The sequence below is a fragment of the Pseudooceanicola sp. genome, assembly GCF_029213205.1.
Classification (GTDB): Bacteria; Pseudomonadota; Alphaproteobacteria; order Rhodobacterales; family Rhodobacteraceae; genus Pseudooceanicola.
In genome coordinates this window covers 1-49041 of record NZ_JARGNH010000022.1, presented here as the reverse complement: position 1 = coordinate 49041, position 49041 = coordinate 1, and the positions used below count along the sequence as shown (strand labels likewise).

Below are 49041 nucleotides of genomic sequence, written 5' to 3'. Positions count from 1 at the left end.
ATGGGGCCTTAGCTCAGCTGGGAGAGCGCTTGCATGGCATGCAAGAGGTCAGGGGTTCGATCCCCCTAGGCTCCACCAAATTCCATACTAGGGTACTGAATTTACAGAACTCATTATTTTCCAGTTACTTACTACCTGCCTGTTGATCCCAAATGTGGTATACAGACAGGATGAAAAAGGTGGCTGAAACACATCATCTACAGAAGCGTGAAGAAACTTGGCATTACTATCGCCGGGTTCCTTCTGTGCTTGTTTCCGTGATTGGCAAAAAATTCATCAAGCAGTCTCTAACAGGTTGCTGAACGAGCCCTGCCTCGACAGGGCTTTGAGAACATGATTCATCCTTTGGGCCGCAGCGACGGGGGGAGGATGAGCGGGACGGACGAGACGAGCGGGTCGCGGTTCAATTCCGCCGGAACGCTTGATCCGGGCGCAGCTCCGAAAGAAGAGCGAGGACGCGTTCGGATGGGCGAAAACCGTCGGCGGCATGGCTCGGACCATGGATCGCGGCGTCGAACGCGTCCGGTCGCGGTTCATTCTGGCAATGGCCGCCAACCACCTCGCCAGACCACCCCGGTTGCGTGCCGCATGACGCGGAGAGACGGCCCACGGGGCATATATCGAGCCGCCAAAGGGCATCGCGATCAGGCGAGACAGCCCTGGAGCGGGGACAGCCTTCCGGTTAAGGGACTGTTTCGGCAATCTGTTAAATCTCGACGCGCCCGGTGCGGTTATTCGCCGTAAGGCACCCAGATGGTTTTGACCTCGGTCGCAGCATCGAGAAAGGCGCGGCCCTCGGCCTTGGCCCAATCGGTGGCGCGGGCATTGTTCACCCAGCTGCGTTTCAGGTTTCCGGCGCTTTCTGCTTCGATGGTCTTGGAGAGGTTGGTTGAGGAGAACGACCAGATGGCGTCAAGATCGAGGTGTTTGGCCATCACCGGGGCCAGCTCGGCATGGCGACCGGTCAGGATATTCACCACCCCGCCGGGGACATCCGAGGTGTCGAGCACCTGATAGAAGTCGGTGGCGGCCAGCGGATGCGGCTCGGAGGCGACAAGGACCATGCGGTTGCCCATGGCGATACCCGGTGCCAGCACCGAGACCAGGCCGAGCAGCGGCGCCTCATCCGGGCAGATCGCGCCGATCACGCCCACGGGTTCACGCATCGCCAGCGCCACGCCGCGGATCGGCACCGAGCGGACGTCGCCGCCGTATTTGTCGGCCCAGGCGGCATAGGTGAACAAGCGGCGGATGCTCGCCTCGACCTCCGCAGCGCCGCCTTTGCCGGTCATCGCGTCGATCCGGTCAGCGAATTCCTTGGCTCGGGCCGAGAGGTTCTCGGCGATGTAATAGAGGATCTGAGCGCGCAGGTGGCCACTGGTCCTGGACCAGCCCGCGGCGGCATGGGCGGCTTCGACCGCGTTGCGGATATCCTTGCGATTGCCGATCCCGACCTGACCCAGGACCGCGCCCCTGGCGCCAAAGACCGGGGTGGAATAGCCACCGTCGGGGCGGGCCTGCTTGCCGCCGATATAGAGCTTTGGCGTCCGGTCGAGGCCCTGCACCGGGGCGACCTCGCCTTGCGTCGTTTTGACCTGCGCCAGCGGCTTGGTTTCTGCCTTTGCCCCGGTATAGGCGATCAGCCCATCCCAACCGCCCTCACGGCCAAAGCCGCTTTCGCGCAGGCCGCCGAACCCGGCAGCGGCGTCGAACATATTGGTGCCGTTGATCCAGACCACCCCGGCGGCGAGCTTCGGCGCGATGTCGAGGGCGAGGTTGAGGTTCTCGCTCCACAGCGTGGCGGCCAGCCCGTAGCGGGTGTTGTTGGCCAGCGTCACCGCATCGGCCGGGGTGCGGAAAGTGGTGGAGACCAGCACCGGGCCAAAGATTTCCTCCTGCATCAGCCGATCGGAGGGTTCCAGCCCGGTGATCAGGGTCGGCGGATAATAACATCCGCCAGTCGGCATCGCGCAGGCGGCGTGATAGATTGCGCCTGCCGCATTCTGTCCGACCAGCCGGGTGACGGTGTCAAGCTGCACCGGATCGACCAGGGCGCCGACGTCGATGCATTTGTCCAGCGGGTCACCGACCCGCAGCTTGTCCATCCGGGCCTTGAGGCGGCGCAGGAAATCCTCGGCGATGCCCTCTTGCACCAGCAGGCGCGAGCCGGCGCAACAGACCTGGCCCTGGTTGAACCAGATCGCATCGACCAGCCCCTCGATGGCGCTGTCGATATCGGCATCCTCGAACACGATGTAGGGTGATTTGCCGCCCAGTTCGAGGGTCAGCGCCTTACCCTGACCGGCAGTGGCGCGCCGGATCCGGCGGCCGACATCGGTCGAGCCGGTGAAGGCGACCTTGTTCGCGGCCTTGTGGGTGACGATCATCTCGCCAACCGCGCCATCGCCGGTGACGATATTGACCACCCCGGGCGGCACCCCGGCCTGACGGCAGATATCGGCGAAGAGCAGCGCGGTGAGCGGGGTATATTCGGCCGGTTTCAACACCACGGTATTGCCCGTCGCCAGGGCCGGGGCGATTTTCCACGCCAGCATCAGCAGCGGGAAATTCCACGGGATCACCTGGGCGCAGACGCCAAGGGCGCGGCGGTCGGGCAGTTCGGATTCCATCAGCTGGGCGAGGCCCGCGTGGTAGTAGAAATGCCGATGCACCAGCGGAATGTCGATGTCGCGGCTTTCGCGGATCGGCTTGCCATTGTCGAGGGTTTCAAGCACCGCGAACAGGCGGGCGTTTTTCTGCACCAGCCGGGCGATGGCATAGAGGATGCGGGCACGGGCATGGCCGCCTGCTGCCTCCCATTCCGGCTGGGCCCGTCGGGCGGCGGCAAAGGCGGCGTTGACCTCGGGCTGGCCAGCCTGGGAGATGGTGGCAAGGACCTCGCCGGTCGCCGGGTTTTTCGTGTCAAAGGTGGTCGCGCCGGTCTCGGTGAAGGCGCCGCCAATGAAATGCCCAAAGCTCGCGCCCTGATCGATGATCCAGGCGAGCGCGTCAGCAGCGCTTTCGGGGGCGGGGCCGTAGTCCATGCTTTCGAAGATTTCCTTGACGGTCATGGTGTCATGCCTCCCTGAAGGCGGGTCGGATCAAGGTCAGCCCTGCCGGGCGTTGCAAAGCACGCGTCGGCGGGAAGCTTCTGCGGTCGGTTGATGGTGTCGCGCGCCATTCCCCTCACCCCGCCGCATGTCGCCAGGATGCCGAATAGGCCCCGGTGACGTGATGTTCCAATTGCCGCTCGATATCGCCGAGCAGCGATGAGGCGCCAAAGCGGAACAGGTCGGGCCGCAGCCAGCGATCGCCGAGTTCCTCTTTTACCATCGCCAGATAGACCAGCGCGTCCTTGGCCTTGGAGACCCCGCCCGCCGGTTTATAGCCGATGCGATAGCCGGTGCGCTCGTGATAGGCGCGGATCGCCCGCATCATCACCAGCGACACTGGCAGGGTGGCATTCACCCCCTCCTTGCCGGTCGAGGTCTTGATGAAATCCGCCCCCGCCATCATGCAGACCAGCGAGGCGCGGGCGACATTGCGCAGGGTGCCCAACTCGCCGGTGGCGAGGATCGCCTTGATATGGGCTTCGCCGCAGGCGGCGCGGAATTCGCGGATCTCGTCATAGAGCGCCTGCCAGTTTCCAGTCAGCACATGGCGGCGCGAAATCACGATGTCGATTTCCCTGGCCCCGGCGGCGACGCTTTCGCCGATTTCCGCAACCCGCAGCCGGTAGGGCGACAGCCCGGCGGGAAAGCCGGTGGAGACGGCGGCGACCGGGATGCCGGTGCCTGTCAGCGCGCTGACGGCGGCCGGAACCATCGCGTGATAGACACAGATCGCGCCCACGGTGAGGCCGCTGACCCCGAGCGTGTCGAGGATATCGGCGCGCAGCGGCGATCTGGCCTTGGCGCAGAGCCGGTGCACCCGGCCCTCGGTGTCATCGCCCGACAGGGTGGTCAGGTCGATGCAGGTGATCGCCCGCAACAACCAGGCCGCCTGAAATTCCTTTTTGACCGAGCGGCGGCCCGGCAGGCTGCCCGCCCGGCGTTCGATCGCCGAGGTGTTGGCCTGGGCGCTGCGGACCCAGTCCATATCCAGCTCGATGCCGGGATTGCGCGACTCGATGGTCTGCGGCAGGCCGGGGGCCAGCGTTGGTTTGACTTGATCCATGCGGGTTCCTCCCCGGTCTGTGGCGAAACCGTCTCACGTCGGTCAGCGCAAGGCAAGCATCGGCGGGCGGCACAAACAGTTGCGAATGGCTCGCAATAGTCTTGACTTCTTTGCGAATCATTCGCATTCTCAGATGGTCTTAACCGGAGCCCTGTTTCATGTCCCTGACCCGCCGCTATTCCCTGTCTCGCCGCCAATTCCTGGCCAGCGCATCGGCCTTGCCGATCCTCAGCGCCGCGCCGTTGCGCGCCGCGGCGCCGCTGCAGGTGGTGGCGACCACCGGGATGATTGCCGACGCGGCGTTGGCGATTGGCGGCACGTCTGTGGCGGTGCGCGGGCTGATGGGGCCGGGGGTCGATCCGCATTCCTACCGGCAGACCCGCAGCGATATCGTGGCGATGACCCGTGCCAATCTGGTGCTGGTTCACGGCCTCTACCTTGAGGCGCAGATGGAGGATTTCTTTGAGGATCTGCGTCGGCGCCGGAATGTGGTGGCGGTGGCGGAGGAGATTCCGCGCGCTGAGCTGCGTGCCCATGCGACCTATCAGGACAAGTTCGATCCGCATGTCTGGATGGACCCGGCGCTCTGGACCGGGCCGGTGTCGGTGGTGCAGCGGGCGCTGAGCGCGGCGATGCCGGAGGCGGCCGAGGAAATCGCGGTCAACGCGGAGCGCTATATCGCGACGTTGAGGCGGCTTGATGCCTATGCGCGCGAGGTTCTGTTGACGGTGCCGGAGCCCGAGCGGGTGCTGCTCACCGCGCATGATGCCTTTGGCTATTTCGGTCGCGCCTATGGGTTCGAGGTGGTCGGTATTCAGGGGATCTCGACGGAAAGCGAGGCCGGGCTGAACCGGATCCGCGATCTGGTGCGGCTGCTGGTGGATCGCCGGATCGGCGCGGTGTTTGTCGAAAGCTCGGTCTCGGATCGCAATATGCGGGCGTTGGTCGAAGGCGCGGCGGCGGCAGGTCATCAGGTGCGGATTGGCGGTGAGCTGTTTTCCGACGCGATGGGTGTGCCGGGCACCTATGAGGGCACCTATCCCGGGATGATCGACCACAATATCACCATCATCGCCGCTGCTTTGGGTGGCAAGGTGCCGCCGCGCGGCATGGCTGGGCTGCTTAAGGGATCATCGTGATGACACAGCTGAAACTGGCGGCACAGGAGGGGGCGGCCCCGGTGGAGGACCTGTCCGACATCCCGTTGGCGATCCGTGGGCTGACCGTGTCCTATGGCAGCGATCCGGCAGTGTTCTCGGTCGATATGACGGTGCCGGAGGGCGCGATGCTGGCGGTGATCGGGCCGAACGGGGCCGGGAAATCGACCCTGCTCAAGGCGGCGCTGGGGGTGATCCCGAAATTGTCGGGGCTGGTCACGGTCTATGGCCAGCCGATAGCATCGCAACGCCGACGCATCGCCTATGTGCCGCAGCGCGCCAGTGTCGATTGGGATTTCCCGACACGGGTGATCGACGTGGTGCTGATGGGGCTCTACCGCGACCTCGGGTTGCTGGGCCGGGTGCGCAGGTCGCACCGGGATCAGGCGCGGGCCTGCCTGGCGCGGGTCGGGATGGAGGGTTTCGCGGATCGTCAGATCGGTCAGCTGTCCGGGGGTCAGCAACAGCGGGTGTTCCTGGCCCGAGCGCTGGCACAGGCGGCGGATCTCTACCTGCTGGACGAACCCTTTGCCGGGGTCGATGCCGCCACCGAAAAGGCGATTGTCACGGTGTTGAAGGCGCTGCGCGACGAGGGCCGGACAGTGGTTTGCGTGCATCATGATCTGGCCACGGTCACCGATTATTTCAGCCATGTCTTTCTGCTGAACCGGCGCAAGATCGCGGCGGGACCAGTGGCCAAGGTGTTCACCCAACAGATGCTGCAAGCGGCCTATGGCGGGCGGTTGTCGGGCGGGCAGATCGACCGAATTGCGGCCTCCTGAGATGTTTGATCTGGGCTACAACGCCAGCTTGGTGGCGATTGGCGCCGGGCTGCTGGGCCTCGCCGCCGGGGTGACCGGCACCTTTCTGTTTCTGCGCAAACGGGCGCTGGTCAGCGATGCGATCAGCCATTCGACCCTGCCCGGCGTGGCGCTGGCGTTTATCGTGATGGTTTCCTTCGGTGGCGACGGCCGCTCGCTGGTCGGGCTGATGGCCGGGTCGGCGCTGAGCGCGGCGGCCGGGCTGCTGGCGGTCGGCTGGCTGACACGGCGCACCCGCCTGGCCGAGGATGCGGCGATTGGCGTGGTGCTGTCGGTGTTCTTTGGCCTGGGTATCGTGCTGCTGACCGTCATTCAGGCGATGAGCGCCGGGCGGCAGGCCGGGTTGGAGGGCTACCTGCTGGGGTCCACCGCAGGCATGTTGCGTACTGACGCGCTGATCATTGCGGTCGGAGGCGCGCTGGTGCTGGCTCTGGTGGCGCTGCTGCGCCGGATGCTGATCGTGACCGCGTTCGATCCGGAATTCGCGGGCTCGATCGGTATCGACACCGGGCGGGCGGATCTGGCGATGATGGGGCTGGTTCTGGCGGTGACGGTGGTCGGGCTAAAGATCGTCGGGCTGATCCTGATCGTAGCATTGTTGATCCTGCCGCCGGTCGCGGCGCGGTTCTGGTCGGACCGGGCCGGATCGGTGGCGCTGATCGCCGGGGGGATCGGCGGGGTTTCAGGCGCGGTCGGGGCGATGTTGTCGGTGTCGGCCCCGGCGCTGCCGACCGGGCCAATCATCGTGCTGGTCGCCTTTGCAATCTTTGCCATGTCGATGTTGTTCGCCCCAAGACGTGGGGTGGTGGCGGCGCTGATCCGTCATCTGAGTTTTCGCAATCGGGTGCATCTGCGTCAGGGCCTGCTGGCGCTGGCACAGGGTCAACCGGTCTATGAGGCGCTGACCCGCCGCTTGTTGCGCCGCGCCGGATTGATCCGCGCCGATGGGGTGGCAACCGGTGCCGGTACGGCGCAGGCGGCCAAGGCGCTGCTGGACGAGCGACGTTGGCAATGGCTGCGCGCCTCGGAAGGCACCGGCGCGGCGGCGGCGCGCTATGATGGCCTGACCCCGATTGAAACCGTGCTGACCGCCGATCAGATCGCCAGGATCGACAGTCAACTGCGCCCCGGAGGTCTGGTATGATCGGAACAGAATTCGTGCCGCTGTCGTTGCCGCCGCTGCTGATCGGCACCCTGGCGGCACTGGCCTGTGCCTTGCCGGGGAATTTCCTGGTGCTGCGGCGACAGGCGCTGATCGGTGACGCGATATCGCATGTGGTGCTGCCGGGCATCGTGGTGGCGTTCCTGCTGACCGGGCGGGTGTCGACCTGGCCGATGATGCTGGGTGCCGGTGGCGCGGCGCTGCTGGCGGTGCTGATGATCGAGGTGATTCGCCGGGCCGGCAAGATCGAGCCGGGCGCGGCGATGGGGGTGGTGTTCACCACCCTGTTCGCTGCCGGTGTGCTGCTGCTGGAACAAAGTGACACCTCGGCGGTGCATCTGGATGTGCAGCACGCGCTCTATGGCAATCTGGAAAGCCTGATCTGGCTGGATGCGCTGGGCTGGAACAGCCTGCTCGACCCGGTGGCGCTGGCCGGGTTGCCGACCGAACTGCCGCGTATGGCGCTGGTGCTGGTCGGGGTGATCGGGTTCATCTGGCTGTTCTGGCGGCCGCTGGCGCTGTCGACCTTTGACGAAGGCTTTGCCCGCAGCCTCGGCATCGCCACCGGCCCGCTGGGGCTCGGCCTGGTGGTGATCGCGGCGATGGCGGCGGTGGCGGCTTTTGACGCGGTCGGCTCGATCATCGTCATCGCGATGTTCATCTGCCCGCCGGCCGCGGCGCGGCTGATGACCAATCGGCTGTCGCTTCAGGTGGCGTGGAGCCAGGGCTTTGCCGGACTCGCTGCGGTGTCGGGCTATGTGCTGGCGGGCTATGGACCGCTGTGGCTGGGCTATGCGCATGCGGTCAGCGCCGCCGGGATGATCGCCACGGTTTCCGGCCTGATCCTGGCGCTGGCGGCGCTGTTTGGCCCCTGCCGCGCCCGGCTGGGTCAACCGGCGGGCTAGGTGCGGGCCAGGTGGCCGATCAGGCGGCGGTGACCTGTTGACCCGCCAGCTTCCGATAGGCGTCATATTGCGCCAGGAACACCTCGCCGGTCAGCTCTTGCAGGAAATGCGAGCGTTGCAGCCGGTCCATCACCGGGCCCTTCACCTCGCTCAGATGCAGGCGGATGTTCTCCTCGCCCAGACGCCGGTTGATCTCTTCCAGCGCCTCCAGCGCCGACATGTCGATCTCGTTCACCGCCGAACACATCAGCACCACGTCGCGGATCGGCTGCTCGCAGGCGACCCGGTTGAGGATCAGATCCTGCAGATAGGCGGCATTGGCGAAATAGAGGCTTTCGTCGATGCGGATGCTCAGCAGGCTGGGTTGGGTCAGCACCTTGTGGCGATGAATATTGCGGAAATGCTGGGTGCCGGGCACCAGCCCGACCTCGGCCACATGCGGGCGCGATGTCTTGTAAAGGAACAGCCCGATTGACAGGCCGACCCCGACCGAGACACCGATTTCCACACCCATCCCCAGGGTCAGCAACATTGTCGCGGCGACGGCGGCGAAATCAATGCGCGAATAGGACCAGGTTCGGCTCAGGATAGACAGGTCGACCAGGCTGAGGACCGCAACGATGATGGTGGCCGCCAGAACCGCCTTGGGCAAAAAGAACAGCAGCGGGGTCAGCAACAGCGCTGCCAGCAGGATGCCGACCGCAGTAAAGGCCCCGGCGGCGGGGGTTTCCGCCCCGGCGTCGAAATTCACCACCGACCGGGCAAAGCCGCCGGTGACCGGATAGCCACCGGAAAAGGCGGCGGCGATGTTCGAGGCGCCAAGGCCGATCAGCTCCTGATCCGGGACAATACGCTGGCGTTTCTTGGCGGCGAGGGTCTGCGCAACCGAGACCGATTCGACGAACCCGATGATCGAGGTCAGCACGGCGGACATCGCCAGTTGACCCCAGAGATCCGGGTCGAGGCTGGGCAGGGTCAGCGGCGGCAGGCCCTGCGGCACCTGACCGACAATCGCCACGCCGCGCTCCTGCAGCGCCCAGCCCCAGGTGGCCAGGGTCGACAGGGCCACCGCGGCCACCGGCCCGACCCGCGACAGCACCGCGGCCAGCCCGGGGCGCATTCCGGTGGCCAGCAGCAGCGGCTTTAGCCCCTTGCGGACCCAGAACAGAAAAGCGAGGGCGCTGGCACCGATCAGCAGGGTGATGACATTGGTCTGATCGAAGTTCTGTCCCAGCGACAGCAGCAGCGAGATCAGTGAATTGCCCTCGGCCTTGATGCCGAGGATATGTTTCAGCTGCGAGGTGGCGATGATCAGCCCCGACGCGGTGATGAACCCGGCAATCACCGGATGCGACAGGAAATTGGCGAGAAAGCCGAGGCGGAACAGGCCCAGCAGCAGCAGGAACAACCCCGACATGAAGGCCAGGGTGATGGCCGCGGCGATATAGCCGATACTGCCCTGATCGGCGATATTGCCCACCGCCGCGGCAGTCATCAGCGACACCACCGCCACTGGCCCGACCGCCAGCGCCCGCGAGGTGCCAAAGATGGCATAGGCGACCAGCGGCAGGATCGAGGCATAGAGCCCCATCTCGGGCGGCAACCCGGCCAGCAGCGCATAGGCCAGCGATTGCGGGATCAGCATGATCGTCACGATCACCGCCGCGACCAGATCGCTGGTCAGCGTGTCACGGTTATAGCGGCTGCCCCAGTCGAGAATCGGCAGGTAGCGTTTGGCGATCTTGCTGACGGGGGCTGGCAAATGCATCGGATGTCCTTGTCATTCCGCGAGGGGCGCGGTGACGGACATATAATGTAATTTGAATGTGAGTTTCAAGCCCGGTCTTTCCGGGTTGACCTGCGGAGCCGATGACCGGGTCAAAGCCGCCGGGTCGGCGCCCCGGCGGGGGCGTCAGATCAGGCCGTTGGCGCGGAACAATGCCTTGAGGTCGGTCGCGGGCCGCGCGCCGAAATGCGAGATCACTTCGGCCGCCGCGACACAGCCCATCCGGCCAGAGGTGGTCATATCGGCAGCGGTGGCCAGCCCGTAAAGGAACCCGGCAGCGAACAGATCGCCCGCGCCGGTGGCGTCGACCGGGGTGATCCGGTGCACCGGCACCACCGCCTGTTCCGCCCCGCGCCGCAGCACCACGTCCTGGCCCGAGCGGGTGCAGACGATCAGCCCGCATTCACTGGCGGCCATGTCCAGCGCCGCTGTCAGATCCTCGGTCTGATAGAGCGACAGCCATTCATGCTCGTTGCCGATGACGTAATCCAGATCCCGCACCAGTCGCCGGAAATCGGCGCGGTGGCGATCGACGCAGAACGGATCGGACAGGGCGATGCCGGCGCGACCGCCGCCGCTGCGGGTGGCGCGGCTGGCCGCCTCGAACGCTGCCTTGCCCTTGTCCTTGTCATAGAGATAGCCCTCAAGAAACAGGATGCGGGCATTGGCGGCGATGGCTTCCGAGACGTCGTCGGGCCCGAGATCGGCGGAAATCCCGAGATAGGTGTTCATCGAACGCTCGCCATCGGGTGAGACAAAGATCATCGAACGCGAGGTCGGCAAGGCACCGCCCGCTACCGGCGGGTTGACGAAATCGGTGCCGTCGGCGGCCATTTCGGCGGCATAGAACCGGCCCAGGGAATCGTCCCGCACCCGCCCGATAAAGCCGGTGGCGAGGCCCAGATTGCCCAGCCCGGCCAGGCTGTTGGCCACTGATCCGCCGGGCGCCTGCACCCGGTCACGCATCGCGCCATAGAGCATTTCGCCGCGGTCACGCTCGACCAGCTGCATGATGCCTTTTTGAATGCCCATCAGATCGAGAAACGAGTCATCGGCCTTGGTCAGCACATCGACAATCGCGTTGCCGATGCCGATCACGTCATATTTGGTCACAGGTTCTTGTCCTCAAACAGGCAGATGTCGCGGATCAGGCAGGTGCCGCAGAGCGGCTTGCGCGCTTTGCAGGTGTAGCGGCCATGCAGGATCAGCCAATGATGCGCATGGCGCTGGAAATCGACCGGCACATTGTCCTCGATCGCGCGTTCGACGGCGATGACATCCTTGCCCGGGGCAATGCCGGACCGGTTGCCGACGCGAAAGATATGGGTGTCGACCGCCTGCGCCGGATAATGCCACCACATGTTCAGCACCACATTGGCGGTCTTGCGCCCGACGCCGGGCAGGCTTTGCAGGGCGGCGCGGGAATTGGGCACCTCGCCGCCGTAGTCCTCGACCAGGATCCGCGACAGCTTGATCACGTTTTTGGCCTTTTGGCGGAACAGTCCGATGGTCTTGATATGCTCGGTCAGCCCGGCCTCGCCCAGGGCCAGCATCTTTTCGGGGGTGTCGGCGATGGCGAAGAGGGCGCGGGTGGCCTTGTTCACCCCGGCATCGGTGGCCTGCGCCGACAGGGCGACGGCGACAACCAGGGTATAGGCGTTCACATGATCGAGCTCGCCCCTGGGCTCGGGCTCGGCGGTCTGAAACCGCGCAAAGATCTCGCGCATCGCGGAATAGGAAAGCTGCTGTGCCATCGGCGCCTTAATGCACGCGGCAAAGCAACGGGGCAAGGGCGGCCTTGATCATGCGGCAATCTCGGCTGCGGTTCTTTCCTAAAGGGATATGGTGCGAAGAGGCGGCGATCAAAAAATGAATCTAATTTTTTGCCGGCTGAGATCATCCCGGTGTTCTCCCCAAAGTCGGTCCCATCACCCCGCTACGATCTGCGTGCCTTTTTGTCGGCCGCAGAGTGTGTGAGATGAATTGGCTCATCATCATGGCTTGACATGAGGCTGCGCAGCGATCCGTGGTGCTCAAACAAGAAAAGGGCAGCTTACGCCGCACTTCAATTCGATTTTCCGCTTATTCTATTGTGATTGCCTGCCGCGTATCGCGTTTTCGATGCGCGCGTAGGCCTTTAGTGCTTTGAACCGCCCCGAGTTTGCCGGAGGCGCCAACTCCTGAGTGGGTTGGGGCATCATGAGCAAGACCACGAACAAGTCCTTCCCCGAACTGCGCGCGCGTGCGGTGCGGTTGTCCTCGACAATGAAGGGCTGCATGGATCGCTTGGCGAAGCGGTCCGGTCCGCCCCGGTTGCACCGCCACCGCCACCGCCTCGGGCATCGGCGGGTTGAAGTCAGCCTGGTCGGGCGTCCGGCCGTCACGCGATGAATGCGGTCGGCGGCTGTTGTAGAAGCCGAGATAGCGGCCGATCCCGGCGCGGGCTTTGGACCACCACCGAACACCCCGGTCGCGCCCTCAAGCAGCTGGTCGCGTCACTGCTTGATCTGGTTCGGATGGCTGTCGAACTCCTGCGCCAGTTCGATCAGGGTCGTCTCGCCATGGTCTTCTCCCTGCTCGCAGCATCCTGCCGCTGTTGCACGGAAAATCCACTTGTCCCGGCCGCTCAGATGTCCGGACCCACCTCTGATACATAAGGCCGGATATTTTCGACCAGAGGAAATGATGGGGCAGATTTTACCTGCGATTTTGCCCGGGGGGCTGCCTCAGCGGCGACCTTCGCGCAGCCAGGCGGCGAGGATCAGACCGGCGGCGAGCAGCAGCACCAGCCATTCCGGCAGGATCGGCGTCAGCGAGACATTCCTTGTGACATAGGCATCGCGCGGGGTCAGGCCGATCCAGCCGCGCCCGGCGGCCGGGCGACCGATCCGCACGTCGCGAATCGAGGGCAGCCCGTCAGAGAGCGCCTGCACACCGCCGCGCACCGCGTCGATTGCCGGTTCCAGTGCCGCGCCCGAGGCGATGGTGGCCTCGAATTCACGCGGCGCCGCCGGACCAAGGCCGATCACCGCCTCGGCGTCGCCGTTCTTCAGCCGGTACAGGCCGATCTCCGGCCCGCGCCACATGGTTTCAAAGCGCCCCGGCATCACCTCTTGCAGATCGAGCACCACGATTTCGCCCGACGGCGTGGTCACCTCGACCGGTGGCACGCTCTCGGCCAGGGTGCGGCGGATGATCTGCATGGTCTGCCCGGTGGGTTCGGCCCAGAGCGCTTCTTCCTCAAGCTCGGGTTCCTTCATCATCCAATGCGCCAGGCGACGCAGCAATTCCAGCTGCGGACCGCCGCCCTCATAGCCGCGGCTCCACAGCCAGGCGTGGTCAGAGGCAAGCAGCGCCACCCGGCCCTCGCCAACCCGGTCGAGCACCAGCAGCGGGCGGTCGTCGACGCCCGACATCACCACCTGGCCATGCCCCGCTTCGGGCAGCACGTCGATCTGGCGCAGCCAGCGGCCCCAATCGCCGGTCCATTCGTTGCTCAGCCCGGCGGTCACCGGATGGCGGCTGCCGAGATCGGTCACCGTCGGGCGAAAGGCGCGTTCGATGATCCGGGCGCTGGGCCGGGCGGGCAGGATCGCCGCCAGCGGCGAGCGGTAGATTGAATCGGCGGTGGCGAAATCCGGCCCCGCCGCGATCAGCAGGGCGCCGCCGTCTTCGACATATTGCCGGACATTGTCGAGATAGAGCGATGGCAGGATGCCGCGCCGCTTGTATCGGTCAAAGATGATCAGGTCGAAATCGTTGATCTTTTCGAGGAACAGCTCGCGCGTCGGAAAGGCGATCAGTGACAATTCCGACACCGGCACGCCGTCCTGCTTTGATGGCGGGCGCAGGATGGTGAAATGCACCAGATCGACGGAACTGTCGGATTTCAACAGGTTGCGCCAGGTGCGTCCGCCCGCATGCGGCTCGCCCGAGACCAGCAGCACCCGCAGCCGGTCGCGCACCCCGTTCATCTGCACCAGCGCGGTGTTGTTGCGCGCGGTCAATTCACCCGCCGCCTCGGGCACCGAGAACTGGATCACGTTGCGCCCGCCATGCGGCAGGGTGATCGGCAGGTCGATGTCGCGGCCAATCTCGACCATGAAGCGCTGCGGCTCACCGCCATCGACCGAGATGTCGAGCGGCGCCTCGCCGGGTCCGGCGGGGGCGGCGCCCATATCCTCGATCCTCAGCGTCAGGGTCACCGGTTCGCCGAGAATGGCAAAGGCCGGGGCGTTGGCGACGATCAGCCGCCGGTCCCAATCCTCGGGCTGGCCGGTCAGCAGCAGGTGCAGCGGCGCCGGCAGATCGGGGGCGCGGTCGGCATCGTGGATGCGCCCGTCCGAGACGATGATGGTGCCGGCCACCCGGCCGCGCGGCTCTTCGGCCAGGGCTTCGGCGAGGGCGCTCATCGCTTCGGTTCCGGCATTTTCGGCGCCGTCCTTGACCAGCACCCGGCGCACCTCGGTGTTGGGCCGCGCGCTCAGCCGCGCCTCGAGCGCCGCCATGGCACTGTCGATCTGGCCGGGGCGGTCGGCGAGCCCCTGCGAGGCCGAGCGATCCTCGACCAGCAGCACGATATCGGTCAGCGGTGCGCGGTCCTCCTGCCGGAACGCCGGTCCGGCCAGGGCGCCGAGCACCACCAGCGCCGCCAGCGCCCTGAGCGCCCAGCCCGACAACCCGCGCCACAGCGCCAGAAGGATCCCGGCGCCGCAGAGTGCCGCCAGCCCGGCCAGCAGCGGCCAGGGCAAAAGCGGATCGAAAACCAAGGTTCCGGTCATTGGCCCAACCTGTCGAGAAGTGCGGGAACATGGACCTGATCGGATTTATAATTGCCGGTCAGCACATGCATGATGAGATTGACACCAAAGCGATTGGCGATCTCGCGCTGGCGTTCGCCGGAAAAGCCGCGCCCGATCGGCACCAGCGGATTGCCGCGCTCATCCACCGCCCAGGCGGCGGCCCAGTCATTGCCGCCGATCACCACCGGGGTGACGTTGTCGTTGAGGTTTCGGAACGGCATGCCTTCGATCAATTCGGCATCGACCGGCGCCGCCTCGACCCAGATGCTGCCGCCGGTGTGACGGCCGGGAAAATCCTGCAGCAGGTAAAACGTGCGGGTCAGGACGTGATCCGATGGCACCGGTTCCAGCGCCGGAATATCCAGCGGCGCCGCCAGTTGCTGCAGCTTGCGCCCGTTTGGCGAGGCCGCGCCGAAGCGGGCGATATCGGCGTCGCGGGTGTCAAACAGGATCATCCCGCCGGAGCGCAGATAGCGGTTCAGCTTGGCATAGGCGGCATCGGACGGGGTGGGTTGATCCGGGGTGATCGGCCAGTAGAGAAAGGGAAAGAACGCCAGCTCGTCGGTTTCCAGATTGACGCTCATCGGGGTCGCCGGTTCGATTGAAGTGCGAAAGAACAGCGTGTCACTCAGGCCACGCAGGCCGGCGCGGGCCATATCGTCAAGCCTGCGGTCGCCGGTGAGGACATGGGCCAGCACCACCTCGGCGGTGGCCTCGATCGCCTTGGAATCGGCGAGGCCGGGTCGGTCGCCGGGGTCGCCGTCGCCTTGGGCTCGGGCGCCGGGCGCGGCGGTCATCACCAGCAGCGCGGTCAGGACCAGCGCCGTGGCACGGTAGCCGGGTCCGCTCAGCCGCCCGGACAGGGCCAGCGTCGCCACCACATCGGCGATCAGGATCAGCAGCGCCAGGGCCAGCAGCCAGCCGCCAAGCGGGGCCTCGGTGACCCGGGTCAGCCCCTCGACGGGCACATCGGCGGGCCAGTCTGCCGGGGTCAGCACCGCATCAGGGCCCAACACATTGCGGGCGATGCGGCGGTCTTCGCCCTCGTAGACGCCGGGGCGCAGATCGGGGCCGAGCGCGGCGGTCAGCAGGGTCGCGCCATCGACGCCGGGCAGGGTGCCGGCGGTCTGCAATTGGCCGGATGCGTCCAGCACCTGCACCGGGCGCCAGGTGGTGCCCTTCATATCCGCCGGCTCCGGCAGGCTGTTGGCCGAGGACACCGCCAGCCGTTCCAGCATTTGCACGAACAGGCCGGACAGCGGCAGTGACGACCATTCGGCATTGGCCGAGACATGGAACAGCACCACCTGCCCGGTGCCGATGCGTTTGCGGGTGACCATCGGCGTGCCATCGCTGAGCCGGGCAATGACCCGGGTGGCCAGGGTCGGGTCGGGCTGCGCCATCACCTGCGACGACACAGTCACATCTGCGGGCACGGGCAGCCCGGCAAAGGGGCTGTCCTGATCAAAGGGGGCCAGGGTCTTTGGTTCGCCCCAGCTCATCGCGCCGCCAACATTGCGCCCGCCAGCGCGCAGCCGCACCGGCATCAGCGGATCTTCGGCGTCGCGGCTGACATCGCTGGCCGCCAGCCGTGGCCCGGCAAAGCGCAGCAGCAAGCCGCCCTTTTCGATCCAGGCGGTCAGCCCCTCGGTTTCGGCCTCGGACAGGGTGGCGACATCGGCCAGCACGATCGCATCCGGATTGGCGGGCAGCAGGTCAATCAGCGTGCCATGCAGCAGATCGGCCGAAGGGTTCAGCGCCCGTTGCAGGTAATGCAGCGGCGACAGCAGCTCCAGCCCTTCGCGGTCCTCGCGCCCGGCAATCAGCGCCACCTCGCGGCGGCGCAGGCTGTCGTCGGTCAGGGTCACCGCCCCGGCGCTGTGGGTGCCGCCGATCTCGAAATGAGTGATTCTTGCCCGCAATTCCGCCGGCAGCGCGATTTCGGCGCTGGCCTCGGCCTCACCGGCGGGCAGGGTCACCATCAGGCTGGCCAGCAGCCGCATCACGCCCGCCGGGTCGCGACCATGCGCATTCACCGAAACATCGCGCTCGGCGCCGGTGATGGCGCGCAGCACCGAGACCTGCACCTTGCCATCGTCAAACTGCACCGGGCGCAGCCCCATCACCGGGGCGCCGCCCTGAAACACCCGCACCGGGCCATGATCGCGCAGCGCCGACAGCAGCCGACCGCGGCCTTCATGGTTCAACCCGTCAGAAAACCAGTAGGTTTCGAAATCATCGCGGCCCAGGTTGGCGGCCAGGGTGGTGAACTGATCCTCGGTCGGTGCCCAGGCCAGCGGCGCAAAACCCGGCAACAGGCTGCGCCAGACATCGGCGGCGCGAAACTCCGGCTCCTCGGGGGTGGTCAGCCGCACCAGGGCAGCGGTGCGTCCGGCGCGCCCGGCCTCGGCCAGCAGCGTGTCGATGGTGTCTTGCCGCGCCTCCCAATCCGGGGCCGCGGCCCAGCTGCCATCGGTCAGGATCAACAGCGGCCCGCTGCCCGCGCCCGCCGCCTGGTCCTGCGGGTTCAGCACCGGCCCGGCCAGCCCGATAATCACCGCCGCCACCGCCAGCATCCTGAGCAGCAACAGCCACCAGGGCGTGCGGTCGGTGACGCTCTCATCGTCCTTCAGTCCGAGCAGCAGCGCCACCCCGGGAAACAGCCGCCGGATCGGCGCCGGTGGCACCGCCCGCAGCAGGATCCACAGGATCGGCAGGGCGATCAGGCCCAGCAGCAGCCAGGGCGCGGCAAACCCGATGGGTCCAAGGATCATTTGCCGGTCCCCCGATCCAGCGCCCGATAAATCCAAAGCAGCGCCGATTGCGCGGACTCGTCGGTGTGATGGGTGTGAAACTGCCAGCCGGTGCGGGCACAAAGCTGGGTCAGCTCAGCCTTGCGGGCCGCGAGACGATCACGATAGCGATCCCGCAGATCGCCCGCCTTCAGGGTTTCATGGCTGATCGTGCGGCCCATGCTTTCGAAAATCGTGCGGCCCTGGAACGGAAACGCTTCTTCGCTCGGATCGAGGATCTGAAACAATGCGCCGCGCACACCGCGATCCGCCGCCTTGGTCAGGGCCAGCGTCACCTCGCTGACATCGCCAAGGAAATCCGACACGAACAGCGCCCGGGCATTCGGGATCATCGCCCGGTGTTCGGGCACCCCGTAATCGCAGCTGTCGTCGCGGCCAAAGAAGTCCGCCAGCCGCTCGACCTGGGCGGTGCCGCGCCGGGGCGGCAGCAAGGTGCCGGTCAGCCCGACTCGCTCCCCGCCACGGATCAGCAGGATCGCGACCGCCAGCGCAATCAGCCGGGCCCGGTCGGCCTTGGGCGGCAGATCCTTGCCCGAGGAGAAGCTCATCGCCGCCGATTGATCGACCCAGAGCATCACGCTCTGCGCGATCTGCCATTCGCGTTGCCGCACAAAGCGGTCATCGCCGCGCGCCGAGCGGCGCCAGTCGATCATCCGTTGTGAATCGCCCGGCTGTTCCGGGCGGTATTGCCAGAAATCATCGCCCTGCCCGGCGCGGCGGCGGCCATGTTCGCCCAGCAGGACGGTGCCTGCCAGATGCTCGGCCCGGGCCAGCAGCGGCGGCAGCCGTGCGGCCTCGGCCTCGGCCCGACCACGAAGGGCGCGGGGCTGGTTCACGCAGCGGCCTCGGTCCGGGTCACGGCGCTGGCGATTTCGGCGATCAGCGACGGCAGGCTGTCGCCGCGCGCCCGGGCCGAGAAATTCAGCCCCATCCGGTGCTGCAACACCGGTCGTGCCATGGCAATCACGTCTTCGGTCGAGGGCGCCAGCCGCCCCTGCAGCATCGCCCGGGCCCGCACCGTCATCATCAGCGCTTGCGCGGCGCGCGGGCCGGGGCCCCAGTTGACCGTGTCACGCACCCGTTGCGAGGCGCTGGGATCCTCGGGACGGCAGGCGCGGACCAGATCAAGGATCTGCTCGACCACCGATTCCCCCACCGGCATCCGACGCAGCAGCGCCTGCGCATGAATCAGCTCGTCAGCGGTGAACACGGCATGCGCCTCTTCTTCGACCGCGCCGGTGGTGGCGGTCAGGATCGCCCGCTCGGTGTCGCGATCAGGATAATCGACGTCGATCTGCACCAGAAAGCGGTCGAGCTGCGCCTCGGGCAGCGGATAGGTGCCTTCCTGCTCGATCGGGTTCTGGGTGGCCAGCACATGGAACGGCTGGCCCAGGCTGCGATCTTCACCGGCGACAGTGACTTTCTGTTCCTGCATTGCCTGAAGCAGCGCTGATTGGGTGCGGGGGCTGGCGCGGTTGATCTCATCCGCCATCAGCAATTGGCAGAAAATCGGGCCCTCAAGGAACCGGAACGCCCGGTTGCCGCTGGCGCCGGTTTCCAACACTTCCGAGCCGAGGATATCGGCAGGCATCAGATCGGGGGTAAACTGAATACGGTTGCCGCTCAGCCCCATCACCGTCGACAGCGTCTCGACCAGCCGGGTCTTGCCGAGGCCGGGGAGGCCGATCAACAGGCCGTGACCGCCGCACAGCAGCGCCGAAAGGGTGAGATCAACCACCTGTTCCTGCCCGATAAACCGCTTGGTGATCGAGGCCTTGGCCTCGGCCAGCTTGGCCTCGACCGCCTCGATTGCGGCAACAAGGTCTTCTTCGGGAACGATACTGGGGGAATCGGGCATGGGAATTGTTCCTGTCGGGCTATATCATGGCGGAGTGTAGGCCTATCCGGGCGAATGGCAAAACTGAACGACGGACAAAATCACGTGAAACCCTCAGCCGATTCCATTGCAGCATCAATCCGCGCCGCCAAAGGACGCGGATTGCCACCAATTCACAAGTGGAACCCAGAGTTTTGCGGCGACATTGACATGCGGATCGCCCGCGACGGCACCTGGTTCTATCTCGGCACGCCGATCGGGCGGCCCGAGTTGGTGCGGCTGTTTTCGACCATCCTGCGCAAGGATGGCGACCGGCATTACCTGATCACCCCGGTCGAAAAGGTCGGGATCACCGTCGACGACGCCCCCTTTGTCGCGGTGGATTTCGAGGTTGAGGGGACAGGCCGCGCGCAGACCCTGACCTTTCTCACCAATGTCGGTGACGAAACCATCGCAGGCCCTGACCGCCCGATCCGGGTCGAGCGTGATCCCGAAACCGGCGAACCCTCGCCCTATGTGCTGGTGCGTGACCGGCTGGAGGCGCTGATCGACCGCAAGAGCTTTTACCGGCTGGTCGAGATCGGGGTGAACGAACCGCATCAGGGCGAAGACTGGTTCGGCCTTTGGTCAGGCGGAGTTTTCTTTCCGATTATCCCGGCCAGCGAACTGGATCCGAGTTGATTTGCAGCGGTCCCGATTGGCCGCTGAGTGACACAATAACGAGTATTGGCCCGCATTTCACGGCTTTGTATCCTTAGTTTGCGCATCGAGGTGGAGGGTCTCATGCCAAAATTCGCAGCCAATATATCGTTCCTGTTCAAAAACCTGGATCTCAAGGATCGGATCGCTGCCGCCGCCGAGGCCGGGTTTCAGGCGGTCGAGATCCTGTTTCCCTATGACGATCCGGTGCCCGATATCGCCCGCGCCCTTTCGATGGCCGGGTTGCCGTTGGTGCTGATGAACTCGCCCCCGCCAAACTACACCGGGGGCGCCCGTGGCTTTGCTGCGATCGCTGGCGGCGAGACCCGGTTCCGCCACGATTTTCGTCGCGCGCTGCGCTACGCCCAGGCGCTGAAATCGACCCATATCCATGTCATGGCCGGGGTTGCCACAGGGGCGGACGCCCGCGCTGCATTTGTCGAAAACCTGCGCTTTGCCACAGAGGTGGCGCCCAAGCACATGTTGACCATCGAACCGATCAATCAGGGCGATATGCCGGGCTATTTCCTGTCCGATTATCATCTGGCCGACGACATCCTCGACGAGGTCGGGGCCAAGAATCTGGCGCTGCAATTCGACGTCTATCACGCCCAGAAAATCACCGGCGATGCGATGGCGGCCTGGGACAGGCACGGTGCCCGCGCCGCGCATATCCAGATCGCCGGACTGCCCGACCGCAATGAACCGCTGGCCGGTCCGGTCGATTATCCCGCGTTCTTTCGCCGCCTTGATGAACAGGGCTATGCCGGGTTCGTCAGTGCCGAATACCACCCGGCGGCGGACACGTCGGCCGGACTCGGCTGGCTGAAACAGGCCATCGGCTGAACGGAAAACCAACCCCCGACAAAATGCTGCTGACAGGATGTTGTCAGGAGGGCTATGTCATCACCGTCTCATCAACCGCTGATAAGGAGATGAGCGATGAGTGATCAAACCTTTGTTGTCCCGACCGAAATTCCGGTCACCGACATGGCCAAGGCGATGGAATTCTACAACCAGGTGTTCGGCTGGACCCTGACATTGGACACGTCGGGGCCGAATCCGATGGCAATCTATGGCGGCGCGCCCGGCGTCGTCGGTGGTCACCTCTACCCCGGCACCCCAGGGGCGGGTCCGACCATTCACCTGGCGGTGCCCGACGGGTTGGCCGCCGCCACTGACCGCCTGTTCCAGATCGTTCAGCATCTCAGGGGCGGTCGGCTCATCACTGCGGCGACGTTGGCCGACCGGCTTGAGGTCTCGACCCGCACCATCTACCGCGATATCGCCGATCTGATCGGCTCCGGCGTGCCCATCGAGGGCGAAGCCGGGATCGGCTATGTCATGCGCCAGGTCTATGATCTGCCGCCGCTGATGTTCACCCGTGACGAGATCGCGGCGCTGGTCGCCGGGGCGCGGCTGTTGCGCGCCTGGGCGGGCACCGCGATGGCGGCCGCTGCCGAAGAGGCGCTGGTCAAGATCAACGAGGTGCTGCCCGACAGCGCCCGTGCCCGGGCAGATTCGGTGCAGGTCCACGCCATTGGCATGTCGGCGATGACCCCGGATCTGCGCGACCGGCTGGATCAGGTCGATCGCGCCTGCAACGACCGGTTGCGGCTGCATCTGCGCTATCTCGACGAGGCCGGAGAGGCGAGCAACCGGCTGGTGCGCCCGCTCGGCCTCTATTTCTGGGGCAAGGTCTGGACCCTGCTGGCCTGGTGCGAGCTGCGCCAGGATTTCCGCACCTTCCGGCTGGACCGGGTGGCGGCGATGACGCTGGGCGACCGCTTCCGTCCCGAGCGCGACAAGAGTGCCGCCGCCTATTACGAAATCCAGCGGAGGCAGGGCCGGATCCCGGATTAATGCCCGATGACCGGCACGTCGTGGCAGGCGGCCTCGGCGCTCTCGATCTCCATCACCGAATGGCGGATCGAAAACCGCTGCGCCAGCATCTGTTTCAGCCGGGCGCGCAGCGCCTCGGCTGATGCACCGTCCACAACCACCACATGCGCTTCAAGTGCGGTGTCATGCTCCTGCATCCGCCACAGATGCAGATGGTGGATCCCCGCCACGCCCGGATCAGCGCGCAGTGCCTCCAGCACCTCGGACACCAACGGGCTGGAGGGGCTGCCCATCATCAGGATGCGGATCACCGGCCCGACCTCGGTGCCGGCATGCCACAGGATATAGAGGGCAATCAGCAGGGTGACGATCGGATCGGCCAGCCGCCAGTCATAGAGCAGGATCAGCGTGCCCGCGACAATCACCGCGACGGATCCCAGCGCATCGGCCAGGTTGTGCAGAAAGGCCGCCCGGATGTTCACCGATTCGCGCGACATCGCAAAGACCAGCGCTGCGGTGATGGCATCGATTGCCAGCGCGATCGCCGCCACGATCACCACGGTCCAGCCCTCGACCTGTTGCGGCGCGAACAGCCGTTGCACGCCCTCGGCGGCAAGGTAGAACGCGATGACGATCAGCGTGGTGTAATTGACCAGCGCCGCCACCACCTCGGCCCGGCCATAGCCAAAGGTCATCGCCGCATCCGCTGGCCGTCGCGAAATCCGCCGCGCCGCCAGGGCGATCACCAGGCTCAGCGCGTCGCTCAGATTGTGGATGGCGTCGGCGATCAGCGCCAGCGACCCGGAAAACACTCCGGCGACGAGCTGCACCAGGGTCAGGCCCAGATTCACCCCGACCGCCCACCAGACCCGCCGATCCCCGGCCTTGGCATCCAAGTGATGATGGTGATCGTGCGGCACTGCGCCCCCGCCTGTCGGATGCCGCCACTCTAACAGCCTCCGGGCAAATGACGAGGCCCCAGGCTTCCTCTGGTCACAAATATCCCCGCCGGAGGCCTGGTTCGCCGCAGGCGGACCCACTTATTCCGCAGATTTACAGATACCCGGCCTGGCGAAAGCTCAGCTCCTGATTCTTGCCGACAATGATATGGTCGTGGATCACCAGCCCCAGGGCGGCGGCGGCATCGGCAATCTGTTCGGTCATGTCGATATCCGCTCGGCTCGGACTCGGGTCGCCGGAGGGATGGTTGTGGACCAGGATCAGCGCGCTGGCGTTCACCTCCAGCGCCCTTTTGACCACCTCGCGCGGATAGACCGGCACATGATCGACAGTGCCCTGGCCCTGCGCCTCATCGGCGATCAGCACGTTCTTGCGATCGAGGTAGAGCACCCGGAATTCTTCGGTTTCCCGATGCGCCATCGCGGTGTGGCAATAATCGATCAGCGCGTCCCAGGATCCCAGCACCGGCCGTTGCAGGATCCGCGCTCGGGCCAGCCGTTGCGCGGCGGCCTCGATCAGCTTCAGCTCGCAGATCACCGCATCGCCGACCCCCTCGATGGCGCGCAGCCGCTCCGGCGGCGCCGACAGCACCCGGTTGAAATCGCCAAACGCCTCAAGCAGACGCCGGCCGAGCGGTTTCATATCGGCGCGGGCATTGGCCCGGAACAACACCATTTCCAGCAATTCGTAATCCGGCATCGCCGCCGCGCCACCCTGCATGAACCGCTGCCGCAGCCGTTTGCGGTGATCCGCGATATAGGAGGGCTGCGCCGCGCCCCGCGCCGGGGACGACGGGGCAGCAGGCCCCGAGGTGGCGCTGAACAGGGGCAACGGAGCCTCGTCAAAGGAGCGGTGCGGCGACATTGGCGCAGCCTGCGGCACCATTGGTTAGCGGTCGGTTAATCCAGGCCGGGGTATCGCCACAAAAAGAAAAGCGCCCCGGTTCAGGGCGCTTTCCACAGGAATCTGGCTGACCCGTCTCAGCCCTTCATCGAATCCCAGAACCCTTTGACGCCTTTGAAGAAGGTCTTGCTCTCGGGGTTGTTGTCTTCGGATTGTGATTCGAATTCCTTCAGCAGTTCCTTTTGCCGGGCGGTCAGGTTCACCGGGGTTTCCACCGCCAGTTCGATGAACATGTCGCCATGGCCACCGCCGCGCAGGGCCGGCATGCCCTTGTTGCGCAGGCGCATCTGACGGCCCGATTGGCTGCCGTCGGGGATCTTGACCCGGCTGCGGCCGCCGTCGATGGTCGGCACCTCGATGTCACCGCCGAGCGCCGCCTTGATCATCGACACCGGCACCCGGCAGAACAGGTTGCTGCCGTCGCGTTCGAAAATCTTGTGCTTGGCCAACTCGATGAAAATATAGAGATCGCCCGCCGGTCCGCCGCGCATCCCGGCCTCACCCTCACCGCCGAGGCGGATGCGGGTGCCGGTTTCGACCCCCGCCGGGATATTCACCGACAGCGACCGGTCGCGTTCGACCCGGCCCTGGCCATGACATTTCTTGCAGGGGTTCTGGATGATCTGGCCGAGGCCCGAACACGTCGGGCAGGTGCGCTCGACGGTGAAAAACCCCTGTTGCGCCCGCACTTTACCCATGCCGGAACAGGTCGGGCAGGTGGTCGGTTCGGCGCCGCCTTCGGCACCGGAGCCATTGCATTCGGTGCATTGGATCGAGGTCGGCACCTGAATGGTTTTTTGCAGGCCGGAATAGGCCTCTTCCAGAGTCACCCTCAGGTTATAGCGCAGATCCGACCCGCGCGCCGCGCGCTGGCGCCCGTTGCCGCCGCGCCCGCCGCCCATGAAATCGCCGAACAGATCGTCGAACACATCGGAAAAGGCGCTGGCGAAATCGGCCTGGTTGCCGGCGCCGGGGCGGCCGCCGCCCATGCCATTCTCAAAGGCGGCATGGCCAAAGCGGTCATAGGCGGCTTTCTTGTCGCCATCCTTGAGCACTTCATAGGCCTCGTTCACTTCTTTGAACTGAGCTTCGGCATTCGGATTGCCGGAATTGCGGTCGGGATGAAGCTCTTTCGCCTTGCTGCGATAGGCCTTTTTGATCTCGTCCGCTGCGGCACCTTTGGCGATGCCCAGAGTTTCGTAATAGTCGCGTTTTGACATTCAGGGGATCCCCCTATTCAGGAACGTAATGGGCCGGTCCGTTCCAGAACGGACCGGCCCCAGAGGTTCCAGCGTGCGGTTTACGCACGTTTGTTGTCGTCCAGATCCTCGAAATCGGCATCGACGATATCATCGTCAGCTGCGGATGCCTCATCGGCGGCGGCAGGGCCGTCGTCCTGGGTTTCGTCGGACTGGGCCTTGTAGATGGCCTCACCCAGCTTCATCGAAGCTTCGGTGACGTTCTGGATGCCCGAGCGGATTTTCTCCGCGTCGTCATTTTCCAGCTCGTCACGCAGCGCCGCGATGGCCAGCTCGATCGCTTCGACCGTGGTCGGATCGACCTTGTCGCTGTGCTCCTCGACCGCTTTTTCGGTCGAATGGATCAGGCTTTCGGCTTGGTTGCGGGCCTCGACCAACTCCTTGCGGGCTTTGTCTGCGTCGGCGTTTTCCTCGGCATCCTTGACCATCTTCTCGATGTCTTCGTCCGACAGCCCGCCAGAGGCCTGGATGGTGATCTTTTGCTCTTTGTTGGTGCCCTTGTCCTTGGCGCCAACTGCCACGATGCCGTTGGCATCAATGTCAAAGGTCACTTCGATCTGCGGCATGCCGCGCGGGGCCGGCGGGATGTCTTCCAGGTTGAACTGGCCGAGCATCTTGTTGTCGGCGGCCATTTCACGCTCGCCCTGGAACACCCGGATCGTCACCGCGTTCTGGTTGTCTTCGGCGGTCGAGAACACCTGGCTTTTCTTGGTCGGGATCGTGGTGTTGCGATCGATCAGCCGGGTGAACACGCCACCCAGGGTTTCGATCCCCAGCGACAGCGGGGTCACGTCGAGCAGGACCACGTCCTTGACGTCGCCTTGCAGCACACCGGCCTGGATCGCGGCGCCAAGCGCGACAACCTCATCCGGGTTCACACCCTTATGCGGTTCTTTGCCAAAGAATTTGGTCACCTCTTCGATGACTTTCGGCATCCGGGTCATCCCGCCGACCAGAACCACCTCGTCGATATCCCCGGTGGTCAGCCCAGCGTCTTTCAACGCGGCCTGGCAGGGTTTCATCGAGGTCTTGATCAGATCGCCGACCAGGCTTTCCAGCTTGGCACGGGTCAGTTTCATCACCATGTGCAGCGGCTGGCCGTTGGCCCCCATCGAGATGAACGGCTGGTTGATCTCGGTCTGGCTGGATGAGGACAGTTCGATCTTGGCTTTTTCCGCGGCCTCTTTCAGGCGTTGCAGGGCCATCTTGTCCTGGGTCAGGTCGACCGAGTGCTCTTTCTTGAACTCGCCCGCGAGGTAGTTGACGATCCGCATGTCAAAGTCTTCACCGCCGAGGAACGTGTCGCCGTTGGTGGATTTCACTTCGAACAGGCCGTCGTCGATTTCCAGGATGGTGACGTCAAAGGTACCGCCGCCGAGGTCATAGACCGCGATCGTGTGGCTTTCCTTTTTGTCCAGCCCATAGGCCAGCGCCGCGGCGGTCGGTTCGTTGATGATCCGCAGCACCTCAAGCCCGGCAATCTTGCCGGCGTCCTTGGTGGCCTGGCGCTGGGCGTCGTTGAAATAGGCCGGGACGGTGATGACCGCTTGGCTCACCTCTTCGCCGAGGTAGGATTCGGCGGTCTCTTTCATCTTGCCCAGAATGAAGGCCGAGATTTGGCTGGGCGAGTATTTCTCGTCCCGGGCGCGAACCCAGGCGTCGCCATTGCCACCGTCGATGACGGTATAGGGCAGGTTCTTTTTGTCCTTGGCCAGATCCGCGTCGTCAAACCGGCGCCCGATCAGGCGTTTGACACCAAAGACGGTGTTGTCCGGGTTGGTGACGGCCTGCCGTTTGGCAGCTTGGCCGACCAGGCGTTCCTCTTCGGTGAACGCAACAATAGAGGGCGTGGTACGCGCCCCTTCGGAATTCTCGATTACCTTCGGTTGCGACCCATCCATGATGGCGACGCAAGAGTTGGTAGTCCCGAGGTCAATACCGATCACTTTCGACATATTTTCGATCCCTTTCACTTCAGGCGATGAACGGATGTTGGACCCGTTGCGGCATCCCCATCCAATACGGATGCAGCGGCCAGTTTGCAGGCTATAGCTTGGGCCATGCACCCTGTCCGCCACGCTCTCGGGCTATATAAGTAGGGGGCATAGGCGCTGCAAGCCGCAGGGGTGGTGCAATCGCCGCAAAATGGTGTTTTTCCGCAACCCTGCGACAGGGTTGCCGCAAAGTGAGCCAGCGGAGGCCGGATGCAGACGGAACTGGAATTGCGCGGGGTGCGGGTGTGCAAGGGCTGGCTGGACCCGGCGGCGCAGGCCGCGATGCTGGCCGATATCCGCGCGGTGGCCGCAGCGGCACCGCTGTTCTCGCCGGAAACCCGCTGGGGCAAGCCGATGTCGGTGGCGATGACCTCGGCCGGAAAATACGGTTGGTATTCGGACCGGCGCGGCTATCGCTATGAGCGGCGCCATCCCAGCGGCGTCGACTGGCCGCCGATCCCGGCCTCGGTGCTGGCGGTCTGGCGGGCGCTGGCACCAGAGGCGCCTGGCCCGGATTGCTGTCTGGTGAATTTCTATCGCGACGGCGCCAGGATGGGGCTGCATCAGGACCGCGACGAGGCCGATTTCACCTGGCCGGTGGTGTCGATCTCGCTCGGCGATGCAGCGCTGTTCCGGGTCGGCAATGTCGAACGCGGCGGCAAGACGGAGTCGGTCTGGCTCGAGTCCGGCGATGTCTGTGTGATTGGCGGCGCCGCCCGGCTGGCGCATCACGGGATCGACCGGATCCGCTTTGGCTCGTCGTCGCTGCTCAGCGATGGCGGCCGGATCAACCTCACCCTCAGGGTGGTGGACTAACCCGGCCCGCATAGCGCCGGACGCGCGGCCTCAGTCGCGCAGGATCGCCACCGGGCGGCACCAGCCGGCGCTGGCGCCTTTGATCTTCACCGGAAAGCACTGCACCTCGAACCCGGTCGCGGGCAATGTTTCAAGGTTGCCCAGCTTCTCCATATGGCAATAGCCGCGCACCATGCCGGCGCGGTGGCCTTCCCAGATCAGCGAGGCATCGCCGGTTTCCGACACCTTCCTGGCGGTATGAACAAACGGCGCGTCCCAGCTCCAGGCGTCGGTGCCGCAGACCCGCATGCCGCGCTCGGTCATCCAGCAGGTCGCCTCATGGCCGATGCCACAGCCGGTGGCGACATATTCGGGGGTGCCATAGGCCGCCCCGGCGGCGGTGTTCACCAGCACGATATCGCCGGGGGCCAGCTCATGCCCGATACGGTCGAACTCCGCCGCGACCTCGTCCGCTGTCACCACATGCCCGTCCGGCAGATGCCGGAAGTCGAGCTTGACCCCGCGCCCGATGCACCAGTCCAGCGGCACCTCGTCGATGGTGATCGCGCGTTTGCCGCCATCCATCGTCGAATGGTAATGATAGGGCGCGTCCAGATGGGTGCCGTTATGGGTGGAAAGCTGCACCTGCTCGACCGCCCAACCCTCGCCACCGGGCAGCTGATCGCGGGTCACACCGGGGAAAAAGGCCAGGATGCCTTCGGCGGTCTGATCATGCGTCATATAGGTGATGGTTGGATGCAGACCCGGCGGATCGGCATAGGTGGTGTTCTCCAGCGGGCGGGCAAGGTCGATGAGTTTCATGGGGCAGATCCTCCTGTCGCGCACATTACTCAGCCAAAAGCCGCAACGACAACTCTTGTCGTCGCCTCAGCGCCGCCGTAGCGTCCGCGAATGAGCGACACGACCATTCTCGACAGCGGATATTCCTGGCGCAGGCTTGGCCTGTCGCTGGCGATTGCGGTGATCATCAACGTCGGGATGTGGGCGTCCATCGTGGTGCTGCCGGGGATGCAGACGGATTTCGGGCTGGACCGGGCCCAGGCCTCGCTGCCCTATACCTTTACCATGTTCGGCTTTGCCTTTGGCAACCTGCTGATCGGCCGGGTGGTGGACCGGTTCGGCGTCGCGCTGGCACTGACCGGGGCGGCGGTGATTGCCTCGATCGGATTCGCACTGGCGGCGCTGGCGCAATCGCTTTGGTTGGTCTGCCTGTTGCAGGCGGCGATCGGCTTTGCCACCGCCGCCGGGTTCGGACCGCTGATCGCCGATATCTCGCTCTGGTTCCTGCGGCGTCGCGGCATTGCCGTGGCCATCGCCGCCTCGGGCAATTACCTGGCCGGGGCGGTCTGGCCCTATCTGCTGAAAGGGGTGCTGGCCGAGGACGGCTGGCGCGCTGCCTATCTGATCTTGGCGGCGGTGATCCTGCTCGGCATGACGCCGCTGACCCTGTTCATGCGCCGCCGCCTGCCGGATGAGGCCCTGACCCGCTCTGACGCCGCTTCGGCGGCGCGGGCCCAGGCTGTCGGGTTCAGTCCGCGGGCGCTGATGTGGTTGCTGGGGCTGGCCGGAATCGGCTGCTGCGTGGCGATGTCGATGCCGCAGGTGCATATCGTCGCCTTTTGCGTTGATCTCGGCTATGGCCCGGCGGTCGGGGCCGAGATGCTGGCGCTGATGCTGCTCGGCGGGGTGGCCTCGCGCCTGGTCTCCGGGCTGCTGGCCGACCGGCTGGGCGGGGTCCGCACCCTGTTGATCGGGTCGGTGCTGCAGACCATCGGGCTGATGCTCTACCTGCCCACCTCGGGGCTGACGCCGCTCTATATCGTGTCGCTGGTGTTCGGCCTCAGCCAGGGCGGCATCGTGCCCTCCTACGCGGTGATCGTGCGCGAATACATGCCGGCGCGCGAGGCCGGGGCGCGCACCGGATTCGTTATCATGGCGACGATTCTAGGCATGGCGCTGGGCGGCTGGATGTCGGGCTGGATCTATGACCTGACCGGCAGCTATCAGGCGGCATTCCTGAACGGCATCGCCTTTAACCTGCTGAACATCGGGATCATGCTGCTGGTTCTGACCCGCGGGCGGCCCCGGATCGCCCTGGCCTGAGGCGGGCTCTGGCGGTTGCCGCCGGGGCGCTGCCCCGGACCCCGAGATATTTGGAACCAGAAGAAGCGGGGGCGGGCCTGGGCTGTTGGCTACTCGGGCAGATGATGATCGCCCCGGGCGCGGGCCAGGGCGATCTGGTGCTGGCGTTCGCGGAACCGGGCCTTGTCGGCCTCGGTGGTCTCGTGCCGGCAGTGATGACAGGCGACGCCTTCTTCGTAGTCCGGGTGGGCACGATCCTCGGGCAGGATTGGACGGCGGCAGCCGTGGCAGAGCAGATGCGGACCCTCGACCAGCCCATGGCCGACGCTGACCCGACGGTCAAAGACAAAGCAGTCGCCCTGCCAGAGGCTGTCGGCCTCAGGCTGGGTTTCGAGATATTTCAGGATGCCGCCCTTGAGGTGATAGACCTGCTCGACCCCCTGCCCAAGCAGGTAATTGGTGGATTTTTCGCAGCGGATGCCGCCGGTGCAGAACATCGCGATCCGCTTGTTGTGAAAGCGGTCCTTGTTGGCCGCCCACCAGGCCGGGAAATCGCGGAAACTCTTGGTTTCAGGGTCGATTGCGCCCTGAAAGCTGCCAATCGCCACCTCGTAATCGTTGCGGGTGTCGATCACCGCGACATCCGGGGCGCTGATCAGCGCGTTCCAGTCGGCGGCCTCGACATGCTGCCCGACGCTGGCCTGCGGATCGACACCGGGCTGACCCATGGTCACGATCTCTTTTTTCAGGCGGACCTTCATCCGGGCAAAGGGTTTGGCCGCGGCGGTGCTTTCCTTCCACTCCAGGTCGGCACAGCCGGGCAGGGCGCGGATATGCGCCAGCACCGCGTCGATCCCGGCGCGCGATCCGGCGATGGTGCCATTGATCCCCTCATCGGCGAGCAGCAAGGTGCCGCAGATTTCCTCTGCCGTGCAGAGCGCCTGCAGCGGTGCGCGCAGGCTGGCCGGGTCGGCGAACCGGTTGAAGTGGTAAAGGGCGGCAATCGTATACATCAGCCTGGAAATAGCGCCGCGCGGGCCCTGCCGCAACTGCACGCAGTCGCGCGCGGCGGCGGGTCGCAGGGGGGGGGAGGCGCGGCGCAACGGATTGACGCCGCGCCCTTGGCTTGTCAGCTTGGCCCGGACCCGTGAAAGGAATGCCCATGACCCGCGCCCTGATCATTATCGACGTCCAGAATGATTTCTGTCCCGGCGGCGCGCTGGCGGTGGCGGGCGGTGATGCGATTGTACCCGGGATCAACGCCCTGATGGCGGAGTTCCCGGCGGTGATCCTGACCCAGGACTGGCACCCGGCCGGGCATTCGTCATTTGCCTCCAGCCACCCCGGCAAGGCGCCCTTTGCAATGACCGAAATGCCCTATGGGCCGCAGGTGCTCTGGCCGGATCATTGCGTGCAGGGCAGCGCCGGGGCGGCGTTTCATCCCGGGCTGAACAGCGACCGCGCCGATCTGATCATCCGCAAGGGGTATAATCCGGCGATCGACAGCTATTCGGCGTTCTTCGAGAATGATCACAGCACCGCGACCGGGCTGGAGGGCTATCTGCGCAGCCGTGGCATCACCGATCTGACCATGGTCGGGCTGGCCACCGATTTCTGTGTGAATTTTTCGGCCGTAGATGCCGCCGGGCTGGGCTTTGCGGTGACCCTGCGCGCTGATCTGTGCCGGGCCATCGACATGGATGGCAGCCTTGCCGCGGCAATGTCGGGCCTGGCCGAGGCCGGGGTCCGGGTCGCCTGAGATGGCAAGCTCACAGCAGACCGTCGATCATATCGTCGACCTGCTGGCCGGTGCCGGCGAGATGCGGGCGCTGCCGATGTTCGGCGAATACGGTCTCTATTGCGACACCAAGCTGGTCGCGTTGATCTGCGACGACATTCTGTTCGTGAAGATCACCAAGGCCAATGCCGATATCGGCCTGGAACAGGCAGCGCCCTATCCCGGCGCCAAGCCAAGCCATCTGGTGCCACCCGAGATGCTGGAGGCGCCCGATGCGCTCACCGATCTGGTGCGGATCACTGCAGGATCGCTGCCCAAGCCCAGGAACGTGCCCAAGCGATTGTTGTGAGCCGGTTCAGAACGTCGACCGGGCCTATTGCGCCGAGTGATCCCGAACAGGCCGCCGGAGCATCGCCTTGGTGCCGACAATCGCGCGACCATTGCCGCGGATCTGCGCCATCACCTGGGTCGGCCAGCTTACCATTGCCGGAACGCGGCAGGGGTATTCGGTGCGCATGCGGTCTGAGAGCACCGGGGCCGTATCGACATCGTATCGCACCTTAGAGCCAACTTGTTTTGCCACCTTGGTGAAACGAAGGGGACTGGCGACTCCGGGTTGGAAAACAGCAGGGCTGCGACGCTTGAAACGACTTGCCATGGCCCGGGCGTTTGTTGTGCCCCTATGTGGTTTTGGCCCGGCATTGGCCCGGGCCTGCCTTGCCAACACCCTGACCGCCCTGCTTTAAGCGAACTCGCTATTGAGGGAGAGCCGCCTATGGCCGACATCGCCACCCGCGTCTGGAATCACCGCTGGAAGATCGATCCGATCGTCCGGTCCCTCATCGACACCGATTTCTACAAACTGCTGATGTGCCAGTCGGTGTTTCGCAACAAACCCGACACCAATGTCACCTTTTCGCTGATCAACCGGACCAAGACGATCCCGCTGGCCGATCTGATCGACGAGGGCGAGTTGCGCGAACAGCTGGATCATGTCCGCTCGCTCCGCCTGACCCGTGGCGAATCCACCTGGCTGCGTGGCAACACCTTTTATGGCAAGCGGCAGATGTTCCGCTCTGATTTCATGGAATGGTTCGAGACCTTGTCGCTGCCGCCCTATCATCTGGAACGGGTCGGCGACCAATATGAGCTGACATTCGAAGGATCCTGGCCCGAGGTGATGATGTGGGAAATTCCCGCTCTCGCCATCCTGATGGAGCTGCGCGGCCGGGCTGTCCTCGGCACCTTGGGCCGGTTCGAACTGCAGGTGCTCTATGCCCGCGGCATGACCAAGATCTGGGAAAAGATCGAACGGCTGAAATCGCTCGACACCCTCAGGATCGCTGATTTTGGCACAAGGCGGCGGCATTCCTTTCTCTGGCAGGATTGGTGCGTGCAGGCGATGCTCGAAGGGTTGGGGCCGAAATTCACCGGCACCTCGAATTGTCTGATCGCCATGCGCCGCGACCTTGAGGCGGTGGGCACCAATGCCCACGAGCTGCCGATGGTCTATTCGGCGCTGGCCAAGGATGACGCGGCGCTGGCCCGGGCGCCCTATGACGTGCTCGCCGATTGGCAGGTCGAACACGACGGCAACCTGCGCATCATCCTGCCCGACACCTATGGCACCGAAGGGTTCCTTGAAAAGGCGCCGGATTGGCTGGCGGGCTGGACCGGCATTCGCATCGACAGCGGCGATCCGGCCGCCGGCGCGGAAATCGCGATCAACTGGTGGAAATCGCGCGGTGAGGATCCGACTGGCAAGCTGGTGATCTTTTCCGACGGGCTCGATGTCGACAAGATCGAGGAACTGCACCGGCAATTCTCTGGCCGGGTCCGGGTGTCCTTCGGCTGGGGCACGCTGCTGACCAATGATTTCCGCGGCCTGGTCCCGGGTGACGCGCTGGCGCCGTTCTCGCTGGTCTGCAAGGCCATCGCGGCGGACGGACGGGCGACGGTGAAGCTTTCGGACAACCCGGAAAAGGCGATGGGCCCGGCGGATCAGATCGCGCGCTACAAGCGGGTGTTCGGGGTCGGCGAGCAGGAGTCGATGGAGGTCTTGGTTTAAGCGACCCAAGGCATATCTGCCTATCGGTTTACAGTTGCCTACCGGTTTACAGCGGTTGGGGTGCCCGCATGGCGCGCACCTCAACTCACCCCCAGCAGGGTCACCGCCCCTTGAACACCGGCGGGCGCTTCTTGGCAAAGGCTTTGCGGCCTTCGAGATAATCCTCGCTGTCGAAACAGGCCTGGATCGCGGTCTCGATCGTGGCCATGTCGCGCTGCTCCGCGTCCTGCCCGGTGGCGCCGATCGCCAGTTTGGCGGCGTGCATGGTCAGCGGTGCATTGCCAGCGATCTGGGCGAGATAGGCCTCGGCGGCGGCATCGAACCCCGCCACCGGCAGGATGCGATTGATCAGGCCCATCGCCTGCGCCTCAGCCGAGGTATATTGGCGGGCGGTAAAGAAGATCTCACGCGCATTGGCCGGGCCGACGACATCCACCAGCGCCTTGATCCCGGAATAGCGATAGCCAAGACCGAGCCGGGCAGCGGGCACCGCAAAGCGGGTGTCCTCGGCGGCGATGCGCAGGTCGCAACCCAGCGCGGTGGCGACACCGCCGCCGACGCACCAGGTGCGGATCACCGCGACCGTGGGCTTGGAGAAATTGACGATGGCGGTATTCGCCTCGGTCCCGACCACGTCATAGGCGGCAACCTGTTCGGGGGTCGAGCGACGGGTGGCAAATTCCGAGATATCAGCGCCGGAGATGAACGAGCTTTCGCCCTCGCCACGCAGCGCCACCACCCGGACCGAAGGATCGGCGGCGAGATCGGCCAGGGCCGCCGGGATTTGACGCCACATCGTAAAGGTCACCGCGTTGCGACGTTTCGGATTGGCAAAGATCATCCAGCCAATGCCGTCCCTTACCTCGACGCGGATCTGCGGCGTATAGCCGTCGGCCTCGGCTTCGGGCGGGATTTTGGCGAGCTGGCTCATGCGATGCCTCCGGTTCTGAATGCTGTGATCTGTTCGGCGGTGTAGCCGAGTTCGCTCAGGACTTCGACCGTATGTTCGCCGCAATCCGGGGTGGCGGAATGCATCGCCGGTTCGACCCCGTCCAGTTGAAAGGCCTGGCCCAGCAGGCGCTGGCGGCCCTTGGTCGGGTGATCGACCTCGGCGACAATCGGCAGGTGCTGGACCTGGGGATCGGCAAACACCGCATCGATCCGGTTGATCGGCCCGCAGGGGATGGCGGCGGCCAGCAGCGCCTCGGTCAGCTCTGCGACGCTGCGGGTGCTGGTGATCTCGTAGATCAGCGCATTCAGCACCGCGCGGTTTTTCTGACGGTCCTTGGGGGTGGCGTAATCGGGATGATCGAACAGGTCGAGCCGGTCGATGACGTTACAGAAATCCTTCCACATCCGGGCGCCGTTCACCGCGATATTCATCGCCCCGTCCGAGGTCGGATAGACCCCCATCGGCACCGCTGTCGGGTGATCGTTGCCAGCCTGTTCGGGCACCACCCCGTCGATCAGCCAGCGCACCGCCTGAAAGTCCAGCATCCCGATCTGTGCCTGCAGCAGGCTGGTGTGTACCCATTGGCCCTTGCCGGTGCGCTCGCGGTCGAGCAGCGCCATCATCATGCCCATGGCGCAATAGAGCCCCGCTGTCAGGTCGGCGATCGGCACCCCCACCCGCACCGGTCCTTGACCCGGCAGGCCGGTGATCGACATCAGCCCACCCATGCCCTGCGCCACCTGATCGAAGCCGGGGCGTTCGGCATAGGGGCCGGTCTGCCCGAAGCCAGAGATCGAGCCAAGCACCAGCCGCGGATTGCGGGCGTGCAGCGTTTCCCAATCCAGCCCCAGCCGGGCCTTGACCCCGGGGCGGAAATTTTCGACCAGCGCATCGGCCTTGTCGATCAGCTTGCCGAGGATCTCTTGCCCCTCAGGGGTTTTCAGATCCAGCGTCAGGCTGCGCTTGTTGCGATGCAGGTTCTGGAAATCCGAGGTGTCGCGATTGCCATAGCCGGCGGCGTCTTCGGGCGGCTCGACCTTGATGACATTGGCCCCCCAATCGGCGAATTGCCTGACGCAAGTCGGACCAGAGCGGATTCGGGTCAGATCGAGAACGGTAAATCGGTCCAGCGGCAATTGGGTCATACGTCAGCCTCAAACATGGGGTCAGGGTTCCTCTGATGCGGGGTTGGTTTCCTTTAGCGCCGCGACCAGATCGGCATAGACCCGCCCGCCGGACAGGATGTGGTCGAACATCGACTCGCGCGCCGCCGTGGCATCGCCCTGGCGGATCGCCTCGACCACCCTGCCGTGTTCCTGCCAAGAGCGGTCCAGCCGCGCTTTTTGATTGAGGCTGGAGGCGTGATAGAAACTCATCCGCTTGCGAGTCTGACGGATCATTTGGCTGAGGTAGCCGTTGCGGGCACCGTCATGGATCGCTTGGTGAAACCTTGTGTTCAGTCGGATGTAGCCATCGCTGTCGAACACGGCCACGCTGTCGCGGCTGTCTTGATAGATCGCGATCATCGCCGCCACCTCGTCGTCTCGCATCCGGTGCGCGGCCAGCGCGGCGGCTTCGGCCTCAAGCAGGGCCAGCGTCTCCATCATCGCCACCGCCTCTTCGGCGCCGAGCGCGACGACGACGGCGCCGTGACGTGGCCGGATCTCGACCAGTCCCGAGGCGGCAAGCTGCATGATCGCCTCGCGCGCCGGGGTGCGCGAGATTGCGAACCGCGCGGCCAGCGATTTCTCGTCGATGCTGTCGCCGGGGCGCAAGGTGCCCGCGTTGATCTCACCTTCCAGTTTCAGCCGGACCGTTTCGCTGGCGCGGGCCACTTGGTTTCCTCTCATCGGGGCATAGTCGCTATGCGGCTCTATGTATAAGTAAAGGCATTGCAAGTATACATTGACGGATTCTATCCTCGTGCAGAGGGCCGCACGGTGATCCGCGTTTCGAGTGGCTGACCTGGGAGAAAGTCGTTGAAAACACATTCCATTCTCATCCACGCCCATGGCGGAGGTCATGGCGCTGGAACAGGTAACCTGCCCCGCCCCGGCCCCGGGTGAGGCCCTGGTGTGCAACACCGCCATCGGCGCGGTGCTGCCGCTGGCCGAAGCCGCTGCGGCGCATCGGCTGCTGGAACCCCGTGCCACCACCGCTCCCATCGTATTGAAACCCTGAAGGAACCCCCAGATGACCGATAGCAATTTCCCGCCCGACTGGACCCCTGATCAAAGCTTTGGCGACGGGCGAGTCGGGCTGCGCCTTGTCGACCGTGTCGCCATTCTGGCGATCCAGATCCCGCAGAAACTGAACGCGCTGGACGAACCGGCAACCGCCGGGATGGTCAAGGCGCTGGAGACCGCCGTGGCAGCGGGGGCGCGGGCGCTGATCTTTACCGGCATTGGTGGCAAATCCTTTATCTCCGGTGCCAACCTCAGCGGCTTTGAAGGCCCGCGTCCCACCGGCGTCGATTTTGTCGCGCGCCAGAAAATGCTGCTCGATTGCCCGATCCCGATCATCGCCGCGATCAAGGGCTATTGCATCGGTGGCGGTCTGATGACCGCGATGAACTGCGATTTCCGCCTGGCCTCAAGCGACTCGAGCTTTGGCATCCCGGCGACGCGGCTGGGCTTGTCCTATGGGTCGGAAGGGCTGCAAAGCCTGGTCGACGCCATCGGCCCGGCCCGGACCCGGCGCCTGCTGTTTGTCGGTGACCGGGTGGATGCCGAAACGGCACGGGACTGGGGGCTGGTGGAACATGTCTATGCGCCCGATGCGCTCTGGCCTGCGGCACTGAATTTCGCCAATCAGATCGCCGCCAATGCGCCGCTGTCGGTGCGTGCGACCAAGGAAACCATCGCCGACCTGCTCAAACCCGAAAGCGCCCGCAACCCGGCCCGGATCGCCGAGATCGCGCTGGAATGTCGCGAAAGCCATGATTTCCGTGAAGGCCGCGATGCCGTCCGCGAAAAACGCCCGCCCCGGTTCGAAGGGCGGTGACCGCGCCGCGTTCCCGCATCGAAACGATCCCCCTGTGGCAAAGCCGCTCAGCTCTTTGACGCAGCGCCGGTCGCCACGCCGTTCCGGCTCACCCGGATCCCGGCGCTTTTCCGGTCCCAGGTGTACGGGGTGATGCCAGTGTCGCGCAGCAGGTGTTGTTGCACCCGCAGCGTCGGGCCAGCGCTGACCGGCTCAGCCGTCCTGTGGCGGATGAGTCGCGCGGCGTTGTGTTCGAAATGTCGATCAGATCGCTTTCTGATTGACGCGCTTCGACAGCTCGGCGGCGCTTTCCTTCCGCTCGCTGTAGCGATCCAACAGGTAGTCCGTGTTGTCTCTGGTCAGCATCGTGAACTTCATCAATTCTTCCATGACATCGACGACCCGGTCGTAGAATGGCGATGGCTTCATTCGATCCGCATCATCAAATTCCAGAAACGCCTTGGGGGTGGAGGACTGGTTTGGGATCGTCAGCAGGCGCATCCAGCGCCCCAGGATGCGAAGCTGATTCACGGCATTGAAGCTTTGCGAGCCGCCGCTGACCTGCATGACGGCGAGCGTTTTTCCCTGCGTCGGTCGCACACCGCCGAGGGCGAGGGGAATCCAGTCGATCTGGGTTTTCATGATGCCGCTCATCGCACCATGCCGTTCTGGCGAACACCAGACCATCCCTTCGGACCAAGTGACCAGATCGCGCAGCTCCTGCACCTTTGGATGCGTGGCCTCAGCATCGTCGGGAAGCGGCAGGCCAGATGGGCAATAGGTGCGCGTCTCGGCCCCAAAACGCGCCAGGATTCGGGCCGCTTCCTCGGTCATCAACCGACTGAATGACCGGTCCCGGAGCGAGCCGTAGAGCAGCAGAATGCGTGGGGCCTGCGTTGCCCGCGCAGGTGCAATCAGGCGATCCATATCGATTGCTTTGAAATATTCTTCTTCAAGGTTCGGGGTATCAGACAACTCGGTTTCCTTCCGCGTCAATCAGCAGCGTGCCGTCTTCCTTCGTGATTGGCCCGGCTGGCCGACGGTCGAGACGATCCAGCACGGAGGCGCTCGGGCGGCAGAGCCGGACAGCTCTTGGTGAGCGGACAATGGGCCGATTGATCAGATTGGGGGGCACCTGCATCGCGGCAAGCCGCGCCAACAGCTGCGGACGGGTCCAGCCGGTGGCGAGATGGGGGACAACGGTCATGCGGAACCCTTTTCAGAGGGAAACCAGTGCTGGGTTCTGTTCGCGAATGCGACGAGTGAAAGCATGACCGGCACTTCGACCAGAACCCCGACGACCGTGGCCAACGCCGCCCCCGATCCCAGACCGAACAGGCTGATCGCGACCGCGACGGCCAGCTCGAAGAAGTTGGACGTGCCGATGAGGGCGCAGGGGGCCGCGACATTGAACGGGATGCCCCAAGCCCGCGCGGCCCCGTAGGCCAGAAAGAAGATGCCGTAGGACTGGATCAACAACGGCACCGCTATCAGGGCGATCACCAGCGGGCGCTCAAGGATCACCTCCCCCTGAAAGGCGAACAGCAGCACCACCGTTATCAGCAACCCGAGGATCGAGAACGGCTGAACGCGGGACTTGAAGCTATCGACAGCCGCTTCGCCACCTTTGGCGATCAGCCGCCGTCGCGTCATGTATCCGACCAGTAGCGGCAACATGACATAGAGGCCAACCGACAACAGCAGGGTGTCCCAGGGCACGACGATATTTGTCGCACCGAGCAGGAAGGCCACGATCGGCGCAAAAGCAAAGACCATGATGACATCGTTCACACTGACCTGCACCAGCGTGTAGGTGGCGTCGCCGCGCGTCAGGTTCGACCAGACGAACACCATCGCGGTGCAGGGCGCTGCCCCCAGCAGAATCACGCCCGCCAGGTAGGCCTGCGCGTCGTCCGGCGGGATCAGGCCGGCAAAGACGTGGTTGAAAAACAGCACGCCGAGGGCTGCCATCGTGAAGGGCTTGATCAGCCAGTTTACCACCAGTGTGACGACCAGCCCCTTTGGTTTGTCGCCCACCTGGCGCAGCGCGCCAAAGTCGACACCGACCATCATGGGATAGACCATGGCCCAGATCAGCACCGCCACGGGCAAGTTGACCGACGCGATCTCCAGAGAGGCGAGCGCTGCAAACGCGCCGGGAAACAGATTGCCAAGCAACAGCCCTGCGCCAATCGCCAGCGCCACCCAGACGGATAGCCAGCGTTCAAAAAGTCCAAGTCCTGCCGCAGCGGGAAGCGATGTATCGGTCATGTCGGGCTTTCAGAAGAGAGGGAGGGATCAGTCGGCTTTGGCGGCAAACCGACCTAAGCCGTCGAGGTTGCGTTGCAGTGCCATCCGGTCATGCGAGCCAGGCGGTAGGCCGACGAAGATGGAAATGCGGTTACGGAGCGTCCGATAGGTTTTCGAAAACCCGAACCGCTTGACGGAGTCCGGGCCTTCGACCTTTACAGGATCAGCCCCCCAAGGTGCGCTCATCGGCTGACCCGGCCTGAATGGACCTTCTTCGGCAGCGGCATTGTCGCAAGCGGCAAACACGAAATCCATCTGCGGCGCATCTGGGCGGGCGAATTCACCCCAGATCTTGGTTTGTGCAAAGCTGGTGTCGTGGTGCCGCCCACGAAGCAGATCACGCGTGTAGCGGTGCGGTGCGGATCCCGGCCTCGATCCGGCGGAATACGCTTGGCATTCGTCTGTCCCCTGGCGATTCATGATGGCTTCCGCGATGATCGACCTGGCGGAGTTTCCGGTGCAAAGGAACCGGACGTTGTAGATTCCCTGGTCATGTCTGTCTCCTAACAGGCGCAGGCGATTTCGTTGATGACTGGCTGGCACAGATCCGGGCGACCGCCGCAGCATTCCTCCATCAGGAAGGCCAGCAGGCCGCGCATTCCGTTCATGTCCGCAAAATAGCGGATGCTGCGCCCCTCGCGCTCACTCCGGATCAACCCTGAACGCGCAAGGACGCCCAGGTTGGTCGACATCGTGTTCTGACGCACCCCGAGCGTATCGCTGATGTCGCCAGCCGACATGCCGCCCTCTCCAGCCTTGATCAGAAGACGAAACACGTCCAGGCGGGTGGCCTGACTGAGAGCAGAAAAAGCGCCGAGCGCATCATTTCTATCCATACATCAAGAATAATAGATATCACAGGCGCACGTCAAGGTTCCTCTTGAAGCGGTCCCTCGCGAAGTGGCCGCATCGTCCGCCCAGCGGGCTTCCTGCGCTACAGCGCCGGTTCTTTCCCGCGTGTGCGGGGAAGGGTGTTGCTGTAAAGCATTGATCTACCGAATGTTTCCCGATGTCAAAGAGCGTACCGGAATATTTGGCCCGGTTTCGGCCTTTCGCTACTGCCGCGAATGGCCACCAGCCAGGCGGCAAGGCAGCAAGGCGGCCGCACAGGCGGGGCGGCGCGTTCGAGACGACGGCGATCATCATCCCCGATGCCCCTCGTCGCCCTGTCGGCACGACGTCTCGCTCATCTCGGGGTCGAACCAGCCTTTTGGCGATAGCAGGTAATCGCCTGCCGACCAATGGATCGTTAGCGAGCCCCGGCGCTTGCGCGCTTCGTTATCGGCAGGCCAGTTCCTGGTCTTGTAGGTCGGGGGGGCGGTCTGCTCATATCATCCAGCTACCACACTGGATTCACAAGATGAATTCCTCGCGGGATTTGTGCAGCAGAGCCCCTATGATGACCTCGTGCCCTTCAGATCGCATTTGGGTCCGCGCAAAATCTGTGCTCAACAACAAGGCATTTCGAATAAAAAGGCTATCTCAGGCAGGGGTGATCGCGCGGCATCTTGGCAGAACCGCCCCCGCAAGGGCATAACTGGTTCCGATTTGGTCGGCGTGTTTCTGGACGCGACGATAACGGACACTCTGGATGCAGATCAGGCCGAACCGTCAGACATCCCGACGTCAAGGGCTCAGCACGATGCCTCCGCCTGCCCTGACGGCACCTGTCAGCAGAACCGGAATATCCTGTCAGCGCCTGCAAAATCCGATATTGCATTCCGATCAGAACGGGACCGCCAGTATGCATAACACCACATACGACAGAAGAATATTCTCCCCCGGCCTCCTCTTCCGTGACCTGGGCTTCCTGATCTCAAGAGTTCCGGCGCTTGCCCGGGCGAGGCGCAATCCTGAGATCGGGCGCGCCTTCATGGAAAAGATCATGATGGTGGTGACGGCGGTCAACGGATGCACCTACTGCACATGGTTTCACGCCCAGCAAGCCGTCACCAGCGGCATGAGCGATAAGGAAATCAGTGACATGTTCGATCTGCAATTCGAGGCATCCGCCAGCGAACACGAGCTGCCGGCGCTTTTGTTCGCCCAACATTTCGCCGAGACCAACCGCAACCCCGATCCGGATATGGTGGCGCGGCTCAATGCCTTCTACGGAACCGAGACCGCCCGCGACATCATGTTGCTGATCCGGATGATCTTTTTCGGCAACCTATTTGGCAACACGCTTGATGCCTTCCCGGCACGACTTAAGGGAAAGAAGGCAGAGAACAGCAGCGTCCTTTTTGAATTTCTGTTCTGGCTAGCAACGTTCTGGATGGTCTTTCCTGCAAAATGGATATTGCGGCGGCGGGACCCGGCCGACACGACGCCTGTTTCAACCGGAGAAAACCCATGAACCGCGGAACCCAAATCAATATCTGGTACATCCTGCTTGCCGTCATGGGTGTTGTCCTGATCCGTGATCTCTGGGTCCAGAGCCAGACGATCGAGGCAATCCCCTATAGCCAATTCGAGGCCTATCTCGACGAGGGATATATCGACGAGGTCGTTATCGGCAGCAGCACGATCACTGGCACGTTCACCGAACCGCAGGAGGGCAAGACTGGCTTCGTAACAACGCCGGTCGCGCCCGATCTGGCCGACAGGCTGAATGAAACCGGGGTAACCTACACCGGGGCGGTCGAGAACACCTGGTTCACGACGCTCCTGTCTTGGGTTCTGCCGGCGCTGATCTTTGTTGGGATCTGGATGGTGCTGATCCGCAAGATGGGGGCCGGACAGGGCTTGGGCGGCATGATGTCGATCGGCAAGAGCAAGGCCAAGATCTATGTCGAGAGCGACACCAAGGTCACCTTCGCCGATGTCGCCGGTGTGGACGAGGCCAAGGCCGAGTTGCAAGAGGTCATCGATTTCCTGAAGGAGCCCGAAAGCTACGGCAGCCTGGGCGCGCGGATGCCAAAGGGTATCCTGCTGGTCGGGCCACCCGGCACCGGCAAGACGTTGCTGGCACGTGCCGTGGCTGGCGAGGCGGGCGTGCCGTTCTATTCCATCTCCGGCTCCGAGTTCGTCGAGATGTTCGTGGGCGTCGGCGCGGCGCGGGTGCGCGACCTGTTCGAACAGGCCCGAAAGGCGTCCCCCGCCATCATCTTCATCGATGAGCTGGACGCATTGGGCCGCGCCCGTGGGGCAGGAACGATTCAGGGTGGCAATGATGAGCGTGAACAGACGCTGAACCAACTGCTGTCCGAGCTGGACGGGTTTGACCCCAGTGTTGGCGTGGTGTTGCTGTCGGCCACCAACCGGCCTGAAATTCTCGACCCTGCGCTTCTGCGGGCCGGGCGTTTCGACCGGCAAGTGCTGGTCGACCGGCCCGACCGTGCGGGTCGTGTGCAGATCCTGAAGGTGCACATGAAAAAGATCGTGCTGGCCCCGGAAATGGAGCTGGACGACATTGCCGCGCTGACCACCGGGTTTTCCGGGGCCGATCTGGCCAATCTGGTCAACGAGGCGGCATTGCTGGCCACGCGGCGACGCGGCAAACACGTGACCATGGAGGATTTCACCCGTGCGATCGAGCGCATCGTCGCCGGGCTGGAGAAGCGCAACCGCCTGATCAACCCGCGCGAGCGCAAGATCGTCGCCTATCACGAAATGGGCCATGCGCTGGTGTCGATGGCGCTGCCCGGCGTGGACAAGGTGCACAAGGTGTCGATCATCCCGCGTGGCATCGGCGCACTTGGCTACACGATCCAGCGCCCGACCGAGGACCGGTTCCTGATGACCGAGGCCGAACTGCGCGACAAGATCGCCGTCCTGATGGGGGGCCGCGCCGCGGAAAAGCTGGTGTTCAACCATCTGTCCACCGGTGCCGCCGACGATCTGGCCCGCGCCACCGATATCGCGCGCTCGATGGTGGCGCGGTACGGCATGGACGCGAACCTGGGCAGTGTCAGCTATGAGTCTGACAAAAGCGGTTTTCTGGGCGACCACCGACCAGGCTACATCGAGCGCAGCTACAGCGAGGCGACGGCAGAGGCGATGGATGATGCCGTGCGCGAGGTGTTGAAGGAAGTGTCCGAGCTGGCGCTGGAGATCCTGACGCGCAACCGCAGTGTGTTGGATGAAGCGGCAACGCGCCTTCTGGAGGTCGAGACGCTGGATAAAACGGCACTGGCAGAGATTGCGCAGGGTCTGAGCCGCGACACGCAAGACAACGGAACAGTTGCCCTGAATGAATGAGGGGCGCTGCGGACCAGACTTTTGCGAGTGATCAATTGCAGGCGGTTTCAGTCGTGTCGGGGCTCTGGTGCAGGCATCCTTTGAGGGGGTCATCTCGTAAGGTCAGCAGGGTCGCTGAATGGCATGAGCAGGCCGACACCCCCGACCTACAGGACCAGGACCAGGCCGACAGGCGCTTGCCAGCGCTCATCCCGAGGCCGCCGCGGACGCAGTGGCGCTGACCGGAGGCAGGACCGAACAAGAACCGGCCCCGCACGCAGGGCTGATGGGAAAACTGGCAGGACTCTGGGCCGAACTTGATGTTTCGGCCAACCGGAAGGGCGGGAACAATACTTTGTTGATCGTGGTCAATGCACCGTGATGCCCGGCGACTGAATCTAAGCCAGCATAGAAAAATGGGCAGACGCAATGAATGACACGAACGGGACCTCCGTTTTCACCGAACACACCCAAGCGGTGGCAGATCGGCTTGGCGTCGATCCGGCGTGTGGGCTGGATGACAGCGCGGTTGTTCAGCGCCGAGAGCGGCATGGCGCAAACCAGCTGCGTGCGCCGCAAAAGAAAAGTGTTCTGGTCATTCTGGCGCATCAATTTGAGGGGGTGATCGTCTGGCTGCTGGCGTTTGCCGCGGGGCTGTCTTTCTTCTTTCAGGATATCGCCGAAGGCGTCGCTATTGTTGTCGTGTTGGCGCTTAACGCGGCGATCGGATATTTCACGGAACTGCGCGCCGCACGATCGATGGAGGCGCTGCAAGGTCTCGCCACGATCACGACACGGGTGCGGCGTGATGGCCAGGCGGTTTGTGTCAATGCGCATGAACTGGTGCCCGGCGATATCGTCCTGCTGGAGGCCGGCGATGTCGTGACCGCCGACATGCGGCTTGCCGAGGCCTCGAACCTGCAAACCGACGAATCCGTCCTGACCGGCGAATCCATGTCGGTGGCAAAGCAGACCGACCCGGTCGCGCCTGGCGCGGCAATCGATGAACGGGCCTGCATGGTGTTCAAAGGCACGGCGATCACCCAAGGGTCCGGGACCGGCATTGTGACCACGACCGGCATGGACACCGAACTGGGCCATATCAGCGATCTGGTGCAGCGGGCCGAATCGTCGGTTTCGCCGTTGGAAAAGCGTCTCGATCAGTTGGGGCATCGGTTGGTCTGGCTGACGCTGGCCCTTGCGCTGCTGGTTATCGGGGCAGGCATCCTGCGCGGCCATGAAACCATGACGATGATCCAGACCGGTGTGGCGCTGGCTGTTGCGGCGGTTCCCGAAGGGTTGCCGGTGGTCGCCACGCTGAGCCTGGCGCGCGGGATGTGGCGGATGGCGGCGCGCAATGCGGTTATTTCGAACCTGTCATCGGTGGAAACCCTGGGGGCCACGACCGTCATCCTGACCGACAAGACCGGCACTTTGACAGAGAACAAGATGACGGTGGCCCGGTATCTCCTCTCCGGAACGGAGGTCGATTTGGTTCAGCAGGGCGACACCGTGTGTTTTGAAACCGCCCAGGGCGCGGTTGACCCCGGTGATGCGCGTCTTGAGGCGGCGCTGCGGATCGGGGCGCTTTGCAACAGCGCGACATTGGGAACGGGGGATGATGACGCCTCAGGCGACCCGATGGAACTGGCCTTGCTGCGGATCGCGCGGCAGGTCGGTCAGCCCCGTGAGGCGCTATTGCAAACGTTTGAAAAAGTTGGCGAACATGCGTTTGATCAGGCCCTCAAAATGATGGCCACCGTGCATGGCGATAGCGATGGATTTCTCTATGTCGTCAAGGGTGCCCCCGAAGCGGTGATGGATGTTTGCACCCATGTTCTGGGACCGGACGGCACAACGCAGATCGACGCCAGCGTGCGCGCCGATTGGCGGGAGCGCAGCCGCACCGCCGCCAGCGGCGGGCTGCGCCTGCTTGCCCTAGCGATGAAACAAACAACCTCTGCCGAAGCTGACCCATACGACGATCTGACTCTGGCCGGTCTGGTCTGCCTGCGCGATCCGCTGCGCGCTGACGTGGCCCAGGCCATCGCCGCGGCCCGTGCGGCCGGCGTGCGCGTGGTGATGATGACCGGCGATCACGCCGACACCGCCGCCGCAATCGCCCGCGCGGCGGGGCTTGGCCATGGCGCGCCGGGCGACGGCGATCTGACGGTGATCGAAGGCGGCGATCTGGCCGGTCTTGATCCCGAAGGCACGGACGGTCCGCTGCGCGACCGCGTTCTTGCCGCCGATGTCTTTGCCCGCGTTGCCCCGGTGACCAAGTTGCAGCTTGCATCACTCTATCAGCACAACGGCCATATCGTGGCGATGACCGGCGACGGGGTGAATGACGCGCCCGCGCTGAAAAAGGCCGATATCGGCATCGCCATGGGTCAGCGCGGCACCGAAGTGGCGCGCGAGGCGGCGCATATGGTGCTGAGGGACGATTCCTTTGGCACGATCATTGCGGCGATGCGTCAGGGGCGGATCATATTCGACAATATCCAAAAATTTGTCGTCTATCTGATGTCCTGCAATGTCAGCGAGGTTCTGGTTGTCGGTCTGGCCGCCGGGGCGGGGTTGCCGATGCCGCTGCTGCCGCTCCAGATCCTGTTCCTGAACCTTATCACCGATGTCTTTCCCGCCTTCGCATTGGGGTTGGGAAGGGGGGGCGTCTCCGTGATGCAGCAACCGCCGCGTGACCCTGCCGAACCGATTATCGATCGTGGTCGCTGGATCAAGATCGGCGTGTTGGGGGGCGCGATTACCCTGGCGACGCTCGCCGCCTTCTGGCTGGCCCTGAATTGGCTGATGCTGGCTGTTGCGCCTGCCGTGACGGTCGCCTTTCTGACACTGGCGCTGGCGCAGCTGTGGAACGTGTTCAACATGCGGACGCGGGAGGACGGTCTGTTCGTCAACGAGGTCACGCGCAACCCTTGGGTCTGGGGGGCGATCGCGCTTTGTCTGGCGCTGATCGGCACGGCGCATTGGGTGCCCGGCCTGTCGGACGTCCTGAAACTTCCCGATCCTGGTATCGCCGGGCTGCTTCTGGCCGGAGGGGCAAGTTTTCTGCCGTTTGTGATCGGACAGATCTACATCACCTTCGGGCCAAAGGATCGCACCGGGTGATCGGCTGAAATAGCATCGGGTCGAAACGAAAAATGGCTGCCAATGCGGCAGCCATGGCGCTTGTGGCCTGTTAAGGCATCAAGTTGCGCCGTCAAGAAAACCGCTTCCAGGCGCGCTTCATGGCATCACCCATTTCATCCCATGCGGATTCGATGCCTGATTGCATATCCTTCCAGGCCGCGCCCTGGGCGTGCTGCAATTCTTCCATCCTTGTCTCGGCCTTTTTCTGATGTGCACGAAGCTCCTCGATTTCTTCCATGTATTTCAGCCGCGCCTCGGCCTGGGCCTTTTCGGCCTTTGCGCCCAGCTTGGCGATATCGGCTTTCCATTCGTCAAGCTGCGCCTGCAACTTGTCCTGATAGGCGTCTTTGCGATCCATGTCATATCCTCCTGAGGTTTCGGGGCAGATGGCTTTGATTGGTTGGTTCTCGTCGCCTTGTTCGAAATCTACACGGTTTTTTCATCGCCTCGACTTCATTCTTTATAAGGTTGCCGACAATTTGGAGCATCACTTTTGTGTAATCCTTCGCCGCGTCGGCCAAACAGCCCATAGGATGCGTTTGCCAGCCGGCGATGTCCTTTGTCGGAGTCGCAGGATCGGTCTGACCTTCCGACACGATCCGCCTGCCGGTCTCGTCAAAGACGCGCTTCTGCGCCTGCATTGCAGCGCGCCTATATCCTCAAGGCGGGCATTCACCAAAATACCTATGTGGCATCGTGCGGGTCGGCATACCCGTCGGGCCCGAACTCTTCTGTCCGTGCAATGAAGTCCTCGGTCAGCCGCGCTTCATCCGGCAAGCCGCAAAGAACTTTGCGCGGGATCAATCGATGCTGCCCGAGTGTGCGGCAGGTCCGGCGCTCAGATACGCCAAGGGCCTGCCGCACAGGGGCGATGCACTGACGACGGCGGGAAGAGCTTGGCAGGGCTGGCGCGCTCGGGGCAGGAAACCATCCGCTGAATGGTTTCCTGATAGCCTCTCATCCCGTGCAGCCTCGGTGAGGATCATCCTATCCACTGCCAGATCCGACACCGCGTGCCTGGGCCGGGTGTTTTCCGTCTCCAACTCTTTGAAACGCTTGAGCTGAGCGTGGCTCGTCCCGCCATATTCCTTGCGCCATCGATAATGGGTCTGAACCGTCACGCCGATCTGACGCACAGCTTCAGGTGTCCAAAGGGGGGTGCTCCACCCTGATGATCGTCAGCATACGCCGCTGGTTCTCCCGTGTGTCCCAGTGAAAGCTTGCCCCTTCCGCCAGGCCCAGCAGGGAAACACCGATCGGGGTCATGACTGACACCCGCAGTTGCGATATGTCGGCCTCTTCAGGATAGACCAGCGTAACCGATTTTTCCTGCCCGGTGGTTTCGTCGCGGTAGGTCACCGTACTTCCCATGCTGACGACGTTCTTCGGCATCTTCGAGGGTGCGGCGATCCGCGCCCGACCGATCTCATCGAAAAGACGGTCCGCGAGGGCTGGCTGACGCTTCATCATGCCATCGGCCAGGCCCTCCAGATGCGGGAGGTCATCCGCATTGATCACGATTCTAGGGTTGCGCTTGGTCGGCTTCCTAGCCGAATGACTGGCCATCGACATATGAAATATTCCTTGTTTATTGGTAACTCCCAAGCACCCCAGGGGCCAACGGGTTTTCAGGGGCCAACGGGTTTTT

General features: G+C 64.2%; 44 protein-coding genes, 1 tRNA gene and 3 pseudogenes. 21 read left to right on the top strand and 27 right to left on the bottom strand.

Annotated elements, in window-relative coordinates; translation table 11 throughout:
- The first annotated feature begins 2 nt into the window (after positions 1-2).
- From P1U48_RS14620 to P1U48_RS14615, 3 genes and pseudogenes are all read left to right on the top strand, one after another.
- Positions 3-78 (top strand) — tRNA-Ala (locus P1U48_RS14620).
- A 74-nt stretch (positions 79-152) separates the two neighbouring features.
- Positions 153-302, top strand: coding sequence for a DUF6538 domain-containing protein (locus P1U48_RS18220; RefSeq protein WP_366142902.1), 150 nt, complete (start codon positions 153-155; stop codon positions 300-302).
- A gap of 131 nt (positions 303-433) precedes the next feature.
- A pseudogene (locus tag P1U48_RS14615) lies at positions 434-592 on the top strand (IS5/IS1182 family transposase); the annotation flags it as partial.
- A gap of 139 nt (positions 593-731) precedes the next feature.
- Here P1U48_RS14615 and P1U48_RS14610 read toward each other — a convergent pair.
- Positions 732-3071: an aldehyde dehydrogenase family protein gene (locus P1U48_RS14610; RefSeq protein ID WP_301069915.1), complete on the bottom strand. Its 2340-nt coding sequence runs from the start codon at positions 3069-3071 to the stop codon at positions 732-734.
- A gap of 115 nt (positions 3072-3186) precedes the next feature.
- The gene (gene deoC / locus P1U48_RS14605; protein ID WP_301069913.1) at positions 3187-4176 is read right to left on the bottom strand and encodes a deoxyribose-phosphate aldolase; all 990 of its coding nucleotides are present in this window, start codon (positions 4174-4176) and stop codon (positions 3187-3189) included.
- Between the two features lie 158 nt (positions 4177-4334).
- On the opposite strand from deoC, the gene P1U48_RS14600 reads away from it, so the two are divergent.
- The 4 genes from P1U48_RS14600 to P1U48_RS14585 are packed head-to-tail and all read left to right on the top strand — an operon-like array spanning position 4335 to position 8221.
- On the top strand, positions 4335-5315 hold the full coding sequence (locus P1U48_RS14600) for a zinc ABC transporter substrate-binding protein (RefSeq protein ID WP_301069911.1): 981 nt from the start codon (positions 4335-4337) through the stop codon (positions 5313-5315).
- Complete coding sequence (locus tag P1U48_RS14595) at positions 5315-6115, top strand: metal ABC transporter ATP-binding protein (protein ID WP_301069909.1); 801 nt, start codon at positions 5315-5317, stop codon at positions 6113-6115. The genes P1U48_RS14600 and P1U48_RS14595 overlap by 1 nt, the downstream gene beginning before the upstream one ends.
- Position 6116: 1 nt before the next feature.
- Positions 6117-7298, top strand: a complete 1182-nt coding sequence (locus P1U48_RS14590; protein WP_301069907.1) for a metal ABC transporter permease — start codon at positions 6117-6119, stop codon at positions 7296-7298.
- A complete protein-coding gene (locus P1U48_RS14585) occupies positions 7295-8221 on the top strand; it encodes a metal ABC transporter permease (RefSeq protein ID WP_301069906.1) in 927 nt (308 codons plus the stop codon). The genes P1U48_RS14590 and P1U48_RS14585 overlap by 4 nt, the downstream gene beginning before the upstream one ends.
- 19 nt (positions 8222-8240) lie before the next feature.
- Here P1U48_RS14585 and sulP read toward each other — a convergent pair whose 3' ends face one another.
- The 8 genes and pseudogenes from sulP to P1U48_RS14545 form a co-directional block, all read right to left on the bottom strand.
- Positions 8241-9989, bottom strand: a complete 1749-nt coding sequence (sulP, locus tag P1U48_RS14580) for a sulfate permease (RefSeq protein ID WP_301069904.1) — start codon at positions 9987-9989, stop codon at positions 8241-8243.
- 144 nt (positions 9990-10133) lie between these two features.
- On the bottom strand, positions 10134-11120 hold the full coding sequence (locus tag P1U48_RS14575) for an adenosine kinase (RefSeq protein WP_301069902.1): 987 nt from the start codon (positions 11118-11120) through the stop codon (positions 10134-10136).
- A complete protein-coding gene (gene nth / locus P1U48_RS14570) occupies positions 11117-11761 on the bottom strand; it encodes an endonuclease III (RefSeq protein ID WP_301069900.1) in 645 nt (214 codons plus the stop codon). Before nth ends, P1U48_RS14575 begins: the two co-directional genes overlap by 4 nt.
- Positions 11762-12356: 595 nt before the next feature.
- Positions 12357-12458, bottom strand: a pseudogene (locus P1U48_RS14565) (IS6 family transposase); the annotation flags it as partial.
- A 275-nt stretch (positions 12459-12733) separates the two neighbouring features.
- Positions 12734-14788, bottom strand: coding sequence for a hypothetical protein (locus tag P1U48_RS14560; RefSeq protein ID WP_301069898.1), 2055 nt, complete (start codon positions 14786-14788; stop codon positions 12734-12736).
- Positions 14785-17583 (bottom strand): DUF4159 domain-containing protein, encoded by a 2799-nt coding sequence (locus P1U48_RS14555; protein WP_301069897.1) that lies wholly within the window; start codon positions 17581-17583, stop codon positions 14785-14787. Before P1U48_RS14555 ends, P1U48_RS14560 begins: the two co-directional genes overlap by 4 nt.
- Positions 17580-18458: a DUF58 domain-containing protein gene (locus P1U48_RS14550; RefSeq protein ID WP_301069896.1), complete on the bottom strand. Its 879-nt coding sequence runs from the start codon at positions 18456-18458 to the stop codon at positions 17580-17582. The genes P1U48_RS14555 and P1U48_RS14550 overlap by 4 nt, the downstream gene beginning before the upstream one ends.
- Positions 18455-19480, bottom strand: coding sequence for a MoxR family ATPase (locus P1U48_RS14545; protein WP_301069895.1), 1026 nt, complete (start codon positions 19478-19480; stop codon positions 18455-18457). The genes P1U48_RS14550 and P1U48_RS14545 overlap by 4 nt, the downstream gene beginning before the upstream one ends.
- 54 nt (positions 19481-19534) lie before the next feature.
- Between P1U48_RS14545 and P1U48_RS14540 the strand changes: the two genes are divergently transcribed.
- The 3 genes from P1U48_RS14540 to P1U48_RS14530 all read left to right on the top strand — a co-directional run bounded on the left by P1U48_RS14540 (position 19535) and on the right by P1U48_RS14530 (position 22021).
- Positions 19535-20140, top strand: a complete 606-nt coding sequence (locus P1U48_RS14540; RefSeq protein WP_301069893.1) for a DUF1285 domain-containing protein — start codon at positions 19535-19537, stop codon at positions 20138-20140.
- A 102-nt stretch (positions 20141-20242) separates the two neighbouring features.
- Positions 20243-21004, top strand: coding sequence for a TIM barrel protein (locus P1U48_RS14535; protein WP_301069892.1), 762 nt, complete (start codon positions 20243-20245; stop codon positions 21002-21004).
- Between the two features lie 96 nt (positions 21005-21100).
- Complete coding sequence (locus tag P1U48_RS14530) at positions 21101-22021, top strand: WYL domain-containing protein (RefSeq protein WP_301069890.1); 921 nt, start codon at positions 21101-21103, stop codon at positions 22019-22021.
- Here P1U48_RS14530 and P1U48_RS14525 read toward each other — a convergent pair.
- The 4 genes from P1U48_RS14525 to dnaK form a co-directional block, all read right to left on the bottom strand.
- Entirely contained in the window at positions 22018-22920 is a 903-nt protein-coding gene (locus tag P1U48_RS14525) for a cation diffusion facilitator family transporter (RefSeq protein WP_301069888.1), read from the bottom strand. The genes P1U48_RS14530 and P1U48_RS14525 overlap by 4 nt on opposite strands.
- A 133-nt stretch (positions 22921-23053) precedes the next feature.
- Complete coding sequence (gene radC / locus P1U48_RS14520; protein ID WP_301069886.1) at positions 23054-23824, bottom strand: DNA repair protein RadC; 771 nt, start codon at positions 23822-23824, stop codon at positions 23054-23056.
- Between the two features lie 116 nt (positions 23825-23940).
- Positions 23941-25083 carry a molecular chaperone DnaJ gene (gene dnaJ / locus P1U48_RS14515; RefSeq protein ID WP_301069885.1) on the bottom strand — a complete coding sequence of 381 codons (1143 nt, stop codon included), beginning with the start codon at positions 25081-25083 and terminating at the stop codon, positions 23941-23943.
- 80 nt (positions 25084-25163) lie between these two features.
- Complete coding sequence (gene dnaK / locus P1U48_RS14510; protein WP_301069884.1) at positions 25164-27077, bottom strand: molecular chaperone DnaK; 1914 nt, start codon at positions 27075-27077, stop codon at positions 25164-25166.
- A 249-nt stretch (positions 27078-27326) separates the two neighbouring features.
- Between dnaK and P1U48_RS14505 the strand changes: the two genes are divergently transcribed.
- A complete protein-coding gene (locus tag P1U48_RS14505; RefSeq protein WP_301069883.1) occupies positions 27327-27932 on the top strand; it encodes an alpha-ketoglutarate-dependent dioxygenase AlkB in 606 nt (201 codons plus the stop codon).
- A 30-nt stretch (positions 27933-27962) separates the two neighbouring features.
- Here P1U48_RS14505 and P1U48_RS14500 read toward each other — a convergent pair whose 3' ends face one another.
- The gene (locus P1U48_RS14500) at positions 27963-28733 is read right to left on the bottom strand and encodes a cyclase family protein (RefSeq protein WP_301069881.1); all 771 of its coding nucleotides are present in this window, start codon (positions 28731-28733) and stop codon (positions 27963-27965) included.
- Between the two features lie 90 nt (positions 28734-28823).
- Between P1U48_RS14500 and P1U48_RS14495 the strand changes: the two genes are divergently transcribed.
- Positions 28824-30035 (top strand): MFS transporter, encoded by a 1212-nt coding sequence (locus P1U48_RS14495; RefSeq protein ID WP_301069879.1) that lies wholly within the window; start codon positions 28824-28826, stop codon positions 30033-30035.
- A gap of 89 nt (positions 30036-30124) precedes the next feature.
- On the opposite strand, the gene P1U48_RS14490 is transcribed toward P1U48_RS14495, so the two are convergent.
- A complete protein-coding gene (locus tag P1U48_RS14490; RefSeq protein WP_301069878.1) occupies positions 30125-31027 on the bottom strand; it encodes a rhodanese-related sulfurtransferase in 903 nt (300 codons plus the stop codon).
- A gap of 149 nt (positions 31028-31176) precedes the next feature.
- On the opposite strand from P1U48_RS14490, the gene pncA reads away from it, so the two are divergent.
- From pncA to pncB, 3 genes are all read left to right on the top strand, one after another.
- Complete coding sequence (gene pncA, locus P1U48_RS14485) at positions 31177-31773, top strand: bifunctional nicotinamidase/pyrazinamidase (RefSeq protein WP_301069876.1); 597 nt, start codon at positions 31177-31179, stop codon at positions 31771-31773.
- 1 nt (position 31774) lies between these two features.
- Positions 31775-32101 carry a TfoX/Sxy family protein gene (locus P1U48_RS14480; protein WP_301069874.1) on the top strand — a complete coding sequence of 109 codons (327 nt, stop codon included), beginning with the start codon at positions 31775-31777 and terminating at the stop codon, positions 32099-32101.
- Between the two features lie 426 nt (positions 32102-32527).
- Complete coding sequence (gene pncB, locus P1U48_RS14475; protein ID WP_301069873.1) at positions 32528-33820, top strand: nicotinate phosphoribosyltransferase; 1293 nt, start codon at positions 32528-32530, stop codon at positions 33818-33820.
- Between the two features lie 100 nt (positions 33821-33920).
- Here pncB and P1U48_RS14470 read toward each other — a convergent pair whose 3' ends face one another.
- The 3 genes from P1U48_RS14470 to P1U48_RS14460 are packed head-to-tail and all read right to left on the bottom strand — an operon-like array spanning position 33921 to position 36622.
- Positions 33921-34751, bottom strand: coding sequence for an enoyl-CoA hydratase (locus P1U48_RS14470; RefSeq protein ID WP_301069871.1), 831 nt, complete (start codon positions 34749-34751; stop codon positions 33921-33923).
- Positions 34748-35917, bottom strand: a complete 1170-nt coding sequence (locus tag P1U48_RS14465) for a CoA transferase (RefSeq protein WP_301069870.1) — start codon at positions 35915-35917, stop codon at positions 34748-34750. Before P1U48_RS14465 ends, P1U48_RS14470 begins: the two co-directional genes overlap by 4 nt.
- Positions 35918-35938: 21 nt before the next feature.
- On the bottom strand, positions 35939-36622 hold the full coding sequence (locus P1U48_RS14460) for a GntR family transcriptional regulator (RefSeq protein WP_301069868.1): 684 nt from the start codon (positions 36620-36622) through the stop codon (positions 35939-35941).
- 160 nt (positions 36623-36782) lie between these two features.
- On the opposite strand from P1U48_RS14460, the gene P1U48_RS14455 reads away from it, so the two are divergent.
- Positions 36783-36953 (top strand): hypothetical protein, encoded by a 171-nt coding sequence (locus P1U48_RS14455; protein WP_301069867.1) that lies wholly within the window; start codon positions 36783-36785, stop codon positions 36951-36953.
- 12 nt (positions 36954-36965) lie between these two features.
- Positions 36966-37775 carry an enoyl-CoA hydratase-related protein gene (locus P1U48_RS14450; protein WP_301069866.1) on the top strand — a complete coding sequence of 270 codons (810 nt, stop codon included), beginning with the start codon at positions 36966-36968 and terminating at the stop codon, positions 37773-37775.
- Between the two features lie 243 nt (positions 37776-38018).
- On the opposite strand, the gene arsH is transcribed toward P1U48_RS14450, so the two are convergent.
- From arsH to P1U48_RS14425, 5 genes and pseudogenes are all read right to left on the bottom strand, one after another.
- Positions 38019-38729, bottom strand: a complete 711-nt coding sequence (gene arsH, locus P1U48_RS14445; RefSeq protein ID WP_301069864.1) for an arsenical resistance protein ArsH — start codon at positions 38727-38729, stop codon at positions 38019-38021.
- Positions 38722-38955: pseudogene (locus P1U48_RS14440) on the bottom strand (ArsC/Spx/MgsR family protein); the annotation flags it as partial. The gene arsH and the pseudogene P1U48_RS14440, both read right to left, overlap by 8 nt.
- A gap of 2 nt (positions 38956-38957) precedes the next feature.
- Positions 38958-40025, bottom strand: coding sequence for an ACR3 family arsenite efflux transporter (gene arsB, locus P1U48_RS14435; RefSeq protein WP_301069862.1), 1068 nt, complete (start codon positions 40023-40025; stop codon positions 38958-38960).
- Positions 40026-40052: 27 nt separating this feature from the next.
- Positions 40053-40484 carry an arsenate reductase ArsC gene (locus P1U48_RS14430; protein WP_301069860.1) on the bottom strand — a complete coding sequence of 144 codons (432 nt, stop codon included), beginning with the start codon at positions 40482-40484 and terminating at the stop codon, positions 40053-40055.
- 83 nt (positions 40485-40567) lie between these two features.
- Positions 40568-40900, bottom strand: a complete 333-nt coding sequence (locus P1U48_RS14425; protein WP_301069859.1) for a helix-turn-helix domain-containing protein — start codon at positions 40898-40900, stop codon at positions 40568-40570.
- 908 nt (positions 40901-41808) lie between these two features.
- Between P1U48_RS14425 and P1U48_RS14420 the strand changes: the two genes are divergently transcribed.
- From P1U48_RS14420 to P1U48_RS14405, 4 genes are all read left to right on the top strand, one after another.
- Entirely contained in the window at positions 41809-42420 is a 612-nt protein-coding gene (locus P1U48_RS14420) for a carboxymuconolactone decarboxylase family protein (protein ID WP_301069858.1), read from the top strand.
- Positions 42417-44264, top strand: a complete 1848-nt coding sequence (ftsH, locus tag P1U48_RS14415; RefSeq protein ID WP_301069856.1) for an ATP-dependent zinc metalloprotease FtsH — start codon at positions 42417-42419, stop codon at positions 44262-44264. Before P1U48_RS14420 ends, ftsH begins: the two co-directional genes overlap by 4 nt.
- A 211-nt stretch (positions 44265-44475) precedes the next feature.
- Positions 44476-44625: a hypothetical protein gene (locus tag P1U48_RS14410; RefSeq protein WP_301069854.1), complete on the top strand. Its 150-nt coding sequence runs from the start codon at positions 44476-44478 to the stop codon at positions 44623-44625.
- A gap of 47 nt (positions 44626-44672) precedes the next feature.
- Entirely contained in the window at positions 44673-47372 is a 2700-nt protein-coding gene (locus tag P1U48_RS14405; RefSeq protein ID WP_301069852.1) for a cation-transporting P-type ATPase, read from the top strand.
- Between the two features lie 91 nt (positions 47373-47463).
- Here P1U48_RS14405 and P1U48_RS14400 read toward each other — a convergent pair whose 3' ends face one another.
- From P1U48_RS14400 to rnk, 3 genes are all read right to left on the bottom strand, one after another.
- Positions 47464-47751 (bottom strand): coiled coil domain-containing protein, encoded by a 288-nt coding sequence (locus P1U48_RS14400; RefSeq protein WP_301069850.1) that lies wholly within the window; start codon positions 47749-47751, stop codon positions 47464-47466.
- Position 47752: 1 nt separating this feature from the next.
- On the bottom strand, positions 47753-48034 hold the full coding sequence (locus tag P1U48_RS14395; protein ID WP_301069848.1) for a hypothetical protein: 282 nt from the start codon (positions 48032-48034) through the stop codon (positions 47753-47755).
- A 499-nt stretch (positions 48035-48533) separates the two neighbouring features.
- Positions 48534-48965 carry a nucleoside diphosphate kinase regulator gene (rnk, locus tag P1U48_RS14390; protein WP_301069847.1) on the bottom strand — a complete coding sequence of 144 codons (432 nt, stop codon included), beginning with the start codon at positions 48963-48965 and terminating at the stop codon, positions 48534-48536.
- Between the last annotated feature and the right edge of the window lie 76 nt (positions 48966-49041).

What these genes read in the sequence shown, in the direction of transcription:
- P1U48_RS14505 (WP_301069883.1), top strand. Translation starts at nt 27,327, where the DNA reads ATGCAGACGGAACTGGAATTGCGCGGGGTGCGGGTGTGCAAGGGCTGG.
- radC (WP_301069886.1), bottom strand. Translation starts at nt 23,824, where the DNA reads ATGTCGCCGCACCGCTCCTTTGACGAGGCTCCGTTGCCCCTGTTCAGC.
- P1U48_RS14495 (WP_301069879.1), top strand. Translation starts at nt 28,824, where the DNA reads ATGAGCGACACGACCATTCTCGACAGCGGATATTCCTGGCGCAGGCTT.
- P1U48_RS14395 (WP_301069848.1), bottom strand. Translation starts at nt 48,034, where the DNA reads ATGCAGGCGCAGAAGCGCGTCTTTGACGAGACCGGCAGGCGGATCGTG.
- P1U48_RS14530 (WP_301069890.1), top strand. Translation starts at nt 21,101, where the DNA reads ATGAGTGATCAAACCTTTGTTGTCCCGACCGAAATTCCGGTCACCGAC.
- P1U48_RS14560 (WP_301069898.1), bottom strand. Translation starts at nt 14,788, where the DNA reads ATGACCGGAACCTTGGTTTTCGATCCGCTTTTGCCCTGGCCGCTGCTG.
- P1U48_RS14610 (WP_301069915.1), bottom strand. Translation starts at nt 3,071, where the DNA reads ATGACCGTCAAGGAAATCTTCGAAAGCATGGACTACGGCCCCGCCCCC.
- P1U48_RS14480 (WP_301069874.1), top strand. Translation starts at nt 31,775, where the DNA reads ATGGCAAGCTCACAGCAGACCGTCGATCATATCGTCGACCTGCTGGCC.
- P1U48_RS14595 (WP_301069909.1), top strand. Translation starts at nt 5,315, where the DNA reads ATGACACAGCTGAAACTGGCGGCACAGGAGGGGGCGGCCCCGGTGGAG.
- P1U48_RS14450 (WP_301069866.1), top strand. Translation starts at nt 36,966, where the DNA reads ATGACCGATAGCAATTTCCCGCCCGACTGGACCCCTGATCAAAGCTTT.
- sulP (WP_301069904.1), bottom strand. Translation starts at nt 9,989, where the DNA reads ATGCATTTGCCAGCCCCCGTCAGCAAGATCGCCAAACGCTACCTGCCG.
- arsB (WP_301069862.1), bottom strand. Translation starts at nt 40,025, where the DNA reads ATGACCGATACATCGCTTCCCGCTGCGGCAGGACTTGGACTTTTTGAA.
- P1U48_RS14545 (WP_301069895.1), bottom strand. Translation starts at nt 19,480, where the DNA reads ATGCCCGATTCCCCCAGTATCGTTCCCGAAGAAGACCTTGTTGCCGCA.
- P1U48_RS14490 (WP_301069878.1), bottom strand. Translation starts at nt 31,027, where the DNA reads ATGTATACGATTGCCGCCCTTTACCACTTCAACCGGTTCGCCGACCCG.
- ftsH (WP_301069856.1), top strand. Translation starts at nt 42,417, where the DNA reads ATGAACCGCGGAACCCAAATCAATATCTGGTACATCCTGCTTGCCGTC.
- P1U48_RS14455 (WP_301069867.1), top strand. Translation starts at nt 36,783, where the DNA reads ATGGCGGAGGTCATGGCGCTGGAACAGGTAACCTGCCCCGCCCCGGCC.
- nth (WP_301069900.1), bottom strand. Translation starts at nt 11,761, where the DNA reads ATGGCACAGCAGCTTTCCTATTCCGCGATGCGCGAGATCTTTGCGCGG.
- P1U48_RS14470 (WP_301069871.1), bottom strand. Translation starts at nt 34,751, where the DNA reads ATGAGCCAGCTCGCCAAAATCCCGCCCGAAGCCGAGGCCGACGGCTAT.
- P1U48_RS14420 (WP_301069858.1), top strand. Translation starts at nt 41,809, where the DNA reads ATGCATAACACCACATACGACAGAAGAATATTCTCCCCCGGCCTCCTC.
- P1U48_RS14400 (WP_301069850.1), bottom strand. Translation starts at nt 47,751, where the DNA reads ATGGATCGCAAAGACGCCTATCAGGACAAGTTGCAGGCGCAGCTTGAC.
- deoC (WP_301069913.1), bottom strand. Translation starts at nt 4,176, where the DNA reads ATGGATCAAGTCAAACCAACGCTGGCCCCCGGCCTGCCGCAGACCATC.
- P1U48_RS14555 (WP_301069897.1), bottom strand. Translation starts at nt 17,583, where the DNA reads ATGATCCTTGGACCCATCGGGTTTGCCGCGCCCTGGCTGCTGCTGGGC.
- dnaK (WP_301069884.1), bottom strand. Translation starts at nt 27,077, where the DNA reads ATGTCGAAAGTGATCGGTATTGACCTCGGGACTACCAACTCTTGCGTC.
- P1U48_RS14600 (WP_301069911.1), top strand. Translation starts at nt 4,335, where the DNA reads ATGTCCCTGACCCGCCGCTATTCCCTGTCTCGCCGCCAATTCCTGGCC.
- P1U48_RS14540 (WP_301069893.1), top strand. Translation starts at nt 19,535, where the DNA reads ATGGCAAAACTGAACGACGGACAAAATCACGTGAAACCCTCAGCCGAT.
- P1U48_RS14585 (WP_301069906.1), top strand. Translation starts at nt 7,295, where the DNA reads ATGATCGGAACAGAATTCGTGCCGCTGTCGTTGCCGCCGCTGCTGATC.
- P1U48_RS14460 (WP_301069868.1), bottom strand. Translation starts at nt 36,622, where the DNA reads ATGAGAGGAAACCAAGTGGCCCGCGCCAGCGAAACGGTCCGGCTGAAA.
- dnaJ (WP_301069885.1), bottom strand. Translation starts at nt 25,083, where the DNA reads ATGTCAAAACGCGACTATTACGAAACTCTGGGCATCGCCAAAGGTGCC.
- P1U48_RS14430 (WP_301069860.1), bottom strand. Translation starts at nt 40,484, where the DNA reads ATGAATCGCCAGGGGACAGACGAATGCCAAGCGTATTCCGCCGGATCG.
- pncB (WP_301069873.1), top strand. Translation starts at nt 32,528, where the DNA reads ATGGCCGACATCGCCACCCGCGTCTGGAATCACCGCTGGAAGATCGAT.
- P1U48_RS14405 (WP_301069852.1), top strand. Translation starts at nt 44,673, where the DNA reads ATGAATGACACGAACGGGACCTCCGTTTTCACCGAACACACCCAAGCG.
- rnk (WP_301069847.1), bottom strand. Translation starts at nt 48,965, where the DNA reads ATGTCGATGGCCAGTCATTCGGCTAGGAAGCCGACCAAGCGCAACCCT.
- pncA (WP_301069876.1), top strand. Translation starts at nt 31,177, where the DNA reads ATGACCCGCGCCCTGATCATTATCGACGTCCAGAATGATTTCTGTCCC.
- P1U48_RS14535 (WP_301069892.1), top strand. Translation starts at nt 20,243, where the DNA reads ATGCCAAAATTCGCAGCCAATATATCGTTCCTGTTCAAAAACCTGGAT.
- P1U48_RS14465 (WP_301069870.1), bottom strand. Translation starts at nt 35,917, where the DNA reads ATGACCCAATTGCCGCTGGACCGATTTACCGTTCTCGATCTGACCCGA.
- P1U48_RS14590 (WP_301069907.1), top strand. Translation starts at nt 6,117, where the DNA reads ATGTTTGATCTGGGCTACAACGCCAGCTTGGTGGCGATTGGCGCCGGG.
- P1U48_RS14500 (WP_301069881.1), bottom strand. Translation starts at nt 28,733, where the DNA reads ATGAAACTCATCGACCTTGCCCGCCCGCTGGAGAACACCACCTATGCC.
- P1U48_RS14425 (WP_301069859.1), bottom strand. Translation starts at nt 40,900, where the DNA reads ATGGATAGAAATGATGCGCTCGGCGCTTTTTCTGCTCTCAGTCAGGCC.
- P1U48_RS18220 (WP_366142902.1), top strand. Translation starts at nt 153, where the DNA reads ATGTGGTATACAGACAGGATGAAAAAGGTGGCTGAAACACATCATCTA.